Source organism: Microbacterium horticulturae (assembly GCF_029094505.1).
GTDB lineage: Bacteria > Actinomycetota > Actinomycetes > Actinomycetales > Microbacteriaceae > Microbacterium > Microbacterium horticulturae.
In genome coordinates this window covers 170,391-228,061 of the sequence record NZ_CP119108.1, presented here as the reverse complement: position 1 = coordinate 228,061, position 57,671 = coordinate 170,391, and the positions used below count along the sequence as shown (strand labels likewise).

Genomic DNA, 57,671 nt, shown 5'->3' with positions numbered 1-57,671 from the left:
CTTGCTCCCGCAACTGCCTCACTAACCGCTGGCCACACATTCCTTATCATCCACTCCAAACCTGTGGCGTTCGGTCCCCAATACCAGCTTCCGAATAGTGCAACAATCGCCTCATCACGAGGGAAACAAGCTTCCTGCCATTCCGCAGGATCGACACCAAGGGGAGCGACAAAGACCTTCTGCCTAGCTTCTGGATGAGCCTCTAGCAGGTGCAGTCGTTCATTGTTTGAGCATACGGACACTACAGTAGCCGCCGCTATTCCTTTACGCTCCGCTTCGAATTCCTCAGCGGACTGCCTATACTCGCCGGCATCTCTATACCACCGGCTCAAGACATTGTGAAAGTCGAGCAACGTCGGAGTTTGCAGGTTCTTTGGCAGCAACGCCCATGAAGTATGGTGGGCCACAATGATTGCGTCCCAACGTCTTGCACCGATAAAACGATGCATCAGCCACACCATCGGTTGAAGATGGATTCCTTTCACCATCAGGCGCGGACGCCACGTCCTGACCAATTCGCGAATTGACGTGTCCGACTGTTTAGATCGCGGAACAAGGACGGTAACGCTGGCATGGCCGCGCGATACCAGCGCCCGTATTTGATGGAACTGGCGCCGCTGGCCCCCTTGACCATCTTGATCGGGCGATTCATAACTCACCCAGAGAATGTTTGGTTTCTTATCTCGCGACATTGTCAAATAAAGTCCGCGAAGGCGCGCTCTTGCCGCTGGAAGATCAGTACTCCTCCAAAGAAAACTGCGATTGAAACGATTGGCAAGGCCACGAGCTGCCACACTGGAGGCACCGGTTGGCCAAGAGCCGACCATCTCACAGTTTGCATCAACCATGTCAGCGGATTGATCTCGAAGGCCCAGAGGAGGCGGTGGGGGACCGTGTCGAGCGTATACGCAATTGGAGTCGCGTATAGCAGTATTTGAAGGACCCACGGGAGTATGTAAGACACGTCTCGATATTTAACTGTGACGGCCGAGGCTGCAACTCCTACTCCAGAGGCGAGGAGTAGCGTGAGTATAAGCCAGATGGGCGTAAAAAATATCGACCAATGAGGCTGGACGCCGAAGACGACAAGCAGAACCAGAAATAACGCGAAGGCAACAGCGAAGTCCAGAACCACTGATATCGCGCTCGAGAGAGGCACCAGTAGGCGCGGAAAAAATACTTTTGACACCAGGGCCTGGTTCGATACAAGCGATGTCGATGAGCGGGAAATGACACCGTTAAATACGTTCCACGCCATCATGCCCGCGAAGCTGAAGACAAAGTACGGTATGCCCCCGGACGGAAGCCCCGCCACCTGGCCGAACACCACGGAGAATATTCCGGCTGCCGCGAGCGGCTGAAGGACGACCCACGCGACACCGACCGCGGTTTGCCTGTACCGCAAGACGATGTCACGTATGCCGAAACGGAGGAGAACCTCCCGGGCCTGCCAGAGCTCCCGCCATGACGGTAGATTGAATCGACGCGGCGGCCGAATAACTGTACGGCTCAACCCTGCACCTCATAGTTGAAGTCGGCCAGGACCATGCCGGCCGCAATAGCATCATCGGCGGCGATTTCAGGATAGGGCGAAGATGGCAGAACGTCGATAGTGTCGGCCGCCTCCCAACGGTCAAGAATTCCCGCTTGGCATATGAACATGTCAATCGAGTAACGGCCGGGCTTGAGCCAGAGCGCCCTGATAAGCAGTCTCCCATGTTGAGGGACACCCGGCTCGAACCACGCACCCGAGAGGCGGGAATCGCATTGGACAACAACATTGCCATTCACATCGTTGATGTGGCAAGAGACGAAGTACTTGCCCGCGAGCTCGGAGTTGGCTCCGATCTCGAATTCGATGGTCTTATCGTCTGTCGGTTCCACGACCTCTTCTGTCATCGTCACCCGGGTGAACCGTAGTTGGCCGCTGCCCGGCCGTCGAGCAGCGTCGCTTTGTTCAACCTGGAAGCGTTCGAAGGTGTCTCGGTACCGAGCAAGCGCAGCGTCGACACCGCCGACGTATGACAGCGAGCCCCTCTCAAGGAAGAGTGCCGAGCTGCACAACGACGTCACCGTCTGAGGTTGGTGACTCACATACAAGACTGTACGACCGCTATGCGCAACATCACGCATCTTGGCAAGAGACTTAGCCTGAAACTCGGCATCCCCGACGGCAAGCACCTCATCAATTGCGAGGATCTCGGTTTCGAGGTGCGCCGCAACCGCGAATGCGAGCCTCACATACATTCCCGACGAGTATCTCTTAACTTGCGTGTCGAGAAACTTGCCGACACCGGAAAACTCGACGATCTCGTCGAATCGACGCGCGATCTCGCGGCGCGTCATTCCGAGAAGCGAGCCATTGAGAAATATGTTCTCACGGCCCGTGAGCTCTGGGTGGAAGCCTGTGCCAATCTCAAGCAGACTGCCGACTCGGCCGCCGAGGTCAATGACGCCTGCCGTCGGTGCGGTAATTCGGGTCAGGAGCTTCAGGAGGGTACTCTTGCCGGCACCGTTGCGGCCGATGATTCCAACGGCCTCACCCCATGGAATATCAAAGGACATGTCATCCACTGCCGGGAACTCGTCGTAGCGCGTGCGGCGCATCGGATGACGCAACCGGTTCAGTACGGCGTCGGTGATGCGGTTGTGTCGTTCACTACTGCGTGCGATGCGGTAGGTCTTTGAAAGATGCCGAACGCTTATCGCATTATCGGACATAGTTGTAGTTCCGTTCCCCAACGGTTTCAGGTGTGGCCAGCACGACAGCATCGACCGCGCACAGGGGCCGTGAAAAGGTTACCATCACGCACACGATGCACTGTCCTGACTTTGGCGCGACGTCTTCTTGTGGAGGTGCTGGCTTCACACGGGAGAAAGAGGATTGGACTGTTCGGCGGGACCGGGCCGTGTCGCTCATGCTCGGGCACCGAACCAACCAGAAGGAAGCGCCACCAGCGCCACCGACGACGTCGTGTGAGAGGCCCCGTGAAAGCAGTCGACCGGGCTGTTCCGGGCCGCTGCGAGGGAGTCCTGATGATCGACACCGGCCGGTCCGCAACTCACGCCCATGAACGCGTGTTTCCATAGGAGAGTCTACGCACTCATGGCCAGAGCGCGGCCCGAACAGACTCTGGCCAGCTCTCCGAAGCAACGCCGTGCCGGCTAAACAGCGCGAGGGCGATGCGCTCAAGACCAAATCCGAAGCACGCCGAGTGTGCGGTGCCGCCTGTTTCGGTCGTCAGGCCGAATTCCTCTCCAAAGTGCGCTTCGTGGTAGTTGGCCGATGCAATCGCCGTGCGCTGATCCTGCGAACTGACCGGGCACGTGATTTCAAACTTCAGTGCCGTCGCGCGTTGGTTCGCGGCGAGCATGCGCCCGGCTCTCCCGAAGAATGGATCGTTGGCCTCCTCGGAGGTTACGTCCAGCCCAAGGTCAGAGAGCGCTGTCAGACCGCGTTGTAGCCAACGGTCGCGGTGTTCCAACGCCGCGCTCGCCTCACCGATGTACACGAACTCGTGCATCCGAAAACTCTGCATCCGCGCGGGGTCAAGGCTCGGCTCGTGTCGGAAACAGTATCCCTGCACTTCGTATCTCAGCCCGGAGCCCGGTATCCGTAGAGGAACATGCGGATAGAGCGCATGGCAGGCTGCGGAACTCAAAGTGATGTCTGACGGCGTCAACCGGGCAGTCCAGTCTTCGCCCCCGTCTACGGCTTTGAGCAGTTCCGCGTGTTCGGCGTCACCGCCCTTAAACACCTCGATGGCTCCGAGCAAGTTCGGGAACGATCGCAGATATCCGGTGTGCTCGAAGTCCGCGCGGGGCAGCAGGGGCGGGAAGTAGTATTGTGCACCACCTTCCCCGGCTGCGGCGCGTGAGGCGTGAGCCTCGATACCTCGCACCACACGCTCAAATGCTCCCGATCGCTGATACAGCCCGTCCACTCCCGCATCGACGAGCAGTCCAGCGTCGATGAGTGCCGCCCGAAAGACGGACTGCTCCGTCTCCACGAGCTCGCGGCCGTGGTCCATCATCTCCCCCTCTGAACCAGCAACAACTCCGCGTTGTTCACGTTGATGCGGTCGTTGTTGATCATCAACTGAGCGCCGACCGCATCGCGAAGAATTCGGCCGAGCGAGAACGGCGAGTGATTGGCATAACCAGCCATTCCACAGATCAAGAACGCCTTCTGCACGATCTCTTGAAGAAGACCCGAGGCTGCGACCTTGAGTGAGTTCATCGAAGTTGCGTATGCAATGGACGCCCCGTAGTCCGGATCGGCGTCTGCGGTTGCGAGCCTGGCCCGCGCACCAAGGAGCAGGTCGTCTAGCTGCTGGACGCCCAACGCCATCTCGGACAGGCGCAGAGCACTCGGCGGTAGCGATCCTGGCGATCTCCGCGCAGCTTGCTGCGCGAACCGCCGCGAGCGCGCGTCGGCTTCCTTCGCCATACCCAGCCAGAGAGATGCCCACAGAATGTGCGTGACGGGCAGCATCGTCTCGCTCGAAAGATCGCCGAACGGCGTCGGAAACACATGATTCAGCGGACCCCGCGCGTCGAGCACGAAGCCGGGGCTACATGTCCCCCGAAAGCCGAGCGCATCCCAGTCACTCGTCTGCGTGAGCGCGAACTCGTCCTTCTCGCAGATGACGAGCACCTGGTCGCTCGGTGCACTGTCAGGGGTGCGTCTCGCTGTCGCGAACACCGCGTCCGCATATGAACCGTAGGAGATCACCGGAACGAGCTTGTGAAGGGTGAAAGATTCGCCGTCTGCGCGCACCGCACACACGCTGCTGCGCACATCGCCGCGGACCTCGGCCTCGGCTGCCGCCGATGCCAGAAGGAGGTTCTGCGCCGCGACCCGTCGTCGGAACGCCGCCAGGGCTTCAGTCTCTCCGTGCCGTACCAAGCATGCAACTTGTATGGAGTGAAGCGCGAGGATCATCGCCGATGACGCACACCATCGACCGAGCTCGATAAGGACATCCGAGAGTTCATCGAGTGTGGCGCCCAGCCCGCCTTCTTCCACCGAGATCAGGGCGCGAAGGAAGCCCACCTGTCGGAAAGCGTCCACGGACTCTGTCGGGAACCGACCGGTGGCGTCGACATCGTCCGCATTGGGACCAAGGACCCCTTCACCGATTTCCCTCGCGGCGTCGCGGAGACCAGTATCCCGCCCCGCGGTCGTCACATCGACCTCAGACTGATGCCGGGTCGACGAGGTTCCGCAGCGCTTCTGCGATCACCGCGATCGAACGAAAGGTGTCCTTGCGAAGCAGGGCGTCCGGAAATTCGACATCGAACGCATCTTCAAGGCCCAACATCACATTGACGCTCGCATGCGAAGTCAGCCCCAATGTGTATAGGTCCGCATCGACGTCGATCGACCCCACATCGACCGGCAGCCGCGCCTGATCCGCGAGAACTTTACGAATCTCATCTTCCATCTCAGCCACATTCCCCTCAGTGACCGGGTATCTCCCCGACGTGCTCTCATCATATCCGGGACCACGTCGGCGCGGTTGGCATACTTAGCGCGCGATCACGATTGCGGACGCGATCCCTTCTGTATGTGAGAACGACACATCAAAGGCGGTCAGCGAGGCATCTCGGGCGATCTCTGCGGCGAGCGCATGCAAGCGGAGCGACGGCCAGCCGCCCCGCTCACGAACGATCTCGATATCACGCCAGCTCGGCACGAGGTTGTCGACCCGGAGAGCCTTCAGCGTCGCCTCTTTCGCGGCGAAGCGCCCAGCGAGCGAAGGAGCGGAGCTCACAGGCGGTGCCCCCCAACCGCCACAGTCTGAGATCTCGGAGTCCGTGAACAGCCGCCGGCGATAGCGGTCGCCGAAGTTCACAAGCGCGTCGCGAACCTCATTCACGGACTGCACGTCGATGCCCACGCGCATCAGGTCCCTCCCCCCACAAAGACATCCCACTCGGTGTGAATGCGCACAGCCGCGTGTTTCGCCTGTACGAGCATCCTCGCGACGTCCTCTACGAATGACGGCGGGCCGCACACGAAGCACTCCGGATTCTCGCTCGGAGCGATCCCGTAGAGCTCAAGGTCCAGGGCGCTCAAACGCCTCGGCCGCGCTACGCGCGAGCCCTCAGCTCCTCTCCGTGTGATGACCGTGACAGCAGTCCCGTCGTCCTCCGCATCGAGTTCCTCGAGTTCAGAACCATAGACGACATCACCGGCGGATCGCACGGAGTACAACAGCGTCAATCGTGATCTCTCCGCACGACGACGCCATTCCCGCGCGATGGCGATGAGCGGAACGACTCCGGTACCGCCAGCGATCAGGAGCAGCGGTCGCGAAGCCGTCGCATCAGCATCCCACCGCAGCCCCTCCCCCTCCGGCCCGCACACCTCGATGAAGGATCCGACGGCGAGGCCCCGAAGCACATCGCTGACCGCGACCAGGTGAATTCGACTGCTGCCCGCGGTGTGCGGGTTTGCGATTGAAAACCTCCGCACGTCACTGCCGGCGTCCGGTCGCACCTCAACGTATTGGCCGGGAAGGTGACCGGGCCAGTCAGGAACGCGCAGCTCGAGCTGTGTGATGTTCTCCCCCAACGAGGATCTGGATGAGACCTCCGCTGTCAGCCACAACCGACCCTTCATCGACGTCCTCCTCGCCGACGACAGTCAGATCGACTTACGGGCGATGAGAACCTCCGCGTTCTGCCGGAGCAGTCCATCGTTGCCGAACATCACGAGCGCCGCATGTGCATCTCGAACGATCCGCTCGATGACCATGCTTCCACCTCGTTGGATCCCCTGGATGCCGCAGATTTGCAGGGACTTGGTCGCCACCTCCGTGGCAACCGCTGTGCTCGCGACCTTGAGATTGCGCAGCGACGAGATATAGGCGATGTCGTCAAGTCGCGACTCGCGGTCCAACTCGTCAAACCTGGATGCCACGCCCGCAAGAAGCCCCCGGAGCTTCTCGACCTCGAGCAAGAGCTCCGCGAGCCGCGCGGCGCTCGGTGGTGTGGTCCCCACAGACCTGCGCGCCTCGCGCCGCACGACAGCGTGGGCCTCACGCAGTGCGGCCTCGGCGATCCCGACGTATGCTGCGCCCGCGAGGATGTGGCGCACCTGAATGAACCCGGAGTTCATTATGGTCGGCCATGGCGTCGGGAAAACCGCGTCTACGTCGATCTCGGACCTGATCCGCAGACCGTTGCTGCACGTGCCGCGGAGCCCCAGGGTGTCCCACGTCGATGTCTGTTCGATTTCGGCACGCGCGGTCGGGATGACCACGTAGATCCGATCGTCTCGTGCGGCATCGGGGGCCCTCCTCACATGCGTGAGTATCACGTCGGCGTCCAACCCGTACGAGCACGCAATCGTGCTGCGGTCGACCCGCAGAGCACCCGCGTCTTCGATAAGAGCCGCTCCACCGTCCGGGGTGGGAAACTCGCTTGTGGCGTTCGCCAGCAGAATCTGGTCGCTGACAACCCGATCTAGCAGACCGCTCAGCAATGAAGTCTCGCCGAACCGCTCCAAGGTGAATACCTCGATGGTGTGCATGGCAAGGACCAGCGCACTCGACGTGCAGTACTGAGACAGCGTGCGGACCACATCCGCCATCTCGCCAACACTCGCCCCTAGACCGCCTCGGCCTACGGAAGCGACGGCTGAGAGTAGGCGCTCCTCACGCAACGCATCCACCGATTCGCGTGGAAACCGAGCATGGGTATCGACATCCCGAGATGCTGGCCCGGCAACGCCCTCGCCGATGCGCTGCGCGACCTCAACCAGTGATCGCCCACCGCCCAGGTCCCCAGAATGCACCGCGTTTTCAATCCCCACGGGGACAAGAATAGCCGCGAACCGCTCTGCTCACGAGTGCCCAGATACGACAACCTGCGCAAGAATCTGCTCACGGATGCGCCTCCGTGCGTCGTGATCGGACGCGATCCCCGCTACGCGGACAATGTACTCCATCATCCCCTCATGCGGATCGATGTCATCGCCGGCACCACGTTTGGGGATGACCGAGTTCACGCCGTCGATGGCACTCAACGTATCGAGCCCCGAGACGCGGGTGATGCGCCGTAGTTCCATGTCGGGGAGCACGTACACCGAGTACCCCACATCCTCGGGCCTAGGAAGATCTCGATACGTCACGCGCTCGCCTAGCGCGATGCGCATAGCGACCTGGAAGATGTTAAGCCCGAATGCGTGTTCGAGGAGGTCTGGGAGAGCGCTGCCGCCTGGTCGAGGGTTGAGTTCGATGACGACAGGGCCTGTGTCCGTCACCTTCACCTCCACATGGAGAGCGCCGAATTCAACACCCAGTGCACGCACCGCCTCGGCGGCGACGTCGACCAGCTCATCGTGCAACTCATCCGAGACTTCTGCAGGAAAGAACAGCCCCGCTTCTCGAAACGGCTCGACGAGCGGATGTCGTCCTGTCACGCCAAGCACGCTGACGACACCGTGACTCACGAGTGTCTCCACCGACACGTAATAGGCGTTATCCACTCCGGTCAGCGATGTCGACGGGTCCGGGATGAACTCTTCGACCACCATCGGCTCTGGACCGGAAGACGCGACCAGAGCCTTCAGTGCGTCGGGTCCAGGCACACGAACCATGTCTCGGCTTGCGCGCCCGGAACGCGGCTTTGCGATCAGCGGATACGCGGCATGGTGTGCCACTCTGCCAAGGAGGGCCTCATCTCGCGCGAGCTCGCCCACATCCCAGAAGCCGGGCGTCCGTAATCCGTGATCGCGCAGAGATCGGCGTTGCTCCCATTTGTCCGACAGCGCCGCGGCTGTCCCGACACTGTGGTACGGCAACCGCAACAGTTCTGCGACCCGTGCAGTCCACGGAACGTTCGACTCGTAGAAAGCGACGATCCCACCCGGTGCGTGCCCCCGGATGGCCTCTGCAGCCTGTTCCTCAGACCGTCCGCACACGTCCACGACATCACCAGAACGCCGCAGAATGCGCACGTAACGCTTGGTTTCGACGTCGTCGCGAAGCGTCACCCACAGAGGTCGGCACACCCCTGCAGCCGCTTCCACGTATGTCAGCGGAAAGAACTCCCGCAGGGGACTGTCGAGCACGATGGCAAGGACTGGGAGCGCCGTATCCGAAGGCGATGTCGTCATTGCGCCAGTATGGCGGTTCAGGTCGGCGTTGTCTCGTCTACGATGATCCACAAGTGCCACCGGGAGACTGGAGACCCGCCAATGCTGAGTGCTTCATCAACGGTTCCCGCATGCGATTCGCGGCCCTGCGCGTGACGCCGTGAGCAACCTCCGCATCGCCGTACTCCATCACGCGCGTTCTTTTTTCCCCCTCGACCTCTTCGAACGAACGCGGCAGACGGCCGATCTCATCTGGGTACTTGACGATGCCTTCAGCGACGACACGATCACGCGCAGGCTTCTCAAGCGGCTGGGAATGGTCGTGGACATCGCTGGTCTGGACGACGATGCCGCCGCTGAAGCGATCGCTCTAGCCAGCCCCGACGGAATCCTGAGCTTCGTCGATGACCAGATTCCGCGTGCTGCCGCCCTCGCAAGCCGACTCGGGCTGAGATACCACACCCCGGAGCTCGCGCACGTACTCACCGACAAGGGAGAACAACGCGCCGTCCTCGGCACCGCGGGCGTGCCGCAACCGTGGTTCGTTTCCGTGCCGGCACACAGCTCGCGCGATGAGCTCGCCGTGGTGCCCCAACAGCTCGTCTTCCCCTGCGTTGTGAAACCGGCATCGGGGATGGCAAGCCGCGGCATCCGGCTCATCCACACCTCTGAGGAGTTTGTGGCACTCGCCGGGTCAGAGTCCGACCACGTCGTGGAGGAGTACCTCCGCGATCGCGACGGTCTCCCCCCATGGGCCGGCAGTTATCTGTCGGTTGAGACCGTCGTCGTGGGCGGCCGCCCCCGTCACATTGCCCTGACAGGCAGATTTCCCGTCGCTGCACCGTTTCGCGAGACAGGAAACTTCATTCCCGCCATCGCCGACGCCGACACGCGATCGCGCGTCATTGCACTGGCCGACGATGTCGTCAAGGCGCTCGGAGTGCAAGATTCCCTTCTGCACATCGAGATCAAGCTGACACCGTCCGGGCCGCGACTCATTGAGGTCAACGGTCGCTTGGGAGGACGCCCGGGATTCGTTCTCTCAGAAGTGAGCAACGTCAACCTCTTCGCCGTCGCTTGCAAGGTCGCCGCTGGTACGCCCGTTGATCTCGAGGATGTCGCGCCCGTTGACGGTGTTGGTTTCTGGCTCATGTTCCAACCCCCTATGAGCGCGACCTCGCTCGTCGCGACGGAAGGAGTCGACGAAGCAAGCCACTTAGACGGAGTGGGGCAGCTCGACCAGAAGCGATTCTCGGGACAGCCCGTCGACTGGCGTGAAGGCACGGACGGGCAGGTACTGACCGTCCATGGCGCGGTCAGCAACCATGACGACCTCGGCAGGTTGATCGCACAGTTGCACGATGTCATCCGTCTTGACTACGCCGAAACAACAGACGCTCTGGAGAGATGAAAAGATGAGCACCGACGAACGAGAACCGCTCTATATCCACACGCCCCGCTCGACCCGACGAGCTCGCATCGGCGTCGTGATCAAGCCCCACCACGCGACGTACCGCGAGCTTCGGGCCGCGGCTGTCGCTGCCGAAGAAGCCGGCGCTGATGTGCTCTTCGGCTGGGATCACTTCTTCCCTCTCATCGGAGACCCAGACGGGCCCAACTTCGAAGCCTGGTCATTGCTCGCCGCGTTCGCCGAAGTCACGCATCGTGCCGAACTCGGCATCCTCGTCGCAGCGAATGGCTATCGGAACCCCCACCTTCACGCCGACATGGCACGGACGGTCGATCACATCAGCGCGCGTGACGGCCGCGTGGGTCGGGTCATCCTCGGGATCGGTTCAGGATGGAGTGAACGCGACTTCGAGGAATACGGGTATGAATTCGGAACGGCGCCCGATCGGCTCCGCCAGCTGTCCCGCGATCTCCCGAGAATTAAAGACCGCTGGCAGAAGCTGAACCCTCCCCCCACGCGGAGGATACCGATTCTGATCGGCGGTGGCGGCGAGCAGGTGACGCTCCGCATCACCGCGCGTCACGCCGACATCTGGCACGGATCAGGAACGCCGGACACCATTGCGCACAAACATCAGATTCTCGATGAATGGTGCAGAAAAGAGGGACGTGACCCCGCCGACATACAGAGGAGCGCCGGAGTAAATCCGCGCCAGCCGATGTACCCGGAGCGGCTCAAAGACTATCCCGAGCACGCGCAGGCTCTCTACGACGTCGGAACGAGGCTTTTCATCGTCGGAATGGAATCCACTACAGGCTGGGATCTCGGGCCGATACAAGACTTGATCGCTTGGCGAGACAGTGTCAACGATGCCACTGGGTAGTCTTCATCGACGCAATCACGACCGATGAACTGCCGCCAGGAACTCGTTGCGTGACTCGGCATCCGGCACAGCAATGTGCAAGGGGTTTCGCCTGATCTGGGGTGCCGCCCGATGCCCGACGTTCATCATGTGTCCCCAGGCTTCCCTGGCATACGCTCGCGAGCTATCCCATCCTGCCGTACGTGTCGAAGTGAATAATGCTCTGTGAGTTCCAGTTTCGGCAAGTGGGCGAATCGGACCCGTCACCTTGTCTCTGCGACGCACGAGCTTTCGCCACCACGTCTCGCGGAACTCGTTCCGAAGGCCGAAAGAGTCGCCGGTGTCAAAGACGCTGGAGACGCGATCGAGCATGACACTCAAGACCAACTCCAGCTTGTTATCACGGGCGCGTTGGAGCACATCGCCCCGGACGTCACCTGCTGCCCTCGCCGCAAGCTCTACATCCTTGAGCCAGAGCAACCTGTGTGCTCCGGAATGCGCCGCGTGGTAAGCGAGGTGAAGAAGAGTATCGGCCGGATCGAGCGTTGCGAACTCCACATTCCCTGCCGTCACATGTTCTCGCCGCTCGAGGAGAGGCTGCATCGACCAGCTCAGCCGTTCACGGACCTGAGCCGAGTTCACAAGAGTCCAATGCACGTCAAGCTCGACGCCACGCGCGCTTATGAACGTCAACTCTCCCCGAAATTGACGTGCGATGAGCGGCCAATTCTGGTCGAGAAGCGAGTAACCTGCCGTGGCGAGTACCTCGATGACGTCTTCGAACCGTGATGCGTCGACGAGAAGATCGAGATCGTAATACTCGCGCATCTCAGGAGACGCCCACAGCGTGTGAGCCACGGCTGGGCCTTTGACTACGAGCCACGAGATGCCGGCGGCGCTGAGTACCTTCCCTGCCCGCTCGATCTCCGAGGTGATTGCCAGCTGGAGCAGCGTCTGCTCCAGGCGCACGCGTCGCAGTTCCTCCGCGAAGCTGCAAGGCAAATGGTGACGATGCACGAACCGTGCAAGAGAGGGAGTGACTCTGTGCGCGCGTGCTGCGTCGAGGAGTCCGTCGCTCAATTCGACATCAGAATTTTCAACACGAGGTTCTGATTGAAGATCAGAGTCCTGCAGTACTTGGACAAGTTGCTGTGCGTCGGTCACGATGTGGGCTGACTATCCAACCATGCCGAGAATGAACGGCTCACGTCGGCAGGGAACGGGGGGCCCCACGGAACATGGGCTATCACCACAGGGGTCGTTCTCGCGAGAGCGGTTGCGTGCTCAAACGATCGCGTGACAACGTCATCGTCGCGCCAACCCATGAGGCGCGGAAAAGAGAGGAGCGCAAACACTGCGTTGCGCCGGCTCAACCTTTCGAACCGCAATGGACTCCCGTCGCGCGTAGGGCTAGGAATGACGAGTGCGCGCAACGGCAGTGACTCTTCCTCCGAATACTGCGGGCTGAGCACGAGACGCTTATCCGCACTCGTCCGCACCTCGCGAGCCACAACAGTTGATGCGAGCTCCTCGGTACCGGGGCGCAACCGAAGCTCTCTTGACCCGCGGCGAACCGTTGGCTGATCCTCGGGAGAGTCAACGACGAGAACATCATCAGTGACTACTGACGCGCCCTCCGCGCAGAACATCGTCGCCGTTGTGGTCTTGCCCTGACCCGAATGCCCGATGAACGCTATCGCGCCTCCGGCCATTTCTACCGCGCTGCCATGCAGTACCGTCGCACCACGAAGGCAAAGCAGCAGAGAGAGGAGAGCGCCCGTTGTCATGACTGAATCCATTCCGACGGCTGCCCCTTTGTACATCGCCAGGTCGACCTGCCTCAAGTCAGACGAAATCGCGAAGTCGCAGATGCTCGGGATACGGAAGAAGAAGGTGCCGTCCTCAGCGCGAACGAGCTGATACCACTGGTTGTCTCCCGTCCAGTAATCCAAGAGCGTCGACCCGTTGGGCAATTTATCCCACTTCCCGAAAGCAGGTCTCGAAGCCACGACGACGTCTGGATCAGCATCCGTGCTGTCTCCCACTCCGTGGAGATCGAAGTCTGTCGCCAGAGTAAGTCCATACAGTTCGGTCTTCAGCACGGGTCTTCCTCACTCGGTTTCGCCAGGGCCATGTATTTTCGGGGACCATCCGGGTCCAGGCTCACCCCATCCACCTCGATCCAAGCATGTGCAGTGACCCTGCCTCGATCCTTTGCGACGCCAATTCGTAACAGCGGGTCGTGTGCGCGAAGGAAGTATCCGCCGACGATGGCTCGACGAAGACAGGTCCCGTTGAACGGACGTTGCCGAAGGACGCGCCAGGCGGTGTCGAGTTGCTCCTTCTCGCGCTCGCTGAGCGTCAAGGCAACTCCTGAATCGTTGAGGCACGGAGCCGCTGCGCCGTCCATCCCCACTCGAACTCTCCCGATGTGCGCAGCGCGCTGAACCCCGCCGCGTGCCAGCGCCATCTCTACTCGAACGGCGAGCAACACGGCTGTGAGCAAGTCTCCCCACCGTCGCGGAGGATACGACCCAACCGTCCGAAGACGCTGCCTAAGACCCATGTGGCACCAAAGGAAGGTTATTCTGAGCCAGCCACGCGGCATGCAAGTGCAATTCCGACAGCGACCCGGGACGCTCCGACATCCAGGTATCGCGCAATCGGTCGGAATCGATGAACCGCGCGGACACCCCTAACCCTGACCACGTCTGCACGAATTCTCGCTCCACGGGGCCCCAGCGCGTCTGATCGAAGGACGCCTTCGAACTTCTCGCCAGAACCGCGTCCGGAAGAAGTCCGGCGAACAAGGATCTCATCATTGCTGTGCGATCACCGAGCCCCACGAGCCCTCCGGCGCCACACAGCGCTGAGACAAATCGCGGATGCCCGAGAGGGTGTAACGGAATCAAGCCATTCGATGCGATCATTCCTGAGAGATTTGTGTCGACGAGTCTCGCCGGACGCGAGGCCACAACCGCTGCGAGCGCGCGCGACCAATTCAATGGTGCGATAGGCCACCGATAGGACGCAGCAATCTGCCGGCCCTCGCTCGTCAGCCACGGCAGGTCCTCTGCAAGCATGCGACCACTTTGCGCCGAGCGTTTACGATCATCGCTGATCCAGCGAAGAGCTCTCAGCGCCCTTCGGGGATGCCCCGTTCGCATTGCGTCGATCAGTGGAGTGATGCGGCGACCGGAAAGCACCATGTCACCGTTCTCGCCAGTCAGCAGCGAGCCCCCAGAGAGCGACTCGAATACCGATTGCCAGACATGCACCGCCGCCGGCCAAAGGAGGCCATTACGTCTGAGACTCCTCTGAGCGCCCTCTGACAGCCATGTCTGGTCATCTCCGAGCTCAAAGACGATCCGCTCGTTGACGTCCAGATACTCCAAGACGAGTTCCTGCCACTCCGTTTCGATCGAGTCCGGAGCGCCCGGGAACCGAACCGAGACCGGAATGGGGTCTTCGACGCCAATCCGTCGCGCTACAGCGACGGCAGTCGCGAGGATTCCTGAAGAGTCGCGTCCGCCCGAGAACAAGACATAGCAGGGCCCAGACTCGAGACGCTCGCGAATAAGCTCTTCGAGTGCGTGGCGCGGTGATTCTTTCTCTTCGGACCACGCGACGAGCGCGCCCGATGTGGAAGGTCGAGGGAAGGCGACGATGCGTTCGTCGTCATCAAGACGAATGAATTCGGTCATTGGCAAACCAGTCGCCGCCTGAGTAGTCAGACGGCGACTGGCATCCCTGGTCACTTCGAGCCGTTGGGCCCCGAAAAGTCCGGGAGGAACCAGTTGAATCCGTCGAACACCACTCGTTCATTCGGGTTCCCCAGCGTCGTGCTCGCGAACGAACCGACCACGCTGATCTTGGGTGCTTCGTATGCCATGTGTCTCTCCCCAGGAGATATAGGTGTAGCCGCAGAGAGGTTCCCAGCGGATGAGAGCACTCTAACAGTGGACTCATTCGCCGGCAAGAAGCGCCCGCAAGAATGCGCACCGCATCAGGACGGTAATCTCTTCACGTGGGGAACGATCCGTCATCGACGACGTCCAAGAGCCTGGGGCGGCTGTGGCGACTGGTGCGCTTCAGCCTGTCCCTCGTCTGGTCGGCGGCGCGCGCGCCCTTCATCTGGCTGATCACACTGCAGCTGTTCGGCGCCGGTCTATTGGCCGCACAGGTGCTCAGCGTCCAGTGGGTTCTGAACGGCATCCTCGCACTCGGCACGCCCGCGGCATCCATCCCCCAGCTCGTCGCCGGCGTCGCCGCGCTGGCACTGCTGACCGCCGGCAGCGCCGTCATCGGTTCGGTGCAGAGCTTTCTGAGCCGCTATGTCGGCGAGTCGGTGGCCCGTGCGATGTGGCAACGTCTCCTCGACGTGTCGACCGGCGTCGGGCTGAAGCAGTTCGAGTCGCCCGAGTTCTTCGACCGCCTGGAACGCGTGCGCACGAGCGCGCTAACTCAACCGTTCCAGGTCACGAACGGCGTGATCGCCGTGATCGGCGCGACAGTGACCGGCATAGCCCTCGCGGTCACCCTGGCCACTTTCAACCCTCTACTGCTCCCGCTGCTGCTACTCAGCGGCATCCCGATCATCTTCACGAGCCGTCGGGAGAGCCGGCTGGAGTTTCGCTTCAACGTCGCGCAGACCCAGCCACAGCGCCAGCGTGCCTACACCTCCCTGTTGCTCACGGGCCGCGACGAAGCCAAGGAAGTGCGCGCGTTCGGCCTCGCTCGCACGTTGCGCGCGAGGTTCAACGCTCTGTACGACCGGTACCTCGCCGACCTGAAGCGGCACCTGCGCCACCGCGCCGGTTACAACGTGACCGGTCAGCTCGTGTCGGCCATCGTGCTCGGGCTCACGCTCCTCGTCCTCGTTTGGCTGATCTCCAGCAACGGCCTCAGCGTTGCGACCGCCGGTGCCGCTCTGGTGGCCGTACGCTCACTCGCGACACAAGTTCAGGCGCTGGCGAGCGGCGTCCAGACGATCTTCGAGTCGGGTCTGTTCATCGATGACCTACAGGAGTTCATGACGCTGGCGCCGCAGCGCTCTGATGCAGAGACCACCGCCGATCCCTTCGACTTCGACAAGGTCATTGCTGACGACATCGCCTTCACCTACCCGGGGCGCACGGATCCTGCTGTCGACGGCGTGAGCATTCGCATCGGCAAAGGCGAGGTCGTCGCCCTTGTCGGCGAGAACGGCTCAGGGAAGACGACACTCGCCAAGATCATGGCGGGGCTGTATCCCGTCGACAGCGGCCGGATCTCCTGGGACGAGACAGACGCAAGAGACCTTCCGCCCGGAACCATCCGTGCCAGCACGGCAGTGATCTTCCAAGACTTCGTGCGCTATGCCATGGATGGGCGCACGAACATCGCTCTGGGTCGCGCTGATGCCAAACCCGATGAGGCACGCGTGTTCGAAGCCGCCCGAGCGTCGGGGGCCGACGACTTTCTCCGCGATCTCCCGGATGGTTACGACACACCGCTCACGCGGTGGTTCGACGGAGGTCACGATCTGTCGGGCGGGCAATGGCAGCGCGTCGCCATCGCGCGGGCGTTTTATCGTGATGCACCGCTCGTCGTTCTCGACGAGCCCTCATCAGCACTCGATCCGCGTGCCGAGTACGATCTCTTCTCGTCGTTGCGCAAGACGATCCGCGGCAAGTCGGCGCTGGTCATCTCGCACCGCTTCTCGACGGTGCGCAACGCCGACCGCATTTACGTCATGGACTCGGGCCGCATCGTCGAGAGCGGCTCGCACGACGAACTCATGGCACTCGATGGGGTGTACGCCGAACTCTTCACTCTGCAGGCGGCGGCGTACCTGCCTGAAGTCCGCGACGAGTGACGGCGCGCTCGGGCACCGCCACGCGCAAGACAATGACGGTGAGGGATGCCACAGCCACCGGCACCAGCACCGAGAACCCGAGGGCCACCCAGCCTCGCGACGGCGCACACACCATGACACTGGCAGCCACGGTCACTGCCGCCACGACCCAGACAAGGGGCGGTCGCCGGTTCATCGCCTGAGTAGCGGTTGGCACGCGGCCACGAGCGACAACCGGGGCAAACACGCCCACCAGCAACACTGCGCCGATCACGTCGCTCGCTCGGTGTGCGAACGTGATGACCGAGGCCGCAGCGAGAACCGCCACGGCGGCGACCATCGCGACCCTCGCCGCGCCCACGCTTCGTTCCCACGGCCACAGCCGCACGATGAGAACTGCCAACGCAAGTCCGACGACGACGTGGCGACTGGGGTATGAGTTCACGAAGTAGCCGAAGTCTCCGAGCAGCGGCCGCACGAAGACCGCGTCACGCAGAGGCCCGCTGCCGAGGATGAGAACGAGCGCCACTGCGACGCACACCGACGTGTCCACCCAGCGACGCTGCACCAGCCCCACGACAACAGCTGCCATCGCCATTACGGCGAGGAGCGCAGGGATGCCCGGTCGCAGGAACGTGAGCAGGGCAGTCAGCGCCGGCCCGCCGAAGAACGAGCGCCCCAGGCTGCGCGCGTCGATCTCCTGCCCGAAGGGCGTTAGCACGGCCAACGCATACAGCGCAACGAGAGCGAGCGCGAAGACAAGGCTCCAGAGCATAGAGCGCACGAGCCCTACGTGCCTCGCGCGGGCATTCGCCCGCTCAGGCGCGCGCACGCTCTTCCTCGACCACTGCACGGATGCGCGCGGTGAACCGGGCCTCGCTGAACGAGTCGGCGTGAGAGGTGATGGTTGCGGCACCCCACTTCCGCCCCACCAGTTCGTCGACGCCCGCCGCGATCGCCGCAGCGGTGGGCGCATCGAAGAAGGCGCCCGTGCGATGTTCAACGACCGTGTCGAGGTAGCCGCCGTCGCGCAGCGCGGCGGTGGGCTTGCCGAACGATGCCGCCTCGAGCGGCGAGAGCCCAAAGTCTTCATGGGATGCCGCGACGAGGCCGATGCTGTTCTCATACAGCCAGCGCAGCTGCGCGTCGCTGACCCGGCCCGCGAGCAGGGTCGATCCGACACGGCGCGCCCGCTCTTCAAGCCGAGCGCGCTCGGGCCCATCACCCACCACGACCAGCCCCATGCCCGGGACCTGCGCAACGGCGTCGATGACGGCGTCCACGTTCTTGTAGGGGAGCAGTCGCGCGACACAAAGCACGAAGGGCTCGGAGACTCCCACCACCGGTTCGGACGCTCCCTCGGCCGCGAGCGGCGCGGGTGGCGGCGCGAGCACCTCGGCGTCGATGCCGTAGACCTCGCGCACCGCCTCGCGGATCACCGTCGAGTTCACCAGGTACCGGTCCGCGGAGCGAGCCGCGCGCTGGTCCCACTCGCGCAGGCCCGGCCCCAGCATCCGCACCACCGCATTCACGGCCCCCGAACGGGCACCATCGCCGGCGTACCGGTTGGTCTGGTACAGCCACCGGGCGGGAGCATGGCAGTACACGACCTTGCGACCAGTGGTCGGGATGCCGTGGGCCCAGCCGCTGGAGCTGGCCACCAGCACCTCCGCCTCGATCGGATAGCGGTCCACAGCCCGAGCCAGAAACGGCAGAGCGAGCCTGTGGTGCCTGCGCAGCACACCCCACCGGTTGATGGGCATCGCACGCACGTCGACGTCGGCGAACTCGGGGAACGTCGTCGGCGGATGGTACAGCGTCGTGTGCAGTGCCGCATCCGGAAACGCCCGCGAGAGCGAAAGCGCAACGCGCTCGGCGCCGCCGCGCTGCGTCACGTAATCGTGTGCGAGCGCGACCGACGAAGGCTCCCCAGTCCCCATTCCGTCAGCCTACCGGCCTGATCAAGGTCGGCGCGGGACACGTGCGGGTGACCGACGGCAACATGCGGAAAACTGACCGGTCACAACTCCCCCGGCGTCGCGGCTTGGGCGTCGATCTCCTCGACGACCTCGCGCACGCGCGAGCGGGCGCCGGCCTTGCGGGGTGCGTAGACGACCAACGAGTGGAACATGAACCGCACCACGAACGCCACGATCAGGGTCAGCCCTGCGGCGATGACGCTCGAGATGTGCCACGTGTTCACCAGCAGCGCTATCACGGGGATGCGCACCAGCGCCTCGATGTTGTTGAACGCGAACGACTTGGCGAACCGCGACCAGACACCCGCGGCATCCGACCGCATGTCTTGGAAGACGAACCGTTCCTGCAGCAGGAAGTTTCCGACGATTGTCACTTCGGCGCCGATGATCGCGGCGGGGATGTAGTTCATCCCCAGCTGGATCAGCGCCCACATGATGACGAGGTTCACCACCGCGCCCAACGCGCCGATCAGTGCGAACAGCGACATCTTGCCGAACCGCAGCCCGGTCAGCTGCACGAGAAAGTTCACGCCCTGCCGCACTGACGCCTTCGACTCTCCCGCGAACCGGTCCGCGAAGTGGAACGGCACCTCCACCACCCGCACACTCTTGCGCGCGAGCATTTCGAGCAGGATCTTGAACCCGCGCGGGTGCAACCCCTCCAGGTCGATACGCGTGCGGTCCACGACGAAGAACCCGGTCATCGGGTCCGTGACCCCGCGCAACCGGATCGGGAACATCGCCCGCGTCAACAGGGTCGACAGCTTCGACACCCACACCCGCGTGCGATCGGCCAGCCCGCGCGCCGACCCGCTGACCATGTACCGCGACGCCACGACCACATCGGCGTCGCCGACACCGAAACGTCCGAACAGCGCCGGGATGTCTTCGGGGGGATGCTGCAGATCACCGTCCATGACCAGACAGACGTCGGAATCCGCGATCTTCATGCCCTCGACCACCGCACCGCCCAGGCCGCCGGTGGGCGTATCGCGGTGGATCATCCGGACGGGAAGAGGAGCGGATGCCGCCACGTCGGCGATCGCGGCGGGCGTGGCATCCACACTGTCGTCGACGAAGATGATCTCGGTCTCGATCCCCCGCACCGCGTCGGCCACGCGACGCACGAGCTCTGCCACGTTGGGCGCCTCGTTGTAGGTCGGGACGATGATCGACAGCTGCATGGGTCTTCCGGTTCGGTGGCCGCGGCGGGCGCGGTTGTTCCATCGTCGCACGCTCACCTGGAGGATTTCCGGGGTGTGGGCGACTCCATAGGAGCCGCGTGCCGATCATTGAGCGAGCGTCGAAGACTCCCGGTCGTTGAGCGAGGGTCGAAGACCTGGTCGTTGAGCGAGCGAGCGCAGCGAGCGAGTCGAAACGGGTCGGGCTTTCGTTTCGACTCGCTTCGCTCGCTCAACGACCGGACATCAGGCCGGCAGCACCCCCGCCGCCCGCGCCGGCGCGGCGTACGCCTCGGCGAGTGTCGCCACGGTGTCGTGCGCATTCAGTCCGCTGGGGTTCGGCACGACCCAGAGCTCGGCGCCACCGAGGGCCTCAGGCTGCCTGCCGGCGGCGGCCTTCGCCCGCCCGAACCCTTGGCGATACGCGGTGAGGCCCACGACCGCGACGACGGCGGGATGCCATCGCTCAATGTCGCCCTCGAGGCGGCGGGCGCCCTCCCGCAGTTCGTCGCGGCTCAGCTCATCGGCCCGGGCAGTGGCGCGGCGCACGAGGTTGGAGATGCCGATCCCGGCGTCGAAGAACATGCGCCGGTCGACATCGGGCATTCCTTCCACGCCAATCTCGGGCACGCGCGGAATGACGCCGGCCCGCACGAGCGCCGGGTAGAAGCGGTTGCCGGGGTGCGCGAACGGCACCCCGGTCGCCGCCGTCCACAGTCCGGGGTTTATGCCCACGAAGATCAGCCGCGGATACTCGGGGACGAAGTCCGGGATGCCGCGGCCGCGGTACGACTCGAGTTCGGCGCGTGTGAAACCCACGTGTACCAGTCTCGCCCGATCTCAGTCGGGCACGACGACGGCGCGCTCCGCGCCCCGATACGCCCACGCCTCGGCGACCTGCGACAGAGCGAAGGCGCGCACCGGCACCACGACCTCGCCGTCGGCGACGCGCTGCACGAAACCGGGCAGCTGCTTCATGAGCTCGGCGACCGGAGTCGACCCGGCCCCCGCGCCGCGCACGACGATGCGGCGACTGCGCAGCAGCGCGCCGGGCAGTGCCGCGGTAGCACCCGCCATCGTGCCGATCTGTACGTGCACGATGTCGGCCTCATCGTCGTGCAGGCCGCGGCGCGAGAGCGCCTGCCAGACCGCCTCGGCGGGCTCGCCCCACGCGAAGTCGACCACGATGCTCGGCGACGTGCCGTCGAGGGCTCGGGCGATGGCCTCGGGCCCGTCGGCGAGCGCGACCGGCACGCCCCCGAGCGCGCCGATCTCGTCGAGCCGCTCGGGATTGCGGCCGACGCCGACGACATGGTCGGCGCCGAGCGCGAACGCGTTCTGCACGGCGATGCGGCCGGCCACACCCGTGGCGCCGACGATGAGCACGGTGCCGAGCGCCTGGACCTCGCCCGTGCGGGCCAGGAGTGGCATCCACGAACTCATACCGGGGTTGAGCCCGCCCGCGACGGCGATCGGGTCGGCGCCGTCGGGCAGCGGCACGCCGAACCGCGCCGCGACCTGCTCGGCCATCGTGCCCCAGGGAGCCCGGATGAGCCCCGTGTACCGCGCGACGCCATCATCGCCGATCGCGACGGCGTCGACCCCGGGCACGAGCGGATATGTGCCCCCGCTGGCGTAGTGCCGCCCACTCGCCATTCCCCGGACGACGGGGTGGATGCCGGCGGCGACGACCCGCATCAGCTGCTCGCCCTCGGCGGGCTCCGGCACGGCGAAGTCGTCATAACGCGGGGCCGCTCCTGCGGCGTCGATGACTGCAGCCTTCATGATCTCTCCTTAACGTTGTTAAACGATGTGGCCATCTTCCCTTAACGCCGTTAAGCTGTCAACCATGGCGAAAGGCATCACCCGCGACGCGATCGTCGACGCCGCGCTGGCCGTGCTCGACGACGTCGGCATGGACGGCCTCACCGTCCGGGCCGTCGCGGCACGCCTCGACGTGAAGGCGCCGGCGCTCTACTGGCACGTGCGCGACAAGAAGGCCCTCCTCGACGAGATGGGCACCCGCGTGTGGACCGAGATCGGGCGCGCGGTGCCGCTGATGGGCGACGCTCCCGGGAATAAGGACGCGGCCCGCGCGGGGGCCGGCGATGCACGCGCGGATGGCGCGGGCACGGCGGCCGCGGCATCCACCCCCTCTGTCGAGGGCTGGCGCGACGCCCTCGAGCAGTACGCACACGCCACCCGCCGCGGGCTGCTCGCGCACCGCGACGGCGCGCGCGCTTTCAGCGGCACCGCCCTCACCGACGCGTCGCTCCTGCGCGGGCAGGAGGCGGGGCTGGCCTGGATGGAGCAGCAGGGCTTCACCGTCGAGGCGTCGACCGATGCCGTTTCGATCCTCACGGCGTTCACCGTCGGCAGCTGCATCGAAGAGCAGGAGCGCGCGCAGGCGCCCGCCGGAACCTACGACATCGAGAAGCGGGATGCCGCGGTCGACGCGGCAGCGCACCCGCGCGTGGCCGCGTCCGGACGATACGGCTATGCCACCGCCGCCGGGGAGCGCTTCGCCACGCAGTTGTCGGTGGTGCTCGACAGCATCGCGTCGCTGCGCTCAGCGTCTCCCCTGCTGTGAGCTGGGAGAATGGAGACATGACTTCTCCGATCAAGATGTTCGGCGCCGAATGGTGCCGTGACTGCCGCCGCACCAAGAAGCAGCTCGACGAACTCGGTATCGAGTACGACTACATCGACCTCGTCGTCGACCCCTCGGCCGCCGACGTCGCCGAAGAGATCTCGGGCCGCAAGAACATCCCCGTCGTGGTGTACCCCGACGCCTCGCACCAGGTCGAGCCGTCGAACGCCGACGTCGAGGCCAAGCTGCGCGAGCTTTCGCTGATCTGACGCGCTGCCGCGGTCGCCCGCGCAGCCCGCGCGCCCTCGGCCGCCGGCTCGCGCTCGCGTGTCCGCTCGCTCTGGCCTGCCCGTCCGCTCTGGCCTGCCCGCCCGCGCTCGCCTGTCCCCTCGCCTGTGTGAACGGGAAGTTCAATGAGGTTTTGAGCGAGTGTCGGTCGCCACCGGGCATTCCGCTGCTCACCGCTGCCGCGGCATCCACCCCTCCGGCGAGCGCGCATAGGCTGGACGACGTGGACGAAGGCGTCGAGCGCAACACGAGAACAATCGAAGAGACGGTCATCACGGACTTTGAAGACCGGATGACCTACAGCGGATACCTGGAGCTGGGCACGCTGCTGCAGGCGCAGCATCCCCTCAGCTCTCCCGAGCATCATGATGAGCTGCTGTTCATCATCCAGCACCAGACGACCGAGCTGTGGCTGAAGCTGATCCTGCACGAGCTGGGCGCGGCATGCGCGCATCTGCGCGCCGACGAGCTCGGCCACGCGCTGAAGTGCATAGCGCGGGTCAAGCACATCCAGAAGACGATCACCGATCAGTGGTCGGTGCTGGCGACGCTCACGCCCACCGAGTACTCGCAGTTCCGCGGCATCCTGGGCAATGCCAGCGGCTTCCAGTCGGCGCAGTACCGCGCGGTCGAGTTCACGCTGGGCAACAAGCACGCGGGGATGCTGCGCGTCTTCGAATCCGACCCCGCGAACCTCGCGCTGGTCACGGCGGCGCTGGAGGCGCCGAGCCTGTACGACGAGTTCCTGCGGCTGCTCGCGCGTGCCGGCCATGCCGTTCCGCAGGCGGTGCTCGAGCGCGACGTGACCAAGGCGTGGGAGTTCACGCCCGAACTGGTGCCGCTGTTCGCGGCGATCTACGCCGACGCCGATGCGCACTGGGCCGAATACGAGACGTGCGAAGAGCTTGTCGACCTGGAAGACAATTTCCAGCTGTGGCGCTTCCGGCATCTGAAGACCGTGGAGCGCATCATCGGATACAAGCGGGGCACCGGCGGGTCCAGCGGCGTGAGCTTTCTCAAGCGCGCGCTCGACCTGACGTTCTTCCCCGAGCTGTACGCGGTGCGCACCGAGATCGGGAGATGACCATGCCGCACGTCGATCCGGAGCGCCTCGCCGCGCTCCTGGGACCGCACGCCCACACCTGCCGTCGGGCGATCACCGGGCAAGAGGGTATTGCTCTGCCCGCCTTCATGGACCACCACCTGCACCTGCACCTGGTGAATGAGCACGCCCTGCCCGCACGCGGAATCGCGGCGGCGCTCGATCTCGGCGGTGACCCCGCGTACTTCGCGCGTCGCCCCAAGCGCGGTATTCCGTACGTGGCATACGCCGGTGCGTTCCTGACGGTGCCGGGCGGTTACCCGACGTTCCAGCCCTGGGCACCGGCCCAGATCGTGCACATGGTGACCTCGGCCTCGGCCGATCCGGGAGTGTCGGGCGGCGCCCGCACGAGCGTGGACGAGATGGCGGATGCCGGAGCCGCCGTCATCAAGGTCGCACTGAACTCCGCGGCCGGGCCCGTCTTCGACCGCCCCACGCTCGACGCCGTGATCGCTGCCGCGCACGCGCGCTCGCTGCCGGTGGTCGCGCACGTGGAGGGCGACGGGATGGCCGAGCTGGCGGTGGATGCCGGAGCCGACACGATAGCGCACACGCCGTTCACTGAGCGGGTCGACGAAGAGCTGATCGCCCGTGCGGTCGATGCCGGGCAGCGCTGGATCTCGACGCTCACCATCAACGAGGACCCGGCCATCGCCATCGAGAATCTCGGCCGCTTCGCAGCGGCCGGCGGTACCGTGCTGTACGGCACCGACCTGGGCAATGGGCCGCGCGGCGCGGGCCTGCTCGTCGAAGAACTGCACGCGCTGCACGAGGCCGGCGTGCGGGGACCCGCGCTCGTGACGGCGCTCACCGATCCCTGGCCTCTGCCGCACCCTGAGACCGGGGTCGCCACGTTCGTGTCCGGTCCCCCGCCCGCCGACGAGGCCGCGATCCCGGAGTGGCTCGGCGCGGCGACTGTCGTACCCACCGAGGAGCTGACGCCCCATGAGCCCTGACCTTCTCGACGCCCGCCTCGCCGACGCACGGGCCGAGGCATCCACCCTCGACGCCGCCGACCCGCTGCGCGCGCACCGCTCGCTGTTCGTCGGGTCGGAGACGTCACTGGTCTACTTCGACGGCAACTCACTGGGAAGGCCGCTGCGCGCGACGGCCGAATCGGTGGGCGCGTTCGTGCGCGATGAATGGGGCGGGCGGCTCATCCGCGGGTGGGATGAGCGCTGGATGAGTCAGCCGTTCGAGCTCGGCGACCTGCTCGGGCGCGTCGCGCTGGGCGCGGCGCCCGCGCAGACGGTCATCGGCGACTCCACGACCGTGCTGCTGTACAAACTGCTGCGCGCGGCGTTCGACCACGCACACGCAGTCGATCCGGAGCGTGTGGAGATCGTGGTCGATCGCGACAACTTTCCCACCGACCGTTTTCTGGTCGAGGGCGTCGCCGCCGAGCGCGGCGGGCGCGTGCGCTGGATCGAGGCGCCGCGTGACGGCGGCGTGACCGCTGATCTGCTCGCGTCGGCGCTGGGCCCGTCGACCGCCGTCGTGCTACTCAGCCACGTCGCATACCGGTCGGGACATATGGCGGATGCCGCCGCCCTGACCGGGCTCGCGCATGACGCCGGGGCGCTCATCGTGTGGGACCTCTGCCACTCCGCCGGATCGGTTCCCGTGCAGGCCGACGCGTGGGGTTTCGACCTCGCGGTGGGCTGCACGTACAAGTACCTGGGCGGCGGTCCGGGGTCGCCCGCGTTCGCATATGTCGCGACGCGGTGGCAGGACGTGCTGACCCAGCCGATCCAAGGCTGGATGGGCGCGGCCGACGTGTTCGCGATGGGCCCGGAGTACGAGCCGGCGCCGGGAGTGCGCCGCTTTCTGTCGGGCACGCCCCCGATCACCGGCATGCTCGCCCTGCGCGACACGCTGCCGCTGCTGGGCGAGGTCGGCATCGACGCCGTGCGCGCGAAGTCGGTCGCCCTGACCTCATTCGCCGTGCGTCTGGCCGACACGCTGCTGCCGGGGGTGTCGGTGGCATCGCCGCGGGATGCCGCGGCCCGGGGCGGCCACGTCACACTGACACATCCGGCCATGCGCGAAGTCACGGCGCGGCTGTGGGAGCAGGACGTGATCCCCGACTACCGCGACCCGGGCGGGCTGCGCATGGGGCTCTCGCCGCTGTCGACCTCGTTCGCCGAGGTCGTCGAAGGGGTCGTCGCGATCGCCGGGGCGTTGGAGGCCGTCGCTCTCGGCCGTTGAGCGAGGAGCGCTTTCTTCAGTTGTCACAGATGACCGTTTTGGTCGCGCAGAACGGTCATCTGTGACGACTGAAATTCTTGGGCGCGGTTCCGTCGTCACAGATGACCGTCTTCTTCGCGTGAAGCGGTAATCCGTGACGACTGAAGCTCTGGGGCGGCAGAGCGCAGCGACGAGTCGAAACACTCCGCCGCGTCGACGTCGCTTCGGGTCGCTGCGCTCGCTCAACGACCGGACGTCGACCAGTTCTCGGGCCGCCCGCGACATACACTGACGGGATGAGCAACGACGCTCCCGACGCCGCTGCACCCGAAACGAACGCGCCCGCGCGCGCTCCCCGGCTGCCGCCCCCTGTGATCACCCGTTATGCCATCGGCTCGATCGGCACGGGCGGGTTCGCGACCCTGCCCGGCCTCGTGCTGACCTACTACCTGACCGACTCACTCGGCGTCGCGGCCCTCGTGGCCGGCATCGTCATCACGGCGGCCAAGATCTGGGACGTCATCATCGACCCGATCGTCGGCGCCCTCAGCGACCGCGACCGGTCGCGCCACGGCACCCGCCGCCGGCTCATGCTCATCGGAGCCTGCACGATCTGGGTGTTCTTCGCCCTGACCTTCGCGACGCCTCCCGCGCTCGGCCCGGTGTTCGGCGCGATCTGGGTGCTGGTCGCGTTCCTGTTGACCGCGACATCCTTCAGCCTGTTCCAGGTGCCGTACATCGCCCTGCCCGCCGAGCTCACGCCGGGCTACGACGAGCGCACGCGGTTGCTCACCTGGCGCGTCGTGGTGCTGACGCTCGCGATCCTGCTGTTCGGCGCCGGCGGACCGGCGCTGCGCCGGCTCACGAGCGACCCCGTCACGGGATATCTGCTGATGGGCGTGGTCGCCGGCATCGTGCTGGCGGGCGGGATGCTGGTGGCAACGACGGTCGCAAAGCTCGCGGCCTCTCGCTCGTTGAGCGAGCGAAGCGAGTCGAAATGGGACACCAATGGCGTTTCGTCTCGCGGCTCCGCCGCTCGCTCAACGGGCGCGGGGCTCAGCATCCGCGCGCACTACGCCGAGGGCATCGGCACCCTGCGGCGCAGCGCGCCGTTCCGCACCCTGCTGTCGGCGTACCTGTTGCAGGCTCTGGCGACCGGGCTCATGCTCGCCGGCGCGCAGTATGTCGCGACCTGGGTGCTGCACTCCGAGGCCGCCGTCGAGCTGCTGTTCGCGGCGCTCATCGCGCCGGCCTTCCTGGCCGCGCCGGGCTGGGGAGCGATCGCGGGCCGCCTCGGCAAAGAGCGCACGTTCGCGTTCGCCAGCGTCGTCTTCGCCGTCGCGGCGCTCTCCCTGTTCGGCCTGCAGTTCGCGCCGGGTGCTTGGGCCTACGCGCCGGTGGCGGTCGCGGGCATCGCCTATGCGGGCATGCAGTCGCTGCCGATGGCGATGCTGCCCGACGTCATCTCGCACGACGAGCGCACGAACGGGCCCGGCCGGGCCGGAACCTTCAGCGGCGTCTGGACCGCCGGCGAGACGATCGGCATGGCGCTCGGGGCGACGGCGCTGTCGATCATCCTCGCCATCACCGGATACGTCTCGTCGACGAACGACATGACGGTCACGCAGCCGGATGCCGCGGTCTCGGGCATCGTCGTCAGCTTCAGCATCGCTCCTGCCGTGCTTATCGTGCTGAGCCTGATCGCCCTCGGCCGGTACCGGCTGCGCCGAGGCGACATCGACGCCGGCGCCGACCCCGCGCGCCCCTCGCCGAACGCGACGGGATCGCACCGGCGCTGACACCGGATCCCACGCCTAGACTGAGAACCCCGCCCGAAGGAGAGCGACGTGCCGTCAGCCGACACCAGCCCCGACCAGTCCCCCACCGAGGTTTCCACCGACGTTTCGACCGAGGCTTCGGCCGAGGTTTCCGCCCCGGACTCCGTCGCCACACCGGAGCCGCGCTCCGCGACGGCCGATGCCGCCTCGTCCGCGCCTCCTGTGGATAAGGACACCTCCACGACGAACGCCCCGACGACCTCGGCCGGTGGCGCCGAGCCTGACCCCGGCGACGAGCCCGACCCCGGCGCCGTGGCCACGCAGAAGGCGAAGGCTGCACCGAAAGCGAAGCCCACGCCGAAAGCCAAGCCCGCACCGAAGTCGAAGCCCGCGCCGAAGACCAAACCCGCACCGAAAGGGAAGGCCGCCGCATCCCCCGCTCTTCCCGAGGGGACGCGCGACGCGCTCGACGCCGCGATCGGCGCCGTGCAGACGGGCGCCCGCGCCTGGACGCTGCTCACGCTCGACCAGCGGGCCCGGCTGTTCGAGCGGGTGCGCGCGGCCGTCGTGGCATGTTCCGAAGAGTGGGCGACCACCGCGGCCCGCTCGAAGGGTCTCGACGAGTCGAATCCGCTGTTCGGCGAAGAGTGGCTGGCCGGCCCGTACGCGGTGCTCGAGGCCATCGACGGCTACATCGCGACGCTGCGTCGGCTCGACGACGGCGCAAGCCCTCTGCACGGGGTCCGAATGGATGCTGCGCCCGGGGACCGGGTGCGGGCGCATGTGTTCCCGGCCGAGGGAATGGACCGTATCCTGCTCTCGGGCTTCACCGGAGAGGTGTGGTTCGAGCCGGGCGTCAGCGGCGCGCAGGCGCGGACCGACGCGGGGCTGGGGCAGCGGCATCCCGACGAATCCGCCACCGTGGGACTCGTGCTGGGCGCGGGTAACATCACGGCGATCCCGGTGCTCGACGTGTTCTATGAGCTGCTGGCAGCCAACCGCGTCAGCGTGCTGAAGGTCAACCCGACGCAGGATGCGCTCGTGCCGATCTACGAGCGGGCGCTGGCTCCGCTGGTCGAGCCCGGCTTTCTGCGCGTCGTGCGCGGTGCCGGCGACGTCGGCGCGTACCTGACCGGGCACGAGGCCTTCACTCACGTGCACATCACTGGGGCGGCCACGACGTTCGACGCCATCGTGTGGGGCACGGGCGACGAGGCAGCCCGGCGTCGCGCGGCCGACGACCCGAAGCTGGCCACGCCCATCACCGCCGAGCTGGGCGGCGTCTCCCCGATCATCGTCGTGCCGGGCCGCTGGTCGAAGGCCGACCTTGCCTACCAGGCGTCGCACATCGCGACGATGCGGCTGCATAACAGCGGGCACAACTGCATCGCCGGCCAGGTCGTGATCATGAGCCGCGATTGGGCGCAGCGCGACGAGTTTCTGCAGGCGCTGCGCGCCGCGTACGCGGATGCCCCACAGCGACCCGTCTGGTACCCCAACAGCGAGGGCAAGCTGGCTGCGGCATCCACCGACTATCCCGACGCCAAGTGGTGCGCGGACCACACGCGCGCGCTCGTCGAGATCGGCGCCGGCGACGACGCCACGGCCCTCGAGCAGACCGAGTACTTCTCACCGGTACTGGGCGTCGTCGAGCTGCCCGGCAACGGGCAGGAGTTCCTCGACGCGGCGGTGGCGCACGCGAACGACCGACTCGCCGGAACCCTCGGCGCCAACGTGCTGATCGACTCCGACACCGAGCACGCGCTGGGCGACGGCTTCGAGCGCGCGATCGCCGAGCTGCGCTACGGCGGCATCGCGATCAACGCCTGGACGGGCATCGTGTTCGCCACGCCCGTGCTGTCGTGGGGCGCGTTCCCCGGCGGCACGCTCGAGGAGGTGTCCAGCGGCATCGGCGTCGTGCACAACACGCTGCTGCTCGACCACGTGGAGCGGTCGGTCATGCGAGGGCCGTTCCGCCCCTTCCCGCGGTCGCTGGGCGGGCGAGGTCGTTTCTCGGTCCTGCCCAAGCCGCCGTGGTTCGTCGACGCGCGCACCGGCACGGCCGTGAGCGAAGGCCTCACCCGGTGGGACATGCACCACAGCGTGCCGGGCCTGATCGCCACGCTCACGAAGGCGATGCGTTCGTGAGCCGACCGCTGCACGCCGACTACATCGTCGTCGGGGCGGGGTCGGCGGGCGCCGCCCTGGCCGCGCGCCTGAGCGAGGATCCGCACACCGACGTGCTGCTGCTCGAGGCGGGCGGACCCGACAAGGCGCTCGAGCTGCACGTGCCGGCCGCGTTCTCGAAGCTCTTCCGCGGACCCTACGACTGGAACTACGACACCATCCCGCAGGAGCACCTCGAGGGCCGCACGGTGTACTGGCCGCGCGGCAAGACCCTCGGCGGATCGTCGTCGCTGAACGCCATGATGTGGATCCGGGGCTTCGCCGCGGACTACGACGCGTGGGGGGATGCCGTGGGCCCGCGATGGTCGTGGGAAGGGCTGGTCCCCTACTTCCGCCGCGTCGAGAACACGCAGGACGCCGCCGACGAGACCCAGGGCACCGCCGGCCCGCAGCGGGTCGAGCACCAGCGCGACCCGCGGCCGCACACCGTCGCCTTCCTTGAGGCCGCGCGGGAGGCCGGGTATCCGGTGACGCCCGCGAACCTTCCCGCGGCGCAGGGGTTCTCGCAGACGATGGTCACGCACTCCCGGGGCGCGCGGGCCTCGACCGCCGACGCGTATCTGCGCCCGGCATCCCGCCGCCGCAACCTGCGCGTGGTGACGAACGCGCTCGTGCGGCGCGTGACGTTCGCGGGCACGCGCGCCACCGGCGTCTACGTCGAGATCGACGGGATCACGCGGCAGGCGGTCGCGCGGCGCGAGGTGATCCTCTGCGGCGGAGCCGTGAACACGCCCCAGCTGCTGCAGCTGAGCGGCATCGGACCCGCCGATCACCTGCGTGATCGCGGCATCCACCCGCTCGTCGACGCTCCCGAGGTCGGGGCGAACCTGCAGGACCACCTCGTGGCCGGGCTCGCGCCCGCCGTCCGCGGCGGCACGCTCTACAACGCTGAGAAGCGCGCCGAGCTCGTCCGCTACCTCGCGCAGCGTCGCGGCATGCTGACGTCGAACGTCGCCGAGGCCTACGGGTTCGTGCGCACCGACGGCGGCGACGGACTGCCCGACATCGAGATCATCTTCGCCGCGGCGCCGTATGTCGGCGAGGGCCTGGTGCCGCTGCCGGGCGAGGGGATCACGGTCGGGGCGATCCTGCTGCAGCCGCGCAGCCGCGGCACCGTGCGGCTGGCATCGGCGGATCCGAACGAGAAGCCGCTCATCGACCCCGGGTATCTGTCGGATCCGGCCGACGCCGAGACGCTGCGCGCCGGACTGGTCGTGTGCGAGCGTCTGCTCGACACCGACGCGCTTCGCGCTATGACCACCGGCGCCTGGGTGCAGCCTGCCGGCGGCGAGCGCATGAGTGCCGACGAGCGTGCTGAGCTGTCGCTGCGCCGCTATTCGCACACGCTGTACCACCCGGTCGGCACCGCACGGATGGGAGTGGATGCCGCATCCGTCGTCGACCCCGAGCTACGCGTCCGCGGGGTCGAGGGACTGCGCGTGGCCGACGCGTCGGTGATGCCGCGGATCATCCGCGGGCACACGAACGCCCCCGCGATCGTGATCGGCGAGGTGGCGGCGGACCTGATCCGGGGCGTGCCCAGTCGTTGAGCCCCGGTCGTTGAGCGAGCGAGCGAAGCGAGCGAGTCGAAACGACTCCCGACCACCAGGCTCGTTTCGACTCGCTGCGCTCGCTCAACGACCGACCCCGGTTCAGACCTCCGCTCATCCGAGCCTCGATCGCCCCGAAGACGGCGCGCCGCGGCATCCATCCACCAGATCAGCGGAGTTCTGAACACCCGACCTCCGCCGCGCACTTCGCCGGAATAGGCTCAGACCATGGCGCAGACACCTGTCACCGCGACCATCACCGGCGCGGGCGGCCAGATCGGCTATGCCCTGCTCTTCCGTATCGCGGCGGGCGACCTGCTCGGGCCCGACCGCGAGGTGCGGCTGCGGCTGCTGGAGATTCCGCAGGGGCTGAGATCGGCCGAGGGCGCCGCGCTTGAGCTGCAAGACGGCGCCTTTCCCCTGCTGCGCGGCGTCGAGGTCACCGACGACGCCGCGATCGGCTTCGACGGGTGCGACATAGCGCTGCTCGTGGGCTCGCGGCCGCGCGGGCCGGGCATGGAGCGCGCCGACCTGCTCGCAGCGAACGCCGGGATCTTCGGACCGCAGGGAGCGGCGATCCAGGAGCATGCGGCGCCCGACGTGCGGGTCGTGGTGGTCGGCAACCCCGCGAACACCAATGCCCTCATCGCGCGCGCGGCGGCACCCGAGCTGCCCGACGACCGGTTCACCGCGCTCACCCGCCTCGACCACAATCGCGCGGTCGGCCAGCTGGCGGCGGCGCTCGACGTGGGCGCCGGGGCGATCCGCGATGTGGCTATCTGGGGCAACCACTCCGCGTCGCAGTTCCCCGACGTCGCGCACGCGACGGTCGACGGCAGGCCCGCGATGCAGGCCCTGGCCGAGCGCTTCGGCGGGGCGGAGAACGCCGCCGGCTGGCTCGACGACGAGTTCGTCCCCCGGGTGGCGAAGCGCGGCGCCGAGATCATCGAGGTGCGCGGGTCGTCGTCGGTCGCCTCCGCGGCGAACGCGACGATCGATCACGTGCGCGACTGGATGCTCGGCCGACCCGCCGACGCCGGCTGGACCTCGGCCGCCGTCGTCTCACACGGCGAGTATGGCGTGCCCGAGGGGTTGGTGTCGTCGTTCCCGGTCACGAGCGACGGGTCGGGATACCGCACCGTCGAGGGACTGGACGTGGATGCCCGAGCCCGGGCCCGCATCGCCGCGTCGGTCGCCGAGCTGGTCGGCGAGCGCGAGGCGGTGGCGGGGCTGCTCTAACCGGCGCGCGGGGGCCGCGCGCCGGACCGCCCGTTGTACATCAAACCGTCCACTGCACATCAATCTGTCGCCGGTTTGATGTGCACAGGGCAAATTCATATGAATTTGCCCCCGCCCCGCCAGCGGCGGGCCGCAGCCGGGCTCAGCCCGCGAGGCGGTCGGTCGCGGCGCGCAGCGCCCGCGCGATGCCGGGCTCGCTCGCGGCGTGACCCGCGTCATCCACCACCACGAACTCGGCCTCGGGCCAGGCACGGTGCAGCTCCCACGCGGTCATCATCGGGGTGCACACGTCGTAGCGGCCCTGGACGATGACGGCCGGGATGCCGCGCAGCGACGCCACCCCGGCGATGAGCTGATGGTCACCGAACCATCCGCGGTTGAGGAAGTAGTGATTCTCGATGCGCGCGAACGCCACGGCGTGGTCGGGCTCGACGGCCTCGGCCACCCTCTCCTCGTCTGGCAGCAGCGAGATCGTCTCTGCCTCCCAGCGCGACCACGCCACCGCCGCCGGCACATGCACGGACGGATCGGGGTCGGTCAGCCGGCGGTGGTACGCCTCGATCATGCGTGAGCGCTCGAGCACCGGGATGGGGGCGATGAACTCTTCCCACTTGTCGGGGAACAGCGCCGCCGCCCCGCCCTCGTAGAACCACTCGAGCTCATGCCGCTGGAGTGTGAAGACTCCGCGCAGCACGATCTCGCTCACCGACGACGAATGCGCCTGCGCGTATGCAAGCGCGAGCGCGCTGCCCCACGACCCGCCGAACACCATCCAGCGGTCGATGCCGAGGTTCTTGCGCAGCAGCTCGAGGTCGGCCACGAGGTACCAGGTGGTGTTGTGACGCAGGTCGGCGTCGGGATCGGAGACGTGCGGGGTCGACTTGCCGCAGCCGCGCTGGTCGAGAAGGACGATGCGGTAGCGCTCCGGGTCGAAGAAGCGCCGGTGCCATGCGGACGTGCCGCTGCCCGGCCCTCCGTGCAGGAACACCACGGGCTTGCCATCAGGGTTACCGCTCTGCTCCCAGTACACCCGCTGCCCGTCGCCGACCAGCAGCATCCCGCTGTCGTAAGGCTCGATGTCCGGATAAAGGACATCGTCCACACGTGTCGGACCGCTCACAATTTCCCCCCGGACGTTCAGATTTCCGGTGAACGTCATGCGATAACGTTATCGCGAGCGCACCGCCGGGGCGAGGATGCCGCAGCCCGCATATGCCCGATCGGTGGACATTCCGCGGCGGTTCGCACAGAGGACGCGCGGTGCCGCTCTCCCTCCCACATCCGCATCGCGAGGAGGACCGATGGAAGACCCCCTGCTGCTCGGACTGGTCATCGCGGTCGCCGGCGTGATCGTCATCGTCGTCATCAACACGCTCGCACAACGGCTGGGCGTGGCCGGCCCGCTCCTGCTGGTCGCCGTGGGCCTCATCATCTCGGTGCTGCCGTTCGTCGACATCCCGCCGATCCCGCCCGAGTGGATCCTGGTGGGTGTGCTGCCCCCGCTGCTGTACTCGGCGGCAGTCAAACTCCCGGCCATCGAGTTCCGGAGAGACTTCGGACCCATCGCCGGCATGGCCGTCGTGCTGGTGCTGGTCAGTGCCATAGTGCTGGGCGTGTTCTTCTGGCTCGTCATCCCGAGCGTGAGCCTGCCGGTGGGCATCGCGCTGGGAGCTATCCTCTCCCCGACGGATGCCGTGGCCACCTCCATCGCTAAACGGCTGGGTATCGCGCCGCGCGTGGTGACGATGCTCGAGGGCGAGAGCCTGCTGAACGACGCGACGGCCCTCGTGCTGCTGCGCACGGCCGTGGCCGCCATCGCCGGCGGCTTCTCCGTCTGGGGCGCGATCGGCACGTTCGCGTGGGGTGTGGTCGCCGCCCTCATCGTCGGCGCCATCGTCGGCTGGGTCGTGCTGATGCTGCGGGAGTGGATCGGCGGCGCGGCCGCCAACACCGCGATCAGCTTCTGCGCGCCGTTCCTCGCGTACCTTCCCACCGAGCACCTCGGCGGTTCGGGTCTGGTGGCCGCAGTGGTCGCGGGCATCGTGGCCGGGCAGGGCTCGCGCCGCCGGCTGACCCCCGAGCAGCGGCTGAGCGACAATCTCAACTGGCGCACGATCGAGCAGGTGCTCGAGGGCGCCGTGTTCCTGGTGATGGGGCTCGAGCTGCGCGACATCCTCGAGCAGACCATCGCCGATGTCGGCTCGTTCGGGCACGCGGTCTGGCAGGGCGTGTGGCTGGCGCTGGTGGCTCTCGCGATCGTGCTGCTGGTGCGCACCGCGTACGTGTCGCTCGTCGTGTGGGGGCAGTCGCGACGCGCGGACCGCCTCGACCGCGACCGCCTCACCCACTTCAGCGAACGGCTCGACGGCCTCGAGGACGGCAGCATCCCCTTTCCTCAGGGACGCGGAGCACCGTCCGATCCCGCGCGGCAGCAGCGCCGCGTGGACACGATGCGCACGCGGGTCAACCGCCTGATCGCCGACTTCGACTATTACCAGTCACAGCCGGTGGGCTGGCGCAACGGGACGATCCTGGTGTGGGCGGGCATGCGCGGTGTCGTCACGCTCGCGGCCGCTCAGACGCTGCCACGCGAGGGCATCGACCACCGGGCGCTGCTGGTGTTCGTCGCGTTCCTCGTGGCGCTGATCAGCCTGATGATGCAGGGGTTCACCCTGCCCTGGGTGGTGCGGATCCTGGGGCTGGCCAACACCGGCGAAGAGTCGCCGCTGGCGGGCGAGAAGGCGCGTCTGGATGCCGCGCTGCGCGCCGCGAGTGCTCAGGCGCTGAGCTCGACCGAGCTGCGAAAGCACGACGGCGCCCCGTTCACTCCGCAGCTGACCGAGCGCCTGCGCGATCAGATGAGCGCCCCGCCCAGCGACGATCGCTCGGCGGTCGCCCGCGAGATGCTCGAACTGCGGCTCATCTCGATCACCGCGATGCGGCGGTCGCTGGCCGACCTCTCGCACGGCGGGTCGTACAGCTCGGCGACCCTGCGCCATGCGCTGGCCGAGCTCGACGCCGACGAGATGAGCCTGCGCCTGCGCCTCGAAGACGAGTGAGGGTCGACGTTGCGACATTTCGTCGCTTCGACATTTCGTCGCTTCGACCCGCGCCGCTCAGTCAACGACCCCGTCTTCCACCGTTCGGTCGTCACGAATGACGGCTTTCGGCGGGAAAATCGGTAATCCGTGACGACCGAAATTCAGAGCCGGTCGCCCCGCAAGCGGCGCGCGCAGCGCGCCCGAGTCCAAACGCTCGTCAGTGTCGGTGGCGCGGGGGAGAATAGAGTCATGAACGAGAGCGGTCCTGCGGAGCACGTGGCGGCAGAATGCCCGGAGTGCTTCGAGCAGTTGCAGAGCGACCGCGACTGGTGGCAGGCACGCCCGACCGGGTCGCGCCTGGTCGGCGTCGTCGTCGCACGCGACGACATGCCGTCGATCAAGCAGCAGCGTGACGACCTGACGCGTTTCGGCGTGCCGATCGAGGGGTTCCGGCATCCCTCTCCCGAGACGCTCGAGAGCTGGGAAGAGCGGCTGGTCCGCCTGTTCGGCACGCTGCAGAACGGCGACGTCGTGGTCGTGGCGAGCATCCACGCGCTCGGCCGTTCGCGCGATGAGGAGAACCGCACCCTTGCCGAGCTGCGCCGCCGCGGCGTGATGGTCAAGGTGCTCGGCCACGAGAGCCGGCACCTGCGCGACGCCGCGCGTTAGCCCGTCACGCGGCGCCCGGAGCCCGGCGCCCGGACCCACGGGCGCGCTCAGCCGGTCACGCCCTCCTCGGGCGGAATCGCGAAGTTGTCGGAGAACACCCCGTCCGGGTCGACTCGCGCCTTGATAGCGCGCAGGCGCGCGAGGTGGGCGGGCGGGAACGCCTCGCCGATCCGCTCGGGTCGCAGCGTCGAGTCGAAGCTCAGGTAGACGCCGCGCGCATGCGCGGCGAGCTCGCGCCAGTGCACGTCGAGCCGCTGCGGATCGGCCCCGAACGCGACGGCCGAGAACGCCGCCTGCCGGTGCGCATAGGCGGTGGCGTCTTCGGGCACATCGGCCACGGCCCCGCCCACCGACCGGATCTGGAAGAAGTACGAGTCGCCGGCGTCCAGCATCCCTTCGATGAGGGATGCCGCAGCCGGTGTGATCTCGTCGAGCTGGGCCGAGCGCGCCAGCGGCTCGCCGGCGCCATGCTGCGGGCCGATGTCGGCGTTCGACATGACCTGGGCGTACGAGGTCAACTGCACCTGCTGGTCGAGCAGCGGGCCCAGCTGCGCAAACGGCTGCAGCGCCGCGACGATGTCGTCGGGCTCGGAGCGGTCGACCATCGCCATGACGTGCGCGACCTGCGGCTGTCGGGGCCGGCGCGGGCCCATGATCAGGAAGCTCGTCACCTCGCGCGGCGCGGCCTGCACGGTCTGCCCCCAGCGCACGAGGAAGTCGGCGGTGTCGGACGCATCGAACACCAGCCGCGCGAACCCGAGCGGGCCGACCTCGTCGACCTCGAACTCGAACGCGGTCGCGATGCCCATGTTCGCGCCTGCGCCGCGCATCGCCCAGAACAGCTCGGGGTCGGATGCGGCATCCACCCGCTCGATCATGCCATCGGCGAGCACCACCTCGACCGCGCGCACGTGGTCGATGGTCAGGCCGTGCTCGCGGGCGAGCCAACCGATGCCGCCCGCTGTGGCGAGTCCCCCGACGCCGACCGCACCGTAGTCGCCCGAGCTGAGCGCCCAGCCGTGCTCGGCGAGGACGGCGGCGACCTCCATCCAGCGGGCGCCGGGACCGATGCGCACCAGGCGCCGGGCTTCGTCGATGACCTCGATGTCGTTCAGGCGACGCAGGTCGATGACGATGCCACCGTCGTTCGTGGAACGTCCGGAGATGCCGTGGCCCCCGCTGCGGACGGCGAGCGGAAGGTCGGAATGCCGGCGCGCGAAGGCGAGCGCTGCGGCCACCTGTGCCGGCGAGTCGGGCTGCAGGACGATGCCCGGCTCGCCGCCGCGCATGTAGGTCGATTGCACGTCGGCGTAGTCGAAGTCGCCGGGCTCGATGACATGGAGACCTGCAGGCACGTCGTCGTACGCTATGCCGCTGCGACGGGCGGCGAGCGCCGCGGCTGAGCGCGTCGACGCCGGCGCGATGCCGCGGCCGGCGCGCTCTTGTGCGACGAGCTCGCGCACGGCCGGGGCGATCTCCTCACCGAACGCCTGGATCGAGCCCGCGTCGTCGGCGGCGAGGATGAAGGTGCCGATCCCGTCGTCGAGGGTCAGCTGCGCGAGCTGCTCGACCCAGCCCTGCACGTCGCCCGAGGGGCCGCCGATGTTCAGCAGCCGGCGGATCTCGTGCGGGTCGCGCCCGACACCGGCTGCGGCATCGTCGATGCGCGCATTTCCGGCCGCGAGGTCGCCCGGCTTCATGTAGCCGTGCGAGGGCAGCCAGCCGTCGGCGAGCCGGCCGGTGAGCGCGAGCATGCGCGGCTTGTACGCGCCCAGCCAGATGGGGATGTCGTGTGCCGGACGCGGACCGCGCTTCGCGCCGTGAGCCCGGTAGTAGGCGCCCTCTTCGAAGATGCCGCCACGGGTCGCGGCATCCCACGACTGACGGATCAGTCCGATGGCCTCTTCCAGCGCCGAAACAGCCTGGCCGGGGGTGAGCCGGCGCCCGCCCATGGCCTCGATGGCGTCCCAGAAGGCGCCCGAGCCCAGGCCGAGATCGAAGCGACCGCCGCTCAGCAGATCGAGGCTCGCGGCCGCGCGCGCGACGACGAGCGGCGGGCGCAGCGGCAGGTTGAGCACATTGGGAGCGAGATGGATGCTCTCGGTCTGCGCCGCCGCGTACGACAGCAGCGTCCACGTGTCGAGGAACGCCGGCTGGTACGGGTGGTCCTGAAAGGTCACGAGGTCGAGACCCGATGTCTCGGCGTGGCGGGCGAGCGCGACCGGCGCCTGCGGCTGCGCGTTCGCGGGGGTGATGAAGACGCCGAAGCGCAGCGGGTGTCCGTAGTCCAAGGGATTCCTCCGGTGGCGGCAACCAGGGCGCGGGCGCATGTATTCCCGCGTATGGAAATGGGGTGGCCCGGTCGCTGAGCGAGCGAAGCGAGTCGAAACGACGCCCAGGGGTTCTCGCGCCCTCCTGGGGATAAGCACACCGCCCCGGACGTTGCGCGAGCGGCGCGGGCCGAAACGGCCCTCCACACACCGACCAGACGCGCCGGTGGCCGTAGGCTGGCGACGATGAGCACCGTGAGCGTCGTCGTCCCGTCGCTGAACGACGCCGCCATGCTGCGTGAGTGCCTGCGGTGCCTGGCCGCGCAGACGCGGGCGCCCGACGAGATCATCGTGGTCGACAACGGCTCGACCGACGACACCGTGGCCGTCGCGCGGGCCGCCGGCGCGCGTGTCGTATCGGAACCGCGCCGTGGCGTGCTGCGCGCCACCGCCGCCGGGTTCGACACCGCGGTCGGCGAGGTGATCGGGAGACTGGATGCCGATTCCCGGCCTGATCCGCACTGGACAGCCCGCGTCGCCGAGCGGTTCGACACCGACCCCGAGCTGGCCGGCCTCACCGGCACGGGAGAGTTCTACGGCGCCGGACGCTTCTGGCGCTGGGTCGGCGGGCACGTCTATCTCGCCGGATACTTCTGGTTCGTGCGCATCATGGCAGGGCAGCAGCCCGTGTTCGGGTCGAACTTCGCACTGCGCCAAGCCGTGTGGGAGCGCGTCCGCGACCGCGTGCACCTCGACGATCCGCACGTGCACGACGACCTCGAGATCACGATGACGCTCGACGCCGACATGCGCGTCGAGTACGACGCCGAGCTGCACGTGGGCGTGTCGGCGCGGCCGTTCCAGAACGTCGCAGGGTTCAAGCGCCGGGCGTCGTGGGCGTTCCACGACATCACGCTGAACCTGCGCGAGATCGGTTGGCGGGAGCGCCGGCGCCGCCGCCGCACGGTGCTCCGGGCTCGCCGCCGCGCTCGTTCGGTCGTCACGGATGACGGTTCTCGCGCGAAAAATCGGTAATCTGCGACGACGGAAGATCCCGTGGTGGATGCCGCGGGCCCCAGCATCCACTCCGCTCGTTCGGTCGTCACGGATGACCGTTCTCGCCCGGAAAATCGGTAATCTGCGACGACGGAACGAGGGTGGCATCAGTTCGGGATGATGCCGCAAGCCGGGGCACACGGCACAGGGCACACGGCGCCCCGCCGCGGCGAAGACACGGGGCCGCGGCATCCACCCCGCGTCAGCGGCCGGCGGCGAAGAAGTCGGTCATGGCTTCCGCGAGCTGGTGCGGCGCGCTCTCGCACGGGCTGTGTCCGGCGTCGAGGATGACGAGCCTGCCGCCGAGACGTTCAGCGAAGTCGCGGTGCGCATCGACCGGCCAGACGTCGTGCCGCCCGGCGACGACGAGGGTCGGGACGCCGCGAGCCCGCACCGCCGACGCGACGTCGGGCGTGTGCTTCATGAGGTCGAAGATGTCGATCACGCTGTCGAGGCGCGTCTTGTCGAATCGCGCCGTCACGAACGCGGCGCGGTCGAGCGGTGCACGATGCACGTTGTGTCGCAGCACCCAGACGAACAGCCGCCCGAGCGCTCTCGAGGGCAGCAGGCCGCTGAACGGTCCCAGCACCTTGAAGGCGCGAAGCGCCTGACCGACCGCCGGCGTCGTCGACAGCAGAGTGAGACTGCGCACGAGCTCGGGGTGCGAGCCGGCGACCGCGGCGGCGACGGTTCCCGCAAACGAGTAACCGAGCAGGTGCGCAGGAGGTCCGGCGGCCAGAACCGCACGCAGGTCTTCTTCGAACAGCGCCATCGCGTAATGTCCGCCCGGCGGCGGGCCCGCCACACCGGACTCGTACTGGCCCGCCATGTCGAAGGATTCGACGCGGAATCCGGATGCCGCGAGCAACGGCATCACGCGCACGAAATCTTCTTTCGACCCGGTCATCCCGGGCATGAGCACGACGCGCTCACCGTCGACCGGGCCGAGGGCGATGCGCGCGAGCGGGCCGCTGGGCGCCGCGAACTCATCGCGTTCGACGTCGGCAGGCAGGGCGCTCCAGTCGATGGGTTGCAGCCCGGCGTCTTGCGCTGCGGCCAGGCGAAGCCGCGCCGCGAGATCGTTCTCACTGCCGATGGTCACGTCTGCATCCTGCCATCTCGCGGCGGGCGGCGCCCGGCCAGGCGGGTGTGTCGCCGCGTCACCCCGCGCTGAGGTGCCCGTCGTGCAGCTGCAGCACCCGGTCGGCGCGCGCGAGCATCGCCGGGTCGTGCGTCGCGACGATCGCCGCGGTGCCACGCTCGTGCACGAGGCTCGCGACCAGCGCCATGATCTGCGCGCCGGTCTCCGAGTCGAGCTGGCCCGTCGGTTCGTCGGCCAGCAGCACGGACGGCTCAGTCACGAGCGCCCGTGCGATGGCGACGCGCTGCTGCTGCCCGCCCGACAGCTCGGCCGGACGCTGCGCGGCATGCTCGGCCAGCCCCACCGCCGCCAGTGCGTCGGCGACACGGCGGGAGCGGTCGGCGGGGTGGGACCTGCGGATCCGCAGCGGCACCTCGACGTTCTCGGCCGCTGACAGGATCGGCACCAGCCCGAACCCCTGGAAGATGCTCGCCACCTCGGTGCCCAGCATCGACGCGCCCTCGCGGCCGTAAAGGTCGACGCCCCCGATCTCGACGCGGCCGGCGTCGGGCGCATCGAGCCCGCCGAGCATCGTCAGCAGCGAGCTCTTTCCCGCACCCGACCGCCCGCGGATCGCCACGAGCTCACCGGCCGCGACCTCGAGGTCGATGGCGTCGACGGCGGTCAGCTCGCCCGCCGGCGTGCGGTAGGTGCGGGTGAGCCCGGTGGCGCGCAGCGCGGTCATGACCGGTCCTCCTCGTCGGAGGTGGATGCCGGGGGCCGGGGATCCTGCTCGGGTTGCGACGTCTGGACTCGCTGCGCTCGCGAGGCGTCCTTATCCCCAGGAGCGTCGGGCGTTTCGACTCGCTTCGCTCGCTCAACGACCGAGGGCACGTCGGACGTTTCGACTCGCGGCTGCGCTGCTCGCTCAACGGGCGGGGGCACCGGCGGCGCCCCGCTCCCGGGCCGCACCTCGATGCGGTCGGGCTCGAGCGAGAGGCGCACCCGGTCGCGCAGCTCGAGCGCCTCGACGTAGTCGGCGGGCAGCTGCATGCGCCCGGCGCGGTCGAGCACCGCGTATTCGGCGGCCACGCGCACGCGGCGTCCGGACTCGTCAGTGTGCGTGGCGCGCAACGTCTCGGTCGAGGTGCGTCCGTCACGGATGCGCACGGTGCGATCGACGTGCTCGGCGACGGTCGCGTCGTGCGTGACGATGAGGGTCGTGGCACCGTGCTCGCGGTTGACCTGTTCCATGGCCGCGAGCACCTCGGCGCTCGTGGCCTCGTCGAGCTCGCCGGTCGGCTCATCCGCGAGCAGCACACGCGGGCCGTTCGCCAGCGCGACGGCGATCGCCACCCGCTGCTTCTGCCCGCCCGACAGCTGCGCGGGTCGCCTGTCAGCGACGTGCGCCACGCCGAGCTGTTCGAGCAGCGCATCCACTCGCTCTTCTCGCTCACGACGAGGGATGACGCCGGCGACGTCCTGGGCCATGGCGACGTTCTCGCGCCCCGAGAGGTATGGGAGCAGGTTGCGCCCGGACTGCTGCCAGACGAACCCGACGACGCCGCGCCGGTAGTCGAGCCGCTCGCGCCCGCGCATGGCGACCAGATCGTGACCGGCGACCCGGGCGCGTCCCGCGCTGGGGGTGTCGGAGCCCGACAGGATGTTCAGCAGCGTCGACTTGCCCGAACCGGACGCCCCGATGAGCGCGACCATCTCGCCGGGCTGTACGAGCAGGTCGAGCCCCTGCAGCGCCTGCACCTCGACGCCCTGCGCCGTGTAGATGCGCACGAGTCCTTCACACACGATGTCGGGTTCGTCACTCATGTCTCGATCTCCTCGTCGATGCGCCGCAGCGCGATCATCGCGGTCATCCGCGCCGCCACAGCCGCAGCGACCACCACGGCGACGGCGGCGATCAGCAGGTAGCCGCCCACGGTCAGCCACACCAGCCACGATGGCGCCGCGATGGGTGCTTGCGCTCCCCCGCCCACGAACCGTGCGAGGTCGACGGCTGGCAGCAGCAGCGGCGGCAGCGTGAAGCCTGCCGCGACGCCGACCGGCAGTGCGAGCAGCAGCGGCGGGGCGACCTCCCATGCCACAAGCGGCAGTTCCCGGCCGCGCGGATACCCCATCGCCGCCAGCAGGCCGAGCATCCGGCCGCGCGCGGGTGCACCGCGCAGCAGGGTCATCGCCACGGCGAGCACGAGCAGCAGCGTCACGATCGCGAGCGCCGCCACGAGCGATGCCTGCACCGCCTGCATCGCCGGGTCGGCGGCGATCTGCGCGGCGATCTCGCTGGGGACGACGGCCTCGGCGCCCTTGCCCAGCAGTCGGGTGGCGGATGCCGCAACCCGCTGCGCCTCGGCACCGTCGGCGACGTCGAGCAGCACCGTGTCGACGTTCGGCGCGGGCCCGAGGATGCGCGCGGCGTCGGCGCGGCCGACGACGAGCCAGAGGCCCGCCGGCGCGAAGGCAGCGCTCTCCGCGTGCGCGGCGACCTCGACCTCGACACCGCGCACGACGATCGCGTCGCCGTCGAGCATCCGGGCGAGCGCGTCCGACGCCACGGCCTGCACGGGTCCGCCGCTCGCACCCAGCGTCTTCGGCAGCGGCAGGGCCCCGGCCACGTCCTGCTGCACCGCGGCGAGCTCCGCGGGATCGACGCCGAGGATCGTCACGGTGGTCCAGGTGCCCTCCGAGTGCGCGGGGAGGGCTGCGCCGCCGTAGACCGGAGCCGCGGCATCCACCCCCTTCAGAGCGCGCAGGGCGGCGAGCTGATCCGCGTCGATCGCCGGGGCGCTCACGCGCAGGTCGGCGCCGGCCTGCGCGCGGGCCGATTGCGCGATGCCCGAGGTGATCGTGGCGATCGACACGCCGGCGAACAGCGCAGTCGCAACGCACACGAGAGCGGCCAGCACGGTGGCGATCGGCAGGGTGCGCCCGCGTCTCGCGCGAGCGGGCCCGACGAGCGCCATGACGCCGCGCCCGCGGGCGACCAGCGCCTCGACACCGGTGAGCACCGGCGGGATGAGGCGCAGCACCACCACGCATCCGATCGCGAACACGGCGGCCGGCACTGCGAGCAGCACCGGCGTGAGCCCCATACCGACCGGTCGGTTCGCGGCGACCAGGATCGTCGCCGCCGCGATGGCGACGACGGCGCCCTCCACGATGAGCCGGCGGCGGCGGGTCGGCCGGTCGGCGACGCCGAGGTCGCGCCGGGCGGTGCGGGCGGCCGCGTTCAGCGCCGCGGCCGGCACGGCGATCATCGGGGTCACCGCGACGATGACCGGAACGACGGTGGATGCCACACCCGTCCACCCCACGAGGATCGCCGCGAGAGCGGCTCCGACGGCGGCACCCACCGCGCCGAGTACGAGCCCTTCCACGCCGAGCAGCGCGGCCAGCAACCGCAGCGACGCCCCTCGGGCGCGCGCGGCGCGCACGGTGCCGACACGGCGCGAGGCGAGCATCCGGCCCGCCATCGCGATGGCGACCACGGCGACCGCCAGCGGCCCGACCGCCGCGAGCGTCGCGACCGCGGCGATGGCATCACCGCGCGCGGCTCCGGCCTCGAGCGACGTCGGAGCCGAGCTGCGGAACGTGAGCCCCTGCTCGTAGAAGCCGGCGCCGCGCACCGAGAACTGCTGCTGCGACGCGGAGAAGCCGCGCAGCTGCGCGGCGAGCTCGGCCGCCTGCGCGCCGGTGACGCGGTCGTCGAGCAGCGGCATCCACACCGTCGTCGACGCCTCGCCCACCCACACGTCGATCGCACCGAGCATGTCGGACGCGGCGTACGCCGTGGCCAGGTGCACCGCCTCACCGCCGCTCTGATCGGCCGACGGGTGCAGTCCGGTCGGCCGCTGCACCCACGCCGGGTCACCGGGGTCGACCGCCTCGTAGAGGCCGACGAGCCTGACGGTCATCGGCAGGTCGCTGAAGCCGAGCACGCGCTTCTGGCCGAGCGGCCACGCAAGCGCCGCCGAGGCCTCCTGCGACAGCACGACGTCGACGACCGGATGCGCTGCGGTCGAGACGTCGGTGGGCCGCGGCATCCGTCCCTTCACGATGCGGATCCGCTGATCAAGGTCCGGATCGAGCGCGACCTCGACCCGGTTCGACGGCGCCGGCACACGCGGGGTCGGCACCGCCGTCTGGCCGTCGAGCACGACAGACACACCGGGCGCGCCCAGCACACGGCGCAGCGGCGACGGCAGGTCGCGGTGGATGCCGGCGGCGGTGTCTTCGGCGAGCGCCCACGGGTCCGCTCCGGTCGTGGAGTCGGGGGATGCCGCACCCTGCAAGGTCGCGACCGGGTCGAGCACGGCGCGGGGCAGGGTGTGCAGTTCGCGCTGCACGGTCGCCGTGCGGGCGTCGTCGAGCAGGGAGGGCACCGCGGCGCCGACGAACGCGATGACCGCGGCGAGGACCACGACGATGAGCGAGACGACCGGGCTCGTCGCCACCGCGCGCACAGCGAGCCCGAGCCCGCGCCGGCCGCTCATGTCACGCCTCCCACTGTCAGCGCCGCGGTGAGAGCGGGCCCGAGCCACAGCGCGATAGCGAGCCCGGCGGCGGCGCCCAGCACGAGCGCGAACACGGCGGTCACGGTCAGTTCGATCGTCGCGGTGGTCCGCTGTCGGGCGGCGGTGAAGCCGAACGAGCGCAGGGGGATCGCCTCGTCGCGCCGCGCCCGCACGACGCCCGCCGACACAGCCGCGAACGCGAGCGCCGCCAGGAGCGCGACCAGAACGATGCCGGCGGCCACGACCGCGAGCACCGGATCGATGAGGCCGGCGCTGCCGATGGATGCCGCGGTCACTATCTGCACCGGGCGATCGGCGACCGCCCGCAGTGCCGCCGAGGTCGCGGCGACATCGTCGGTGTGCGCCCAGAGCTGGCCCGGCGCCGGCACCGAACCGCCCTGGTCGAGCGCGCGGGCGACCAGACCGTTGAGGTCGACGGCGACGCCGGGGATCGTGCCGACACCGGCCACGCCGTCGCGCACCGCCACGATCTCGCCGTCGATCGGGCGGGCGACGGTGCCCAGGCGGAACGAGATCTCGGCGCCGGTGCGCAGTGCGAGCTGGTCGGCCAGCGCCCGGGTGACGACGACCGGGAGCGGGGCGTCGAAGTCGGAAACCGTCACCGCCCGCGGCTCGGGTGTGCGGTCGGAGACGACGACGGCGACGGGCGCGCCGCGTTCGGCCCCGCCGCTGCGGACCGTGACCTGCACGCTGACACCGGGCTGCACATCGGTGCCGCTGACTTGCACCGCGACGAGTGCTTCGCCGTCGTCGACGTCGGTCTCGAGGCGATGCCGCGCCCCGTCGATGGGCACCGCCCCCATCGACACGCGCCGCGCCGAGCCGCTCCGATCGACCAGCCACGCCGTGATGGTCACGTCGGCGCGCGGGTGCAGCGCCTTATCGGTGCCGGCGGCGGCGACGTCGAGCTCGAGGTCTCCGTCGAGGGCCCGCGGCGTACCACCGGCCAGCTCTGCGGCACGGATGCCGGTGGCCGCGGCCAGCTCGTCGGGAGCGAGCGCGAGCAGCTGGGCGTCGGTCTGCCCGATCGTGATCGAGGCGCGCAGCGCGGCGAAGACGTCGGCGCCCGGCACGTCTTCGGGGTTCAGGGCGCGTTCTGGCCCGTCGATGAGCGGCGACACGTCGTACACGCCGCGCACATCGGCGCCGACCACCTGGGCGACCTCCGCGTGCACGACGTCATGGCTGCGCGCGGCGCTGAGCGTCGCGAACCCGATGGCCCCGGCGGCCAGTCCCAGGCTGAGCACCCCGGCGACCACCGTCGACGCCTGCCGTGCGATGCGGCGCAGGGCGAGGACGGCGGCCAGGCCGCGGACCGGGCGGGCGAGCCGTTCGCCGATCGCAGCGAACGGGCCGGCCAACAGCGCCACGATCAGGGCGGCGAAGATCACCACGAGTGCCGGCGCGGCGGCGGCCGCGGCATCCGCCCGTCCATCGAACGCGAGACCCGCGCTCAGCAGCTGCCAGGCGGCGAGGCCCGCCACGATCCCGGCGAACACCGCGGCGACGGCCGTCGCGGCAAGGCCCCGTCGGCTCACGTCGCCGCGCACTTCGGGCTCGGCGAGCGCGGCCGACGTGCCGACCGCCGTGACGAGCACGAGCGCCGCCACCGCGACGGCGCCGGCCCAGACGAGTGCGTGGCCGGGCGGGCTGCCCGCGAGCACGCCGATGCCGGTGGCGACGACGGCCGCGGCGGCGCAGACGACGGCGTTGACCGCGGTGTCTTCGAGGAAGAGCCGGCGGGTCGAGGCGCCCCGGGCCGTCAGCAGATGGACGGCGCCCGCACGCGCGGCACCGTGCGCCCGCGCGAGCACGCCCAGCACGAGTGCACCCATGACGAGCAGCAGCGCGACCGGCACCGCGAGCACGCAGCGCGCGACGCCGGCGGCGCCTGCCGCGCGGGCGAGCGTGGCATCCCACCCTCCGCTCGTGCGCACGCCCGTGCCCTCGAGGTTGTCGAACGCGGTCGCCAGCCGCGCGATGCCGGCGCGGTACCCGGTGATCTGGTCGGCGGCGACAGCGCCGGCGGCGCTGACGATCCACGCCGCGCGCACGCCGCGGCCGTGGTCGGCGATGAAGCCGGGCGAGACCAGCACAGGCCCAACCTCGCCGTCCTCGTGGCCGGATGCGACGGACGGATGGCCCACCCACGCGACGGCGGCCGGATCGCTCGCGCGCCAGGTGCCTGAGACCCTCACGGGGGCGTCGCCGATCTCGGTGAGGCTCAGCGCGCCCGCGACCCCGGCGACGGCGACGTCCGCATCGGTGCTCGGCCATGCACCCGTGTCGAGGGTCGCGACGGTCGCGATGTCGGGATCGGAGAGCAGCACGACCTCCCCGTCGGAGCTCGGTGCACGCGACCACGTCATCCGCCGCACGCTCACGTCGCGGCCCGCGAACGCGGCGTCGATCGCCGCGGTGACGTCGTCGTCGGCCACACCGGCCGGTGCGTCGACGACGATGCTCTGGGCGACGGGATCGGCGTCGGCGACGATCCGCGCCGTGCCGCCGTCGATCGTGCGGTCGGCGATCGCGGTGGTGGCCGCGAGGGCCCCGCCGAGCACCGCGACGGCGACCCCGATGACCACCGACTGACCGGCATGCTGCGCGGCTCGTCGTGCGGCGAACAGCATGCACATCCTCCGTCGGGTGAGTCCGATCCAGGCTAACCGTGTGGGCGCACGGGTGCCACAGGCTGGCCGCACAGGGCTCGACCGCGCGCGCGGCCGCGGCGGCTCAGCCGTGCGCGACGATCTGCAACCCGATCACGATCAGGCCGAGCGCGGCCTCGCCGCCGAGCACGATGAGCCGCTGCCACCAGGTCAGAGGCACCCGTCGCACCGCCACGTATCCATACAGTACGAGCGTCACGGCGAGGAGGATCGCACTGGCGACCAGCGCAGCATCCACGTCCCACCACCCCAGCGCCGCGGCGCCGAGGAACACGAACGGAATGAGCACAGATCCCACGGCGCCGAAGGTGGCGAACAGGATGGTGCGGAGTTCAGCCCGCGTCGGCGGGCTCTCGTGCATGATCAAATGGGCGATGACCTCGGCGGTGAACACCGCCATGAGCGTGCCGAGGATCGTGACCGCGAGCGTCACCGCTGCCGCGCCGACCTCGACGTGCCCGTGCGTGCGCATAGCGAGCACCACGGCGAGCGCGACGAATGAGAGGTAGATCTGCTCGCGGAGCCGGTCGGCGAGCTCCTGCGAGGCGAGTCGTGATCGGGATGCCATGGCCCTCCGTTCAGCCGGCGCGTTCAGCCGGCACGCCAGCAGCCGGCGAGGTGGTCGTCCACCATGCCGGTGGCCTGCATCAGCGCGTACATCGTCGTGGGCCCGACGAACCGGAATCCGCGCCGACGCAGCTCCTTGCTCAGGGCCGTGGATTCGGGAGTGGATGCCGCAACCTCGGCGAACGAGGCGGGCCGGGCGCGCGGGCCGGTCGGGGCGAACGACCACATCAGCGCGTCGAGGTCGCCGTCAGGCATGTCGGCGACCAGCCGGGCGTTACCGATCGTCGCCAGAATCTTCGCCCGGTTGCGAATGATGCCGGTGTCGGCCATGAGCCGCTCCACGTCATCGTCACCGAAGCCCGCGACGACCGCCGGATCGAAGCCCGCGAACACCTCGCGGAAGCGCGGCCGCTTGCGCAGAATCGTGATCCAGCTCAGACCCGCCTGGAAACCCTCGAGCGACAGCTTCTCGAACAGCGCCCGGTCGCCGTGCTGCGGCATCCCCCACTCTTCGTCGTGGTAGCGGCGATACTCGTCGTCCGTGCCCGGCCACACGCAGCGGGCACGCCCGTCGGGGCCGAGCTCGAGGTCGGAGTTCACGCGATCAGCCTAGCCGCGGGGTGCGACACGGCCAGGGTCGCGCATCCCGACCGCGGGCACCACATGTGCGCCCCGCTCGTTCGGTCGTCACAGATGACGGTTTTTCGCGCGCGGAACGGTAATCCGTGACGACTCAAACTGGGGCGGCAGTTGTGATGTCTCAGGACATCGGTGACGGTTCTGTATCAGGAGATCGGTGACGCTTCATGTATCAGGACATCGGTGACGGTTCGTGTTGTGTGGGTTGGGTGAGGGGACGTCCGCGGCGGGCGCCGCTGCTCACGTAGCGGGTGCCGTGGGGTGGCCAGGGGTGCTCGGCGATGACTTCGCCGTGGCGGTCGGCGAAGACGACGCCGAGCGGGTCCCAGATGGCGTGGATCCTCTGTCCTGCCCTGCGGCTGCTGATGTTGAACAGGATCATCCGCACGCGCACGGCGCCGTTGGCGGGGACGATCACGTTGCTGTGACCGTGCTCCCCCGTCCGGATGACGCCGGCCCTGGGACGGTGTGGTGGGTGCCCGGCTAGGCCGTCAGGCTTGGCGCGGGCGACGGGCACGACCGGTTCGACGGGCGCGGGCTTGGGTCGGGGTGGCTCGGCGAGAGGGGTGGCATCCCATGCGTGCTGCGGGGTCACCCGTCCCGGCAGTCCTTGATGGGGGCGTTCGGTGTTGTAGATCACGTCGAACCGGTCGACCTGCTCCTGGAGCTGTTGAATCGACTCGACGATGGGCTGCTTGTCCAGCCAGCGGAACAGGGTCTGATGGAACCGTTCGTTCTTGCCTTGCGTGGTCGGCTTGTACGGCTTCCCGGTGATCGCTTCCACCCCGAGGGACGTGGCGAAGCTCACCAGCTGACCTTCCCAACCGCGTCGGGTCGGGTTCAGCGCTACCCCGTTGTCGGTGAGGAGCCGCTGCGGCACCCCGCGAGCGGCCACGCCCTTCTTGAACACGGCCAACGCGCCCTCGCTGGTCTCTCCGGGGGCGACGTGGGACGCGACCGCGACCCGGGAATGGTCGTCCTGAAGCTGGAAGATCACGCACGTACGGCCACCGGTGAGCACGTACTCGGTCGCATCCAGCTGCCAGCACGCGTTCGGTGCCGGATAAACAAACCGGCGGTACGCAGAACGGGGCTTCTTCTTCGGCTCGTGCCGGGCAGCACCCTTCTCCCGGAAGATCCGCGCCAGCGACGCCGTGGACGGTGCGTGCATGCCCAGCGCGGTCATCTTGTCGTGCACGCTGATCGGACCATGGTCCAGCCCCGATGCCTCCAGCGCGGCACGCACGCCCAGCGCCTGCTGCTTCACGTCCTCCCCAAACGCGGTCGGGGAGGACCGCGGCCGCCGCGACCGCGGCTCCAGCGCCGCGGCTTGTCCCTCCGCCCGGGCACGGGCACGGATCGCGTAGAACGTCTTCCGGGAAAGACCGTGCTCAGCACAGAACGAGGTCACCGACCCACGCGGGGCGTCCACTGGCCACTGGGCGATCGCGAGACGGACACGGGCATCGACAGGCTGATTGCTACTCACCCACCAATTCCAGGAGAAGTGTCACCACCAAACCCCCCCGAAATGTCACCGATGTCCTGATACAGAACTGTCACCAATGTCCTGCGACATAACAACTGGGGCGGCAGTTCGGTCGTCACGGATGACCATTTTCCGCGGACAGAACGGTAATCCGTGACGACCGAATCTCGGGGTGGGGCGTGCCGACTCGGCTCTGCGCGCCCTCGCTCAACGCTCTGCGCGCCCTCGCTCAACGCGGTCCGCGTGCCGGCGCCCGACGACGCGCGCGCCCCTACTTCTTCTGCTTGCGCAGCGTCTTCTCACTGACCGGCGCCTCGCCCGAGGCGGCGAGCGCCGCGTAGTACGCGCGGGCCTCGTCCTGTCGGGCCTTCTCGCCGCCGAGCGCAATGGGCGCGCGCACGTGCTCGGCCTCGAAGCCGAAGGCGTCGACGAGGTCCTGCGCGTGCGGACGCAGCCGAGTGCACAGCCGGTCGATGTACCGGGTGACGGATGCCGCGCGCTGCGCCGACAGCCGCCCATTGATGAGGTACCAGGCCAGGTGCTTCTCGATCAGCCACAGACCGAACAGGTCGCGCATCCACGTCAGCACCTGCCCGGTGCCGGCGTCGTCGACACCGGCGACGCCCTCGGCGAAGGCCTCCCACTGCAGCAGCTCGCCGTGTGCGCGAGCGGCCTCGATGAGCTCGGACTGGTGCTCGTTGAACAGCGCCGCGGCATCGGCGGGAGACAGTGTGGATGCCGGACGCAGCGCGGTCGCCACGTCGGTCACCATCTGCTCGACGCGTCCGGCCAGCAGCTCGTGCTGCTGCTCGGCGCGCAGCCCGAGCTCGATCGAGCGGGCGGTCGAGCCGAAGTCGGCGACCGACTGGCCAAGCCGGCGCAGCCCCGCGCCGTGGAAGATCTTTCCGGCGGTCTGCCCGACTGCGTAGCGGGCCAGGGCCGCGGCATCCTTCCCCTTGAACTGCTTCGCGAAGTCGCTGAGCAGCCGCTTGCCGACCAGCTGCAGCAGGATGTTGTTGTCGCCCTCGAATGTGGCGTACACGTCGAGGTCCTGATGCATACCGACCAGTCGGTTCTCGGCCATGAACCCGGCGCCGCCGCACGCCTCGCGGCACTCCTGCACGGTGTCGAGCGCGTTCCAGGTGGACAGCGGCTTCAGCGCCGCGGCGAGGGTCTCGAGGTCTTCGCGCTCGTCAGGGGTGTCGTGGGTGCCGCCGAAGACCCCGTCGAAACGCTGCAGCAGCTTGTCGTGCGAGAAGAACTGCGCGTAGGTCTGCGCGAGGCGCGGCAGCAGGCGCCGCTGGTGCTTGCCGTAGTCGAGCAGCACGACCTCGTCGGTCCCCGTTCCCGAATCGAACTGGCGGCGCTGATTCGCGTACGTGATGGCGATGTACTCCGCGAGCGCCGCGCCGGTGGTGGATGCCCCATCCAGCGACACCCGGCCCTGAACGAGCGCGCCCAGCATCGTGAAGAAGCGGCGACCGGGGCTGGGGATGTCGCTCGAGTAGGTGCCGTCGGCCGCGACGTCGCCATAGCGGTTGAGCAGGTTCTCGCGCGGGATGCGCACGTTCTCGAACGCGAGGCGGCCGTTATCGATACCGTTCAGGCCGCCCTTGACGCCGTCGTCTTCGCTGGTCACGCCCGGCAGATTCTGCCCGTTCTCGTCGCGGATCGGCACGAAGAAGCAGTGCACGCCGTAGTTGACGCCGCCGGTGATCAGCTGCGCGAACACGGTCGCCGCTTGCCCGTGCAGAGCCGCGTTGCCGAGGAACTCCTTGGTCGCCGCGCGGAACGGGGTGTTGATGACGAACTCATCGGTGTCGGGGTCGTAGGTGGCGGTCGTGCCGATGGCTGCGACGTCCGAGCCGTGGCCCATCTCGGTCATCGCGAAAGCGCCCGGCAGCTTCAGCGTGCGTACGTCGTCGAGCCACTTCGCGTGGTGCTTCGCGGTGCCCAGCTGTTGGATCGCCGAGCCGAACAGCCCCCACTGCACACCGGCCTTGATCTGCATGCTGGGGTCGGCCAGCACGAGCTCTTCGAACGAGGCGAGGTTGCCGCCGTTGTCGCCCTGGCCGCCGTGCTCGACGGGGTAGGCGCGACCCGCGGCGCCCGCCTCGACGAAGCGGTGCAGCTGACCCAGCACGCGCTCGCGGTGCTCGGGCATCGGCTGGCCGGGGATCTGCCAGAACGCCTCGTCCTTGATCATCTCGCGCGATTCGCGGCGCGCGTCCGCCCAGGTGCCCAGCAGCAGATCGGTGACCGCGGCGATGTCGATGCGCGGCTCGGTCGCGTCGGCGCGCTGCGCCTCGGCGGCGCTGTGCGGTGCGGTCGGCGCTCCGCCACCGGGATGGCGCTTGTGGACCGAGGGCTTCTTCGTACGGACGACATCGACCATGGGAGACCTTTCCGGAGGGATCATCCTTACGGTAGGTCTCCCACAACGCACCTTCAAACAGGTTGATGGATGCCACAAGCCCGGCCGCTCTCGGGATGTGTCGGGGTTGTGGCATCCACACACTCGTGCGTGCGACCCGCGCTCCGCGACCTCCCCCACGCCAGCCGGCGCCCCGCGGCCCCTCAAGACCGTGAGAGAACAACTGGTGGGCGAGAGAGCGGTTATTTCCCTATCCCTCGTCCGTCAGTTGCACTCTCACCGATTCGAGGGCTGTGCGCTGATCGGTTCGGCGCTGTGCGCTGACCGATTCGGGCGCGGGAGTGTCGGAGGCCCGGGGCAGGATCGGGGCATGGACGTCACACTGCGGCCGTGGGCCGAGAGCGACCTGCCGCTGCTCGAACGCGCGAACACGCCCGAGATGACGCGCCACATCGGCGGACCTGAGGAGCCCGAGAAGCTCATCGAACGCAACGAGCGATACCTGCGACTCTCGGCGTCGGGCGAAGCCGAGATGTACCGCATCGAGGTCGACGGCGAGCCGGCGGGTGGCATCGGGTTCTGGATCGTCGACCACGAGGGCACGCCCGCCTACGAGACGGGATGGAACACGCTGCCCGAGTTCCAGGGGCGTGGCGTCGCACGCGAAGCGCTGCGGCAGCTGATCCCCCGCGTCGTCGCACGCGGCGATCGTGCCCTGCTCGTGGCATATCCGGGGCAGGACAATCCCGGATCGAACGCGCTGTGCTGCGGTGCCGGCTTCACGCACACGGGCGCGGACACGATGCCGTGGCGCGGCGGCGAACTCGCGTACAACGTGTGGGAGCTCGCGCTCTCGGCTTCGCGATGTCGCAGGCTGCGGCATCCAGACGCGCCCGGGTCATCGGCCAGCGAGGGTTCCTTCCCGCGACAAGGACGGCGTTAACGAGACAAATCGGACTAGTATGAGTACAAACGGACTTTTTCATCTCGAAAAGACCAAATTGATCATGCCAGCCCAGAATGTCACACCAGAGGTTCCGATGAGCGTCTTCAAGGCGAACCCGTCTGCGTTCGCTGAGACCGGCGCCATCGTGACCGTGCACAATCGGCCGCGCCTGCGGGTTGTGCCGTTGCCGGACGACGAACCCGAGCAGCTGGCGGCGATCAAGACGCGATTGCGCCTGCTGAGCGCGTTGCTCCCGGCTGAGGTCATCGAAGAAGAACGACGCGCCCTCGCCGCTGATCGTGACGCCGACCGGCTGGACGACGCACGGTGAGAGCCATGATCGACACCAGTGTGCTGATCGGCGCGCTGCCCGATCAGATCGTGAATGCGATCGAGGACCACGGCGCCTCCCATATCGTGCGCGGCGAGTTGCTTCGCGGTGCAGAGCGCTTCGCCCTGCAACCGAACGGACGCGAACTGGCGCGCGTGCGGGCCCAGCTGGTCTCCGCCCTCGATGAGTTGCGCGCGTTCTGGCGACCATTCGACGGCGCGGCCTCCACTGCGTACGCCTCGCTGACCGCGAAGCCACCGACCGCTGCGCGTTCCAAAGACGCACTCATCGCGGCGCACGCGGTCAGCCTCGGTGTACCCCTGATCACCGCCGACCGCGGCTTCACCCGATTCACGGGCCTCGAGGTCATCTTCACGGAGTGATCAGCCCGGCTGCGCGCGGCTCGCCCGGCCCACCCTGCCTTACCGCCCTCGCCTCGCCCCCTCCTCAACCACGAGAGAACACCCGACCGCCGAGAGAACGGGTATTCCCCGTGCTCTCGGCCGGGAGTTGTTCTCTCGCCGGGTCGAGCAGGTTCACAGGCTGCGGCATCCACCCCTCACCCGAACGTCTCGGCGACCAACTCGCCGAACAGTCCCTCGGCGTCGACTTCCGCCCCGCGGCGCGCAAACCAGTCGCACACGTTGACGCAGTCGCGATGGAGCAGGTCGAAGCCCTGCGGATTTGCCGCCAGGTCGACCACCTGCGGCAGGTCGATGATCACGACGCGTCGTCGGTGCACGAGCAGGTTGTACGGCGACAGGTCGCCGTGCGTGAAGCCGGCGCGCGCGAAGCGCCGCATGATGTCGATGACCTGCGCCAACAGGTCATCGAGCTCGGCGCCGCGGGCGTGCGACTGCGCCAAGCGAGGTGCGGCGACTGTGCTGTCGCCGATGAACTGCATGAGCACCTCGGTCCCGGTCACCTGCACCGGATACGGCACCGGCACGCCCAACTGCCAGAACTGTGACAGCGCGGCGAACTCCGCGTACGACCACTGCGCCGCCGCGACGGCGCGCCCGTGCGCGGACTTCTTCGCCAGCGCGCGCCCGTCGCGCGTGTTACGGGTGCGACGCCCCTCGGTGTAGACGGCCGAGCGCTGGAAGGTGCGGTGCTCATCGTCGCGGTACCGCTTGGCCGCGAGCACAACAGCGGTCGAGGGATCATCGGGCACGGCCCGCTCGACCAGGAAGACGTCGCCCTCCTTGCCCGTCTTGAGGATGCCGAGCTCGGTGTCGACGGCGCCGGCCGACGTCACCACCCAGGCGGGCCTCGGCTCGGGGCCACGTTCGGTGGGAAGTGCGGTCGGCCAGGTGGTCCAGCGCTGTCCGTCGCCGAGGGTCACGTCGGCGAAAGTGAGATCGAGGTCGTCGAAAGAAGAAGTCACGGGTGGTTGCTCCAGGAGGCGGAGGCCACCGCGGGTGGCCTCTAGGGATGTCGGCCGGCGAAGGGCACGACCAAGACGGTGATCACGTTCTCGGCTCCTTCCCTCGCATCCCGGGCGCTTCCCGGTGCCGACGAGCCTACTGCAGGCGCGGCGTCAGGAACAGTGTGGGATGCCGCGGTCCCGGCCGTGCCGGCAGACCCGGCATGGTCATGATGTTGCCGCAGATCATGACGATGAACCGCGCCCCGGCGGCCAGCCGCTCGATCTGCGCGCGCACGCCAGCGTCGGCCGTGATTCCCTCCGCGCCGTACACACGGGTGGCGAGGGCCGTCATCTTGTCCCACAGCGTCGCGTCGAGCGGAGAGGGTGGATGCCGCGGCCCGGTACGACCTCGCGAAAACAGGTACGACCTCGCGAAAACCGGTACAACCTCGCGGGAATAGGTACGACCTCGCGGGCTCAGGCGCGCGGCGCGGGCCCGGTCGAACCGCGCACGATGAGCTGCGTCGGCAGGGGGGCAGGTTGGGCGTCCTCGGGATCAAGCAGCCGCTCGACCGCCTGCCGACCGGCTGCGGCGAGGTCGGCGCCGACGGTGGTCAACGGCGGACTGATCAGCTCACTGCCGAAGATGTCGTCGAAGCCCGTCACGCTCAGACGGTCGGGGATCGGGATGCCGACGCTCGCGGCCTCTTGCATGAGCCCGATCGCCATCAGGTCGTTGTACGCGATCACCGCGCTCACCTGCGCCGCACGCACCCGGGGCAGCGCCGCACGCCCGCCGGCGATGGTGGGCGCGTTCGGGCCGATCTCGACGATCGCCATGTCGCGCGCCACGGCGGCCGCCAGGATCGTCGACCAGCGGCGCGCGCTGATCCAGGACGAGTCGGGCCCCGCGAGGAACGCCACCGAGCGATGGCCGAGGCCTGCCAAGTGATCGAGCAGTTCGATGATTCCCGCTTCGACATCGGGCAGCACGCTGCGGATGCCGTCGACCGCGCGGTTCATGAGGATCACTGGCTTGTGCTCGGCGATGCCTGTGATCGCCGAGGCGGCCAGGCGCGTGGTGGCCAGCACGAGCGCATCGACGCTGGGCAGCAGCCGTTCGATTGCCTCGGCCTCGTTCTCGCCGGATTCCTGCGACTCGGCGATGACAAGGGTGTAGCCGGCTTCGGCAGCCGCATGTTCGGCGCCACGCACGATGCCGAACACGACGGGGTTCGTGATGTCGGCCAGCACGAGCCCTATCATCTTCGTCTTGCCGGTCTGCAGGGCGCGCGCCATCGGGTTGACACGGAAGTCGAGC

The 57,671-nt window shown here is 68.2% G+C and carries 52 protein-coding genes (2 of these 52 cut by a window edge); 18 read left to right on the top strand and 34 right to left on the bottom strand.

Annotated elements, in window-relative coordinates; translation table 11 throughout:
• The 10 genes from PU630_RS01065 to PU630_RS01020 form a co-directional block, all read right to left on the bottom strand.
• Window positions 1-692, bottom strand: partial view of a glycosyltransferase family 4 protein gene (locus tag PU630_RS01065; RefSeq protein ID WP_275278507.1) — the 5' portion only. 466 nt of this gene lie to the left of the window's left edge; 692 of the gene's 1,158 nt are visible here — the first part of the coding sequence; it begins with the start codon at window positions 690-692; its stop codon lies off the left edge, out of view.
• A 2-nt stretch (window positions 693-694) separates the two neighbouring features.
• The gene (locus PU630_RS01060; protein ID WP_275278506.1) at window positions 695-1,513 is read right to left on the bottom strand and encodes an ABC transporter permease; all 819 of its coding nucleotides are present in this window, start codon (window positions 1,511-1,513) and stop codon (window positions 695-697) included.
• Entirely contained in the window at window positions 1,510-2,721 is a 1,212-nt protein-coding gene (locus PU630_RS01055; protein ID WP_275278505.1) for an ABC transporter ATP-binding protein, read from the bottom strand. The genes PU630_RS01060 and PU630_RS01055 overlap by 4 nt, the downstream gene beginning before the upstream one ends.
• A gap of 383 nt (window positions 2,722-3,104) precedes the next feature.
• The gene (locus tag PU630_RS01050; protein WP_275278504.1) at window positions 3,105-4,031 is read right to left on the bottom strand and encodes an amino acid--[acyl-carrier-protein] ligase; all 927 of its coding nucleotides are present in this window, start codon (window positions 4,029-4,031) and stop codon (window positions 3,105-3,107) included.
• The gene (locus PU630_RS01045; protein ID WP_275278503.1) at window positions 4,031-5,191 is read right to left on the bottom strand and encodes an acyl-CoA dehydrogenase family protein; all 1,161 of its coding nucleotides are present in this window, start codon (window positions 5,189-5,191) and stop codon (window positions 4,031-4,033) included. The genes PU630_RS01050 and PU630_RS01045 overlap by 1 nt, the downstream gene beginning before the upstream one ends.
• A 7-nt stretch (window positions 5,192-5,198) precedes the next feature.
• Window positions 5,199-5,447 carry an acyl carrier protein gene (locus tag PU630_RS01040; RefSeq protein WP_275278502.1) on the bottom strand — a complete coding sequence of 83 codons (249 nt, stop codon included), beginning with the start codon at window positions 5,445-5,447 and terminating at the stop codon, window positions 5,199-5,201.
• 84 nt (window positions 5,448-5,531) lie between these two features.
• Window positions 5,532-5,909, bottom strand: a complete 378-nt coding sequence (locus PU630_RS01035; RefSeq protein ID WP_275278501.1) for a holo-ACP synthase — start codon at window positions 5,907-5,909, stop codon at window positions 5,532-5,534.
• The gene (locus tag PU630_RS01030) at window positions 5,909-6,628 is read right to left on the bottom strand and encodes a ferredoxin reductase domain-containing protein (protein WP_275278500.1); all 720 of its coding nucleotides are present in this window, start codon (window positions 6,626-6,628) and stop codon (window positions 5,909-5,911) included. The genes PU630_RS01035 and PU630_RS01030 overlap by 1 nt, the downstream gene beginning before the upstream one ends.
• 24 nt (window positions 6,629-6,652) lie before the next feature.
• On the bottom strand, window positions 6,653-7,804 hold the full coding sequence (locus PU630_RS01025; protein WP_343075864.1) for an acyl-CoA dehydrogenase family protein: 1,152 nt from the start codon (window positions 7,802-7,804) through the stop codon (window positions 6,653-6,655).
• 48 nt (window positions 7,805-7,852) lie between these two features.
• Window positions 7,853-9,127, bottom strand: coding sequence for an ATP-grasp domain-containing protein (locus tag PU630_RS01020; RefSeq protein WP_275278498.1), 1,275 nt, complete (start codon window positions 9,125-9,127; stop codon window positions 7,853-7,855).
• Window positions 9,128-9,266: 139 nt separating this feature from the next.
• On the opposite strand from PU630_RS01020, the gene PU630_RS01015 reads away from it, so the two are divergent.
• Both PU630_RS01015 and PU630_RS01010 read left to right on the top strand, forming a co-directional pair.
• Window positions 9,267-10,517 carry an ATP-grasp domain-containing protein gene (locus PU630_RS01015; RefSeq protein WP_275278497.1) on the top strand — a complete coding sequence of 417 codons (1,251 nt, stop codon included), beginning with the start codon at window positions 9,267-9,269 and terminating at the stop codon, window positions 10,515-10,517.
• Between the two features lie 4 nt (window positions 10,518-10,521).
• A complete protein-coding gene (locus PU630_RS01010; protein ID WP_275278496.1) occupies window positions 10,522-11,400 on the top strand; it encodes an LLM class F420-dependent oxidoreductase in 879 nt (292 codons plus the stop codon).
• Between the two features lie 15 nt (window positions 11,401-11,415).
• On the opposite strand, the gene PU630_RS01005 is transcribed toward PU630_RS01010, so the two are convergent.
• The 5 genes from PU630_RS01005 to PU630_RS00990 all read right to left on the bottom strand — a co-directional run bounded on the left by PU630_RS01005 (window position 11,416) and on the right by PU630_RS00990 (window position 15,271).
• Complete coding sequence (locus PU630_RS01005) at window positions 11,416-12,543, bottom strand: nucleotidyltransferase family protein (RefSeq protein ID WP_275278495.1); 1,128 nt, start codon at window positions 12,541-12,543, stop codon at window positions 11,416-11,418.
• Window positions 12,540-13,481: a hypothetical protein gene (locus PU630_RS01000; RefSeq protein WP_275278494.1), complete on the bottom strand. Its 942-nt coding sequence runs from the start codon at window positions 13,479-13,481 to the stop codon at window positions 12,540-12,542. The genes PU630_RS01005 and PU630_RS01000 overlap by 4 nt, the downstream gene beginning before the upstream one ends.
• Entirely contained in the window at window positions 13,475-13,849 is a 375-nt protein-coding gene (locus PU630_RS17405; RefSeq protein ID WP_428982019.1) for a lasso peptide biosynthesis B2 protein, read from the bottom strand. The genes PU630_RS01000 and PU630_RS17405 overlap by 7 nt, the downstream gene beginning before the upstream one ends.
• Window positions 13,850-13,934: 85 nt before the next feature.
• Window positions 13,935-15,083, bottom strand: a complete 1,149-nt coding sequence (locus PU630_RS00995; RefSeq protein WP_275278493.1) for an asparagine synthase-related protein — start codon at window positions 15,081-15,083, stop codon at window positions 13,935-13,937.
• A 50-nt stretch (window positions 15,084-15,133) separates the two neighbouring features.
• Window positions 15,134-15,271: a lasso RiPP family leader peptide-containing protein gene (locus PU630_RS00990; protein WP_275278492.1), complete on the bottom strand. Its 138-nt coding sequence runs from the start codon at window positions 15,269-15,271 to the stop codon at window positions 15,134-15,136.
• Window positions 15,272-15,406: 135 nt separating this feature from the next.
• Here PU630_RS00990 and PU630_RS00985 point away from each other — a divergent pair, with 135 nt between their 5' ends.
• Window positions 15,407-17,236: an ABC transporter ATP-binding protein gene (locus tag PU630_RS00985; RefSeq protein WP_275278491.1), complete on the top strand. Its 1,830-nt coding sequence runs from the start codon at window positions 15,407-15,409 to the stop codon at window positions 17,234-17,236.
• Here PU630_RS00985 and PU630_RS00980 read toward each other — a convergent pair.
• From PU630_RS00980 to PU630_RS00960, 5 genes are all read right to left on the bottom strand, one after another.
• Window positions 17,190-17,990, bottom strand: coding sequence for a hypothetical protein (locus tag PU630_RS00980; protein WP_275278490.1), 801 nt, complete (start codon window positions 17,988-17,990; stop codon window positions 17,190-17,192). The two genes, PU630_RS00985 and PU630_RS00980, sit on opposite strands and share 47 nt — an antisense overlap.
• A 43-nt stretch (window positions 17,991-18,033) precedes the next feature.
• Window positions 18,034-19,155: a glycosyltransferase gene (locus PU630_RS00975; RefSeq protein ID WP_275278489.1), complete on the bottom strand. Its 1,122-nt coding sequence runs from the start codon at window positions 19,153-19,155 to the stop codon at window positions 18,034-18,036.
• Between the two features lie 80 nt (window positions 19,156-19,235).
• Entirely contained in the window at window positions 19,236-20,378 is a 1,143-nt protein-coding gene (locus tag PU630_RS00970) for a glycosyltransferase (RefSeq protein ID WP_275278488.1), read from the bottom strand.
• A 243-nt stretch (window positions 20,379-20,621) separates the two neighbouring features.
• Window positions 20,622-21,194 (bottom strand): mismatch-specific DNA-glycosylase, encoded by a 573-nt coding sequence (locus tag PU630_RS00965; protein WP_275278487.1) that lies wholly within the window; start codon window positions 21,192-21,194, stop codon window positions 20,622-20,624.
• Window positions 21,195-21,215: 21 nt separating this feature from the next.
• The gene (locus PU630_RS00960) at window positions 21,216-22,160 is read right to left on the bottom strand and encodes a quinone oxidoreductase family protein (protein WP_275278486.1); all 945 of its coding nucleotides are present in this window, start codon (window positions 22,158-22,160) and stop codon (window positions 21,216-21,218) included.
• A 64-nt stretch (window positions 22,161-22,224) separates the two neighbouring features.
• Here PU630_RS00960 and PU630_RS00955 point away from each other — a divergent pair, with 64 nt between their 5' ends.
• The 9 genes from PU630_RS00955 (at window position 22,225) to PU630_RS00915 (ending at window position 33,296) form a co-directional block, all read left to right on the top strand.
• Complete coding sequence (locus tag PU630_RS00955; protein ID WP_275278485.1) at window positions 22,225-22,965, top strand: TetR/AcrR family transcriptional regulator C-terminal domain-containing protein; 741 nt, start codon at window positions 22,225-22,227, stop codon at window positions 22,963-22,965.
• Window positions 22,966-22,982: 17 nt separating this feature from the next.
• Complete coding sequence (locus PU630_RS00950) at window positions 22,983-23,234, top strand: glutaredoxin domain-containing protein (protein ID WP_275278484.1); 252 nt, start codon at window positions 22,983-22,985, stop codon at window positions 23,232-23,234.
• A gap of 242 nt (window positions 23,235-23,476) precedes the next feature.
• Window positions 23,477-24,337 (top strand): tryptophan 2,3-dioxygenase, encoded by an 861-nt coding sequence (kynA, locus tag PU630_RS00945; protein ID WP_275278483.1) that lies wholly within the window; start codon window positions 23,477-23,479, stop codon window positions 24,335-24,337.
• Complete coding sequence (locus PU630_RS00940) at window positions 24,334-25,311, top strand: amidohydrolase family protein (RefSeq protein ID WP_275278482.1); 978 nt, start codon at window positions 24,334-24,336, stop codon at window positions 25,309-25,311. Before kynA ends, PU630_RS00940 begins: the two co-directional genes overlap by 4 nt.
• Window positions 25,301-26,563 carry a kynureninase gene (locus PU630_RS00935; RefSeq protein WP_275278481.1) on the top strand — a complete coding sequence of 421 codons (1,263 nt, stop codon included), beginning with the start codon at window positions 25,301-25,303 and terminating at the stop codon, window positions 26,561-26,563. The genes PU630_RS00940 and PU630_RS00935 overlap by 11 nt, the downstream gene beginning before the upstream one ends.
• Before the next feature lie 275 nt (window positions 26,564-26,838).
• Window positions 26,839-28,341 (top strand): MFS transporter, encoded by a 1,503-nt coding sequence (locus PU630_RS00930; protein WP_275278480.1) that lies wholly within the window; start codon window positions 26,839-26,841, stop codon window positions 28,339-28,341.
• A 48-nt stretch (window positions 28,342-28,389) separates the two neighbouring features.
• Entirely contained in the window at window positions 28,390-30,468 is a 2,079-nt protein-coding gene (locus tag PU630_RS00925; RefSeq protein WP_275278479.1) for an aldehyde dehydrogenase family protein, read from the top strand.
• Complete coding sequence (locus tag PU630_RS00920) at window positions 30,465-32,057, top strand: GMC family oxidoreductase (RefSeq protein ID WP_275278478.1); 1,593 nt, start codon at window positions 30,465-30,467, stop codon at window positions 32,055-32,057. Before PU630_RS00925 ends, PU630_RS00920 begins: the two co-directional genes overlap by 4 nt.
• A gap of 228 nt (window positions 32,058-32,285) precedes the next feature.
• On the top strand, window positions 32,286-33,296 hold the full coding sequence (locus tag PU630_RS00915) for a malate dehydrogenase (protein ID WP_275278477.1): 1,011 nt from the start codon (window positions 32,286-32,288) through the stop codon (window positions 33,294-33,296).
• 142 nt (window positions 33,297-33,438) lie between these two features.
• Here PU630_RS00915 and pip read toward each other — a convergent pair whose 3' ends face one another.
• The gene (pip, locus tag PU630_RS00910; protein WP_428982018.1) at window positions 33,439-34,353 is read right to left on the bottom strand and encodes a prolyl aminopeptidase; all 915 of its coding nucleotides are present in this window, start codon (window positions 34,351-34,353) and stop codon (window positions 33,439-33,441) included.
• Between the two features lie 244 nt (window positions 34,354-34,597).
• On the opposite strand from pip, the gene PU630_RS00905 reads away from it, so the two are divergent.
• A complete protein-coding gene (locus PU630_RS00905; RefSeq protein ID WP_275278475.1) occupies window positions 34,598-36,355 on the top strand; it encodes a cation:proton antiporter in 1,758 nt (585 codons plus the stop codon).
• 231 nt (window positions 36,356-36,586) lie between these two features.
• A complete protein-coding gene (locus PU630_RS00900) occupies window positions 36,587-37,006 on the top strand; it encodes a recombinase family protein (protein ID WP_275278474.1) in 420 nt (139 codons plus the stop codon).
• A gap of 47 nt (window positions 37,007-37,053) precedes the next feature.
• Here PU630_RS00900 and PU630_RS00895 read toward each other — a convergent pair whose 3' ends face one another.
• Window positions 37,054-39,297 carry an LLM class flavin-dependent oxidoreductase gene (locus PU630_RS00895; RefSeq protein WP_275278473.1) on the bottom strand — a complete coding sequence of 748 codons (2,244 nt, stop codon included), beginning with the start codon at window positions 39,295-39,297 and terminating at the stop codon, window positions 37,054-37,056.
• A 225-nt stretch (window positions 39,298-39,522) separates the two neighbouring features.
• Here PU630_RS00895 and PU630_RS00890 point away from each other — a divergent pair, with 225 nt between their 5' ends.
• A complete protein-coding gene (locus PU630_RS00890; protein ID WP_275278472.1) occupies window positions 39,523-40,311 on the top strand; it encodes a glycosyltransferase family 2 protein in 789 nt (262 codons plus the stop codon).
• A gap of 223 nt (window positions 40,312-40,534) precedes the next feature.
• On the opposite strand, the gene PU630_RS00885 is transcribed toward PU630_RS00890, so the two are convergent.
• From PU630_RS00885 to PU630_RS00845, 9 genes are all read right to left on the bottom strand, one after another.
• Entirely contained in the window at window positions 40,535-41,434 is a 900-nt protein-coding gene (locus tag PU630_RS00885) for an alpha/beta fold hydrolase (protein WP_275278471.1), read from the bottom strand.
• Between the two features lie 58 nt (window positions 41,435-41,492).
• A complete protein-coding gene (locus PU630_RS00880) occupies window positions 41,493-42,158 on the bottom strand; it encodes an ABC transporter ATP-binding protein (protein WP_275278470.1) in 666 nt (221 codons plus the stop codon).
• The gene (locus PU630_RS00875) at window positions 42,155-43,240 is read right to left on the bottom strand and encodes an ABC transporter ATP-binding protein (RefSeq protein ID WP_275278469.1); all 1,086 of its coding nucleotides are present in this window, start codon (window positions 43,238-43,240) and stop codon (window positions 42,155-42,157) included. Before PU630_RS00875 ends, PU630_RS00880 begins: the two co-directional genes overlap by 4 nt.
• Window positions 43,237-45,921: an FtsX-like permease family protein gene (locus tag PU630_RS00870; RefSeq protein ID WP_275278468.1), complete on the bottom strand. Its 2,685-nt coding sequence runs from the start codon at window positions 45,919-45,921 to the stop codon at window positions 43,237-43,239. Before PU630_RS00870 ends, PU630_RS00875 begins: the two co-directional genes overlap by 4 nt.
• A complete protein-coding gene (locus tag PU630_RS00865) occupies window positions 45,918-48,596 on the bottom strand; it encodes a hypothetical protein (protein WP_275278467.1) in 2,679 nt (892 codons plus the stop codon). The genes PU630_RS00870 and PU630_RS00865 overlap by 4 nt, the downstream gene beginning before the upstream one ends.
• Before the next feature lie 103 nt (window positions 48,597-48,699).
• Window positions 48,700-49,203, bottom strand: coding sequence for a hypothetical protein (locus PU630_RS00860; protein ID WP_275278466.1), 504 nt, complete (start codon window positions 49,201-49,203; stop codon window positions 48,700-48,702).
• A gap of 23 nt (window positions 49,204-49,226) precedes the next feature.
• Window positions 49,227-49,802 carry a DNA-3-methyladenine glycosylase I gene (locus tag PU630_RS00855; protein WP_275278465.1) on the bottom strand — a complete coding sequence of 192 codons (576 nt, stop codon included), beginning with the start codon at window positions 49,800-49,802 and terminating at the stop codon, window positions 49,227-49,229.
• A gap of 211 nt (window positions 49,803-50,013) precedes the next feature.
• The gene (locus PU630_RS00850; protein WP_428981970.1) at window positions 50,014-51,330 is read right to left on the bottom strand and encodes an integrase core domain-containing protein; all 1,317 of its coding nucleotides are present in this window, start codon (window positions 51,328-51,330) and stop codon (window positions 50,014-50,016) included.
• A 271-nt stretch (window positions 51,331-51,601) separates the two neighbouring features.
• A complete protein-coding gene (locus PU630_RS00845) occupies window positions 51,602-53,725 on the bottom strand; it encodes an acyl-CoA dehydrogenase family protein (RefSeq protein WP_275278464.1) in 2,124 nt (707 codons plus the stop codon).
• Between the two features lie 349 nt (window positions 53,726-54,074).
• On the opposite strand from PU630_RS00845, the gene PU630_RS00840 reads away from it, so the two are divergent.
• The 3 genes from PU630_RS00840 (at window position 54,075) to PU630_RS00830 (ending at window position 55,364) form a co-directional block, all read left to right on the top strand.
• A complete protein-coding gene (locus PU630_RS00840; RefSeq protein WP_275278463.1) occupies window positions 54,075-54,647 on the top strand; it encodes a GNAT family N-acetyltransferase in 573 nt (190 codons plus the stop codon).
• Between the two features lie 97 nt (window positions 54,648-54,744).
• Window positions 54,745-54,981: a hypothetical protein gene (locus PU630_RS00835; protein WP_275278462.1), complete on the top strand. Its 237-nt coding sequence runs from the start codon at window positions 54,745-54,747 to the stop codon at window positions 54,979-54,981.
• A 5-nt stretch (window positions 54,982-54,986) separates the two neighbouring features.
• On the top strand, window positions 54,987-55,364 hold the full coding sequence (locus PU630_RS00830; RefSeq protein WP_275278461.1) for a type II toxin-antitoxin system VapC family toxin: 378 nt from the start codon (window positions 54,987-54,989) through the stop codon (window positions 55,362-55,364).
• Window positions 55,365-55,540: 176 nt separating this feature from the next.
• Here the strand turns inward: PU630_RS00830 and PU630_RS00825 are convergent, their stop codons facing one another.
• The 3 genes from PU630_RS00825 to PU630_RS00815 all read right to left on the bottom strand — a co-directional run.
• Complete coding sequence (locus tag PU630_RS00825; protein ID WP_275278460.1) at window positions 55,541-56,368, bottom strand: serine protein kinase RIO; 828 nt, start codon at window positions 56,366-56,368, stop codon at window positions 55,541-55,543.
• A gap of 136 nt (window positions 56,369-56,504) precedes the next feature.
• Window positions 56,505-56,702 carry a formate--tetrahydrofolate ligase gene (locus PU630_RS00820; protein ID WP_275278459.1) on the bottom strand — a complete coding sequence of 66 codons (198 nt, stop codon included), beginning with the start codon at window positions 56,700-56,702 and terminating at the stop codon, window positions 56,505-56,507.
• A 125-nt stretch (window positions 56,703-56,827) separates the two neighbouring features.
• Window positions 56,828-57,671: the 3' portion of a LacI family DNA-binding transcriptional regulator gene (locus tag PU630_RS00815; RefSeq protein ID WP_275278458.1), read on the bottom strand. 194 nt of this gene lie beyond the right edge of the window; the window shows 844 of its 1,038 coding nt (coding positions 195-1,038); its start codon lies beyond the right edge, outside the window; the stop codon is at window positions 56,828-56,830.

Bases quoted from the DNA above. Each gene is read 5' to 3' on its own strand.
- PU630_RS00960 (WP_275278486.1), bottom strand. From the start codon at position 22,160: ATGAAGGCTGCAGTCATCGACGCCGCAGGAGCGGCCCCGCGTTATGAC.
- PU630_RS00975 (WP_275278489.1), bottom strand. From the start codon at position 19,155: ATGGGGACTGGGGAGCCTTCGTCGGTCGCGCTCGCACACGATTACGTG.
- PU630_RS00835 (WP_275278462.1), top strand. From the start codon at position 54,745: ATGAGCGTCTTCAAGGCGAACCCGTCTGCGTTCGCTGAGACCGGCGCC.
- PU630_RS00980 (WP_275278490.1), bottom strand. From the start codon at position 17,990: ATGCTCTGGAGCCTTGTCTTCGCGCTCGCTCTCGTTGCGCTGTATGCG.
- PU630_RS01020 (WP_275278498.1), bottom strand. From the start codon at position 9,127: ATGACGACATCGCCTTCGGATACGGCGCTCCCAGTCCTTGCCATCGTG.
- PU630_RS01030 (WP_275278500.1), bottom strand. From the start codon at position 6,628: ATGAAGGGTCGGTTGTGGCTGACAGCGGAGGTCTCATCCAGATCCTCG.
- PU630_RS00860 (WP_275278466.1), bottom strand. From the start codon at position 49,203: ATGGCATCCCGATCACGACTCGCCTCGCAGGAGCTCGCCGACCGGCTC.
- PU630_RS00995 (WP_275278493.1), bottom strand. From the start codon at position 15,083: ATGACCGAATTCATTCGTCTTGATGACGACGAACGCATCGTCGCCTTC.
- PU630_RS00950 (WP_275278484.1), top strand. From the start codon at position 22,983: ATGACTTCTCCGATCAAGATGTTCGGCGCCGAATGGTGCCGTGACTGC.
- PU630_RS00890 (WP_275278472.1), top strand. From the start codon at position 39,523: ATGAGCACCGTGAGCGTCGTCGTCCCGTCGCTGAACGACGCCGCCATG.
- PU630_RS00940 (WP_275278482.1), top strand. From the start codon at position 24,334: ATGACCATGCCGCACGTCGATCCGGAGCGCCTCGCCGCGCTCCTGGGA.
- PU630_RS00935 (WP_275278481.1), top strand. From the start codon at position 25,301: ATGAGCCCTGACCTTCTCGACGCCCGCCTCGCCGACGCACGGGCCGAG.
- PU630_RS00875 (WP_275278469.1), bottom strand. From the start codon at position 43,240: ATGAGTGACGAACCCGACATCGTGTGTGAAGGACTCGTGCGCATCTAC.
- PU630_RS00870 (WP_275278468.1), bottom strand. From the start codon at position 45,921: ATGAGCGGCCGGCGCGGGCTCGGGCTCGCTGTGCGCGCGGTGGCGACG.
- PU630_RS00930 (WP_275278480.1), top strand. From the start codon at position 26,839: ATGAGCAACGACGCTCCCGACGCCGCTGCACCCGAAACGAACGCGCCC.
- PU630_RS00865 (WP_275278467.1), bottom strand. From the start codon at position 48,596: ATGCTGTTCGCCGCACGACGAGCCGCGCAGCATGCCGGTCAGTCGGTG.
- PU630_RS00900 (WP_275278474.1), top strand. From the start codon at position 36,587: ATGAACGAGAGCGGTCCTGCGGAGCACGTGGCGGCAGAATGCCCGGAG.
- PU630_RS00970 (WP_275278488.1), bottom strand. From the start codon at position 20,378: ATGCAGCTGTCGATCATCGTCCCGACCTACAACGAGGCGCCCAACGTG.
- PU630_RS01040 (WP_275278502.1), bottom strand. From the start codon at position 5,447: ATGGAAGATGAGATTCGTAAAGTTCTCGCGGATCAGGCGCGGCTGCCG.
- PU630_RS17405 (WP_428982019.1), bottom strand. From the start codon at position 13,849: ATGGCGCTGGCACGCGGCGGGGTTCAGCGCGCTGCGCACATCGGGAGA.
- PU630_RS00990 (WP_275278492.1), bottom strand. From the start codon at position 15,271: ATGGCATACGAAGCACCCAAGATCAGCGTGGTCGGTTCGTTCGCGAGC.
- PU630_RS00915 (WP_275278477.1), top strand. From the start codon at position 32,286: ATGGCGCAGACACCTGTCACCGCGACCATCACCGGCGCGGGCGGCCAG.
- PU630_RS00905 (WP_275278475.1), top strand. From the start codon at position 34,598: ATGGAAGACCCCCTGCTGCTCGGACTGGTCATCGCGGTCGCCGGCGTG.
- PU630_RS01035 (WP_275278501.1), bottom strand. From the start codon at position 5,909: ATGCGCGTGGGCATCGACGTGCAGTCCGTGAATGAGGTTCGCGACGCG.
- PU630_RS00955 (WP_275278485.1), top strand. From the start codon at position 22,225: ATGGCGAAAGGCATCACCCGCGACGCGATCGTCGACGCCGCGCTGGCC.
- PU630_RS00845 (WP_275278464.1), bottom strand. From the start codon at position 53,725: ATGGTCGATGTCGTCCGTACGAAGAAGCCCTCGGTCCACAAGCGCCAT.
- PU630_RS01055 (WP_275278505.1), bottom strand. From the start codon at position 2,721: ATGTCCGATAATGCGATAAGCGTTCGGCATCTTTCAAAGACCTACCGC.
- PU630_RS00830 (WP_275278461.1), top strand. From the start codon at position 54,987: ATGATCGACACCAGTGTGCTGATCGGCGCGCTGCCCGATCAGATCGTG.
- PU630_RS00880 (WP_275278470.1), bottom strand. From the start codon at position 42,158: ATGACCGCGCTGCGCGCCACCGGGCTCACCCGCACCTACCGCACGCCG.
- PU630_RS01050 (WP_275278504.1), bottom strand. From the start codon at position 4,031: ATGGACCACGGCCGCGAGCTCGTGGAGACGGAGCAGTCCGTCTTTCGG.
- PU630_RS01010 (WP_275278496.1), top strand. From the start codon at position 10,522: ATGAGCACCGACGAACGAGAACCGCTCTATATCCACACGCCCCGCTCG.
- pip (WP_428982018.1), bottom strand. From the start codon at position 34,353: ATGCTGCTGGTCGGCGACGGGCAGCGGGTGTACTGGGAGCAGAGCGGT.
- PU630_RS00840 (WP_275278463.1), top strand. From the start codon at position 54,075: ATGGACGTCACACTGCGGCCGTGGGCCGAGAGCGACCTGCCGCTGCTC.
- PU630_RS00820 (WP_275278459.1), bottom strand. From the start codon at position 56,702: ATGACGGCCCTCGCCACCCGTGTGTACGGCGCGGAGGGAATCACGGCC.